A 57,671-nucleotide genomic window follows, 5' to 3' on the forward strand; every position below is an offset into this window, starting at 1 on the left:
GACTTAAACATATCTATAATTACTTTTATCAGGAGAATCTCATGAGTGAAAAAGGATTAACCACCATCAATTTAAAAAAAATAAACCGCTCCAAGGTTTACCAATATATATACAAAACACACCAGACTTCCAAAATGCAGATCGTCCAGGATCTTCAGATGGGGCTTTCCACCGTAAGCCAGAACCTGAACCTGCTGGAAAAAGAAGGGCTTATTGACAGAAACGGATATTTTGATTCCACAGGTGGTCGAAAGGCCCAGGCCATCCAGATCGTCTCGGATTTCCGGATTTCCATTGGAATCGGGATCCTGAAAAACATGTTCCATATCACAGCAATCGACTTATATGGAAATGCCTTTTATACAGAAACCATTGCTCTTCCCTATTCCAACACAGAAGAATATTACAGACAGCTGACCGATAAAGTACGAAAATTCATCGCAGAAAATCACTATCCGAATGAAAAGATCCTGGGTATTTCCATTGCCACACAGGGGATCACTTCTCCGGATAATTCCACTGTGATCTACGGAAACATCATGAACAATACCGGAATGAAACTGGAGGATTTTTCCCGGCATCTTCCTTACCCCTGCCATCTGGAACATGATTCCAAATCCGCTGCTTTTCTGGAGCTGTGGAATCACCCGGAGCTTGACAGTGCTGTCGTGTTCCTTCTGAACCGAAACCTGGGCGGTGCCATTATCACCAATCATCAAATTCATCAGGGAAGTTCCATGCACAGCGGAACCCTTGAGCATATGTGCGTCAATCCTGACGGCCCTTTATGTTACTGCGGAAACCATGGCTGTCTGGAAACCTACTGCTCTGCCAACGCTCTGGAACAGTCTGCCGGGATGCCTGTGAAGGAATTTTTCCCTCTGCTCCGCGAAAAAAAATCCCCCCGGCTTGCTGAGCACTGGGAAGATTATCTGAACCATCTGGCCTTTGCCATGAAAAATCTGAACCTGATCATCGATGCACCGATCATCATCAGCGGATATCTGGCACCTTATTTTACAGAAGAAGATATTAATTATCTGTTAGAACACATCAACACAGACGCACCATTCACCCTGGACAGAAGCCAGATTCTGGTCGGCACCCACGGGCAGTATACACCTGCCATTGGTGCAGCTTTATATTATGTAGAGAAATTTACACAGAGCGTGTGAATACAGACATATTCACCTGAACCGGTCAAAAAAGCATGTCATACACAGCCAGACGGATACAACCTGATCCGCTCTGTCCTAGAGTATGACATGCTTTTTTTATTTTACTTATTATTTTTTCAGTTCCTTCAGCAGCTGCCCGATCTTTGACACAAACAGATCAAAGGCCACATTATTCTTACCGCTGTGGATCACAATATCTGCTTTCGCACGTGTAGGCTCCACATACAGATAATGCATCGGTTTTACTGTGGTAAGATACTGATCGATGATTCCATTTAAATCCCGTCCACGTTCCTCCACATCTCTGGAGATCCGTCTTAAGATCCTCTCATCTGCATCTGCTTCCACATAAACCTTGATATCCAGAAGATCTCGGATACGCGGATCTGCAAGAAGCAGGATTCCCTCTACCAGAATGACCGGTCTTGGTTCGATCTTCAGCACTTTGTCGGAGCGGTTGTGCTGACTGTAATCGTATACCGGACATTGGATGGTTTTGCCCTCCTTGAGTTCTTTGAGATGCTCTACCAGAAGATCGGTTTCCAGTGAATCCGGGTGATCGTAATTCACCTTCACACGTTCTTCAAAGGGAATTCCGTCCTGTCTGCGGTAGTAATTATCATGATAGATTACCACCACATCGTCTCCGAAATGCTTCTTCAGTCTGTTTGTAAATGTAGATTTGCCGGAGCCTGACCCTCCGGCGATCCCGATAATAATACTTTCCATCGTCTCTTTACCTCTTAAGCTAGAATTCTTCCGCTGTGGATCCCGCAGGCTTCCCGAAGAGTTTTTCCGTATAAAGAAGCTTTTTCTTACACAAAAGCTGCCCGGTCGGTGTGCATCTCCTGCATCCGGTTCCGGACAGCTTTTCTGGTTATTTTTTATAAAGCAATCGTTCTGATCAGATCTCAGCCTGCTCCAGAAGTGCCGGGATCTTGGACTCCCATCCCAGTGCCATGATATGTACACCCTGGCAGTATGGCTTGCACTCTTTGATGATACGTGCAGCGATCTCAACACCTGTGATACCAGCTTTTGTCTTCTCTTTGTCAGCTTTCAGCTCCTCGATCATCTCATCCGGAACATGAATGCCGGCAACGTTGTTGTTCATGAACTTAGCCATTCCAGCAGACTTCGGAATGATGATACCAACCTGTACCGGTTTTCCGAACTGTTTTGCTTTTTCCATAAATTTGATGAATTTCTCCGGCTCAAATACAGCCTGTGTCTGGAAGTAGTCTGCACCTGCAGCAACCTTTCTTTCCATCTTTGCAAGCTGAGCGTCAACGGAATCGCTGCATGGAGATACAACGGCACCCTTGGAGAATTTCGGAGGCTCACCAACGAGCTGGTTTCCACCAAGGTCTACACCGGACTCAAGAAGCTGTACTGTATGAAGAAGAGATACAGAATCAAGGTCAAATACCGGTTTTGCCTGCGGATGGTCGCCCATCTTTGTGTGGTCACCTGTGAGGCAGAGGATATTCTCGATACCAAGCATAGCTGCACTTAAAAGATCAGACTCCAGTGCGATACGGTTTCTGTCACGGCATGCCAGCTGGAAGATCGGGTCCATGCCTGCATCTTTGAGGACTTTACACATTGCAAGAGATCCAAGACGCATTACAGAAGACTGGTTATCTGTTACATTGACTGCATGAACGCCTTTCAGATAAGTTTTGGCTTCCTCTACCAGTTCGTCTACATGGATCCCTTTTGGCGGTCCTACTTCTGCAGAAACTACAAATTCACCACGGTCGAATAATTCTTTCATTTTCATATTATATTTGCTCCAATCATTTAAAATTTGGGGTACGGCCCACCTGCTCTGCAATACACATTACGGAATATTTCCGGTAAACCGTATCATAATTTAATTTGGCTTCTTAATAAATCTTTGCTTATTATTTCACTTCATCATCTGTAGCGAAATTATGGATCTGTGTCGGGCATTTCAGTGCGTCAAGGCGTCCGATCTCTTTCAGACGTCTGTAGATGCGCTCCCATCCACACTCCATGTCACTGTCCACTTCGCATTTACCATTCTTGGAACCGCCGCACTGGCCGTTGACAAGACTCTTGGAGCATGCTGTGATCGGGCAGATCCCGCCGGTAAGGTTCAGATAACACTCACCACACTGGTCACATTTATATTCTAACGGTGTTACACCCTGGAAACCAGGTACCGGGTATGTATCGCAGGCTGCGCATACCATCTTGTCTTCCAGATATTCTGCGATGGTCTGTACACCAACACCACAGGAGAATACCAGGACCAGATCCGCTTCCCTGATCTTATCCATGTGTTTCTGAAGACGTAACTGCATATTTTCCGGATTACAGATATAATCCGTTGTCATGATCCCTGTCACATTTCCTTCAGCGGAAAGCTCCTTCTGAAGTTCAACAGCTTCTTTTTCCGGAAAACGAACTTCCTTGCATCCATGGCAGTTGATGATAAAAACTTTCTTTCCGGCTGCCAGTGATACGATAGTTTCTTTTGCTTTTAACTGGGTAATCAACATATCACTTCATCCCCCTTACTGCATTTTTTCCGGCTTTGATACTGTTAATGATCGGAATCTTGGAAGAACAGATATACTGACAGCATCTGCACTCAACACAGTCCATGACATTCATGTCCTTCATGCCCTGCCAGTTCTCTTCTTTCGCATATTTTACGAAATACAGAGGAGAAAGTTCCATCGGACATACGTCCACACAGCGTCCGCACTTGATACATGGCTGCTCTTTGGTCTCATCTGTATCAATGGCGATGATACCGTTGGAGCCCTTCATCATAGGTACCTCCAGAGTGTTCAGAGGGAATCCCATCATAGGTCCGCCCATCTTGACCAGAACATCGTCATCTGTAAATCCACCGCAGTAATCGATCAGCTCTTTTACGCTGGTACCGATCTTGATGATAAAGTTGCCAGGATTCTTGATCTTCTCGCCTGTTACGGTTGCAACACGCTCGATCAGCGGCATACCCTTCTGGATCGCATCGGAGATCGCTTTTACAGTACTGATATTATCTACGATAACGCCAACATCTGCCGGAAGGCCGCCGCTTGGAACCTTTCTGCCCATGACACGCTTGATGAGAGTTTTCTCAGCACCCTGCGGGTATTTGGTTCTTGCAACAAAAACTTCCATATTTCCGATATCGGCAACTTTTTCCTGCATTAATTCGATCGCATCCTGCTTGTTATCCTCGATGACAATGATGCCCTTCTCAGCACCTGTTGTCTTGAGGATCGCTTTCAGACCGAAAATAATATCATCAGCAAACTCAAGGAGAACCTTATGGTCTGCTGTTAAATATGGCTCACACTCACATCCGTTGAGAAGGATGGTATCAACCGGTTTTGCAGGTTTCAGCTTGACACAGGTCGGGAAACCTGCACCACCCATACCAACGATTCCGGCTTCTTTTACGATCTCAATGATCTCATCCGGTGTAAGTTCGTCCAGGGCTTTATGTGGCTGTACGGATTCGTGCAGAGTATTTTTTCCGTCGGATTCGATGACAACTGCCATCACCTCACTGCCTCTTGTACCATGCATACGTGGCTCAACCGCAACTACGGTTCCGCTTACACTGGAATGTACCGGTGCGCTGATAAATCCGGCAGCTTCTCCGATCTTCTGTCCAACCTTTACTGTGTCGCCTACTTCCACGATCGGGTTGGCAGGTGCACCAAGATGCTGGGACATGGAGATCACAACCGTCTTCGGATCCGGGAATTTCTTCAGATCGATATGCTCGCTGAATTCCTTGTGCTCTGACGGATGAACGCCACCATAGTATCCGTTCAGTCTGTCCTCTCTGATAGACTTCACGTAATCATTGATCACCTTAAAGTTAACCTTGGAGTAATCACGTACCTGTACCGGCTGGTTCAGGAACTCTTCCAGACGACCCTGTTTTGCCAGTCTCTGGTAGATCTTTTCCCATGCGCAGTCCTTGTTAGGATCCACTTCACATTTCCCGTTCTTTGCTCCGCCGCACTGTCCGTTCACAAGACTCTTGGAACAGTCGACGATAGGACAGACGCCTCCGGTAATGTTCAGATAGCACTGTGCACATGCATCACAGCTCTTTTTGGTAAGTGCCATGCCGTGATGACCTCTGTAGTTAAGGGTATTACTTGCTGCGATCACCGGCTTACCGGCCAGATCAGCAACAGTCTGAATACCAAGACCGCAGGAGATCACAACTACATTCTCTGTACCTTCCGGCAGCAGATCCTGTAATTTTCTTTCTGTGTGCATCTTGTTGCACAGAAAATCGAGTTTCGCACTGCCTGTGACGGTTTTTCCCTGCTCCGCAGCAAATTTCAGGAATTCCTCGCAATCCGGTTCGTCAACGGTCTCAAATTCCTTGAAACACTTGTTACAGGCGATTACAAACAGATTGTCCCTGCCGTTCAGCACTGATGCAAGCTCATCACTGCTTTTCAGCTTGTACTTAGTATAGTTTTCCAATTGCTCACCTTCCTTATAAAGATTATATCCTTATGATTATCTGCTCTTATCCGTTCCCTCCTTCTCTGCACTCCCAGGAAAGAAACAATAAAACCAAATAAATAAGTTCTTTGTTATTTGTTCAGCCCTTCGAAAATCCCGGTCCAAAAAAAGGCCGCAGTATTTCCTCTGACTGCTACAATAAATGTACCATAATTTGAACATATTATCCAGTTTTATTAGCTATTTTTATAAATTTATTCTATGATTTCATCCCAATCGTCTATGGGTGTACGGATATTTGTACAACTTCTGTTATGCCGCATGCGTTAGTTGTGTGCAACTTATATAATTTTGTTTATAAAATATCCTTTTTATGCATTGAGCATATTGCACAAAGATTTTACTTTTAACAGGGCAGATCCGAAAGGTGTCTTTTGTCATGGGGTAAGACGCTGTCCGCAATATTCACAGGTGCTCAGACGACCTTTTATTACCTGATTCTTTGCACCACAGCTGGGGCAGGTAACTGTAATATAGATCTTCTCATTTACGCGTCTGTTCGGCGCAGTGATCATAATATAATTTCCTTCTCTGTCTATCTGGATATTCCGGATATATCCTCCCGCAATAAATTTTTCCAGCTTTTTCACTGCACCTTTTCCCAGTTCCTGCTCAAGCTTTTCAAATGAGACAGTATTCTGGGCATAGGATTCAAACCAGCAGGCGATTTCTCCGGCTTTTTTCTTCTTTAATGCTTTTTGTATTTCCCGGAAAGTTGGATACAGAAACAGCAATCCAAGTATGATCTCTGTTGCTGCCATTCCCCAGCGTCCTTCACCAATATACTTCTCCGATGCGCCAATAGCTCCCAGGGAAAAAAGTATAAAAAAGCCACAAAGAACCCATTTCAGTTTCCCCAGTATTCCTGTTTTTTTATTTTTTTCTGTCAAAAAATCGCTCATGTCTGTTTCCTCTTTCCTATTATTTAAAATCTTATGATATATTTGTGAATGCTCCGTCAGCTCACGCCAAACTCTCCCTGTCTGAATATGTTTCTGCATTCTGTGGATCTTCTATTTCAGTGTGGTTACGATCAGTTTACTTTCCAGTGCAGCTGCTATCAGATCCTCTTTGCAGCTATATCCCGCCTTGGCGATCATTTCCTGAAAATTCCATCTCACCCCGGAAGCAGAACAGTCCATTTTCCTTGCGATCTCGGAATATGACATCCCGTGAATATACAGGCGCAGCATCTCCAGCTGTCTGGGACTGATATCACCGCTTGTGATCCAGTTAAGTTCCACCTCCGGTGCCACATCCGGAAATACATGCTCCCCATTTAACGTTCTGTAGATCACACTCCGTATTTCCTCTTCACCGTGATCCTTATACCATAGACTGTCTGCACATCCGCTCTTTGCTCTTTCCAGCACCTTGGGATCGATCAGCGAGGTAACAACCAATACCTTTGTATATGGATATTTTTCCCTGATGATCTTTCCGGCACCCAGCCCATCATGATTATGAAATGTCTGCACATCCATAAGCACAAGATCAATTGCCGAGTAAGAGCAGATCTTTACAGCTTCACAGGCATCCGAAACTGTCTGGACATGTCGGAATTCCGGTTCCCGCATAATAATACTTTCAAAATACTTCTGCATGATCCTCTGATCTTCTACTATCAGTATCCGTACCATAGACTCCCATCCTTTCTGTCAGTGGCATTTTCAACACCAGACAAAACTCCGGCGAAAAAGAAACCTGCATAATACATTTCTCTGACTCCGCAGCTTTTCTCAGTGCAGACAGACCACCACCTTCTTCTGCATTTTTTTCAGGTGCATCTCCATCATTCATTATCCGGATGCTGTATTCATTTGCACCTTTTTCTATCTTCACCAGAACTGTACTTCCATGGGCATGTCTGGCACAATTTGTCACACATTCACGGATCGCTCTGTCTGTCAGCAGCCTGTAGGAGGGATGCTGAGGGAAATTCCCGCTGATCTGAACATAAATTCCAAGTTCTTCTGCATGCCTGATCGTATCCGCGCATAATTCTTCCATATTCTCAACAGAAGAATCTGTAAGAATATAGACCAGATGCTTTAGTGCAGATAGCTGTTCATCCATTTTATCCTGATTTTCTTTTCTTTCCAATATCCTGCGTATTGACAGAAGGCTTCGGCCAAAATTGTCATGAACCTGCATTTTCATGGCAAGTGTCTCCTGCTCTCTTATTTTATCTCCGATCCTTTCATACATTTCCTCCAGCTTATGATTCAGGATTTCCAGCTTTTCATTATTTGCTCTGATCTTTTCACCATTGTAATAAATTTCTGATACATTAACTGCCACTGTCTGCAGATATCCTGCACAATCCGGCTCCTGCAGACGATATTCCTGAAACATCCAGACGGAAGCATCCGGAAAATAAAATACATTACTGTCGCTGCTTAATCTGCAAAGTCCCTCTGCTTCGGATCCTCCATCTATTACTTTACGCAATGCCTCATAATCCTGCAGATAGGAGCCTGTCATTATCCTGCTCAGCTCCTGCATCTTGGTGTTGCACAAAACGATCCTTCCAAGAGGATCCGAAAAACACACCCCACAGGGAACATCATCAACCGCTTCATTCACGGACCAGTAAGACAGAGAATGTTGATATCTGCGTCTCTCTCTACAGATTGCCCAGCAAAGATAAATCACCAATACCACCATCGCTGCCATCAAAACACTGACCGGACACCCCCGGAGCATTAGCTGATATGCGCTTTCATCCTGGCAATATCTGTGATCATTCATCAGAAAGCCCATAAGCATAAAAGAAACTGCAAAAACAGTCACTGCTGTTATAATTTTCTTTTTCCCGTAAAAACAGGTTATCCTTATCAACAGAAGGATCAATTCCAGAATCAGGCAGATTTCAAGAAGGATCATCAGAAAATCCTGCATTGCCATACTGCATTCCGCAAAATCAGTCATCTTCCGCCTCTCTTTCTGCATACGATACATCCGATAAACCATTCGTTTTCATCTTCCTGCTGCACATTTAATTCCGGTCTTTCTGACATTAATCCCCGCAGATCTGCTTTTGCTACAATATGAACTGAGATCCGCAGAGCATCATCGATCTGCGACACACGGTAAAAAACAGACTGCATTGTATCAAACAATCGTTCCACAAGCCATTCAAAGGTATCATAGCATTTCAGTATATCATCTGCATTCAGCTGCACTTCCCCATTTTCGACATAATAAGCCGCCCGGATCTTGCATAATTTTAAGCTGTCACAGGATTCCGCAAGACTCTGTCTGAGATCCTCCATTGTAAGCAGATTTCCGTCTGATGCATATTGTGTCAATACCAGATTTTTTCTTCTCTTTAAATATGTACCAACAGCCACGATCTTTCCCAGGATCCGGTCATAGTGTTCCCTTGACTCCGTTCTTTCCAACTCATCCATCAGCTGTGACAGCAATTCCAGCTGCCCGGCTGTCTGATTCTGTATCATGTTCAGAAGCCGGTTCTGTTCTTCCGTTTTTCTTCGCTCAGCCTCTTTCTGATAGGTTTTCTGCAGCAGACGATTTCTGGCAGTCAACTCCTCCTGCTGTTCCCGGATATCCTGATACTGATCCAAAAGTACTGAAATATCTTCCGACCAGAACAAATGCCCTCCTCTTATAGGAATATGGTTGATCCGGATTCCCTGTTCCTGTACAGAGGATCTGTTTATTACAATTTTACGCAGTTCCGGTGACAGCTCCGGAAAATCACCGGAATGATAATAACGCTGAAAAGAATCATCCGTAATCTCTGCATCCAGTCCTCCGGAGGTCTGGAATAATTCAAAATATCGATTATTTGTCTGTATCAGGCCGCATAATATACACCCCTGATAAATTGCCGCCATTAAAAGGCAGCATACTGCTGTCATATCCCCGGCAATTGTTTTGATCAGGGGCAGACGGAGTAAATTCCCGATATTCCATCCCAGCAGCAATATTCCCGGAATGACAGGCAGCCAAAATTGCTTCCTTCCCGGAATCCTGCTTTTTCTGATCAGTATAATTTCCATCCATATCAGGCAAAATATGATCCATCCCTGGATCACTATAAAAAGAATACCATAGCTGTAATCTCTATCCGAAAGCGGCGGCCGCCCGGAAAACCTAAACACCAGCTGATGCAGATCATTTGTAAAAACACTGATGATCAAAACCACCGCAAAAGCAAGCAAGGCAATAATTTTTCTGACTGTTTTCTCTCCATCCTTTTCCCCTAGAAACATCGCTGCTGCCAGTCCAAGGACCGGGATCAGGATCATCGGGATATAATACAGATACCAGCAGATATGTTCTCCAAGCGGATCATGAAGAATATGAAATTTTACCGTCCGCACAAAGAACCAGAATACCATCAGACAGCCAATTGCAGTCAGGCATCTGCGCGTTTTTCTATGCACTACATGCTTTTCCAAATAGATCACCCAGGCACAATACATTCCCAGATAAATACAGTTACGACACTGATCTGCCAGATTTCTCATAAAAACATTTTCCGGTCTTACCAGCCTGCAGAAATACGCCAGCAATACACTTATCAGGATTCCTCCATACGACAGTGCCCTTTTTTTATTGTATGTCATGAAAATTCCTCTCTCATTAATACATCCCTGTGACAAGTATACTATAAAACTCTATTTTATTATATAGTTTTCAGAAAAATCATCTATTCTCAACCCTGTTGTCACAAACAGAGTGAACAATTCTGTCCACTCTGTCTATCATCACTCAAAATGGTCTTGGCTGGCCACAGTATTCGCAGAACCTTCCGGTATTCTCTGCACCGCACTGACATTTCCACAAACCGCCGGGCTGCTGCATTCCCGACTGCTGCATTCCACTGTTCATGTTCATCCCAGGCTGCTGCATTCCACTGTTCATATTCATCCCAGGCTGCTGCATTCCACTGTTCATGTTCATTCCGGACTGCTGCATTCCAGCCGCATTTGGTGTCAAAGCGGCTATGATCTGATGACCTGTCTGCTCCACTTCCATCAATTCGCCTCTGTTATCGCTGCTTATGGAAAAAGTATTCAGACGAAAATCCATATCATCAAACCATGGAGTTTTTACTTTAATACGCATAGTATAATCAAATTCATACTTATATACCGGTGGCTGATAGCTTACGGTTTCTCCATCCTTTGTTGTATATGTTTCCTCGTTCTGCTGTCGCTCTACATCAACTCTGCACTGCACAACAGCGGATAAAGGAACTATGTCCGGATTTTCATTGACATCCAGCTTCCGTGCAACAGTAAAATTCCCCTTATTATCATCAATAAAAACATTATAATTTCTGGTATTGATCTGACGGGTTATACAAAAATCCATTACGGCTTTTTTGTTTTTTTCACGATATTCCAGTTGACGTTTGATATCCTCCACCGTACTGTGTCGTCGGTCTTCAAACCATGGTGACAATTTTTTTGCACAATCCTTACACAGATTTCCGTCATCCAGTTTTCTGTTTCCCAATAAACCTATTTTCTCTCCGCAGATATCACAGATCTTCTTATCAAATAACCCCATACCCTATCCTCCTTCTTTTTATAGTTGTGTTTTTGTTTATCTACATTATGCGTGAATGCTTCAATATTTGCACTAGCACCTCTGACAGTAACTGAATTCATCTCCACATCAATGGCAGGATCTCAGGATCGTATCTAAAAATCCTGTCCATTTCTATATGTTCAGGATATACCGTATGGGATACTCTCTGCCAGACACAACCGTCCCGAGGATGTCAAGTAAAAACCACAAAGTTTTTACTATTTTTTTTGCGTTTTTTTCCCATAAAACCGTTGTTTTCATACAGAGGACGTTTCATTAAGGTTACAAAAATACAGGGGTGGACGTTATATAAATGCTATAGACTTTCATATAGTGGATGTTGTATAAAGACTACAAAATCTATTATTTCAATTCTTTCCAACACATCTCTATCCTTCCATCATCATGCATATAAATGGCTTTTACATATTTTTGAAGCACTTCCGGTGTCAACTTTTCAAATCCCATAAATTCAATCATCTGATCAACCGGTATGTTTTTCTTCAACAATATTTCTTTCTCATCACCGATTAGATTTTCAACTTCTTGAATACGTTTCTGTAAATTTAGTTTCTCTTTTTCCAGTTGAGTTTTGGTTGAAGCGAACTGATCTCGAGTAATTTCCCCATTTCGATATTCTTCATACCCCTGAAGGTTCTGAGTTTTTATTTGCTCCAATCGCTTTTCACATTCCGCTTTTTCTTTACTATATAAAGAAATGGATTTGTGTTATACTTTATTCAAGAATGCTGATAAGCTATGGGAGGGAAGCGACTATGCAAAATCCAGTTCCTGACGAAAGATATTCTGTGGCAGATGAAGCCATCCTGGGCGCTTTTTTTAAACTAATAAAGAAAAAAACTCCTGACCAGATCACTGTATCCGATATCACAAAAACAGCTGGTATCGCGAGAAGCACTTTTTATAATCATTATCAGGACATCCCCTCTCTTGTATCTGCTGTTGAAGAAAAGACGATCCATGATGTTTTCTCCATAATGGAAAAATTTCATCCTGAAAATGACCGCGATATCTGTCAGTCCTATTTTTTGACGATCTGCCGCTATACAATGGAAAATCCTTTTCTTTCCAGTCTTCTGAGTACACCTCACGGGAATGATCTATTCGAAAAAATGCTGACTATGCTTCATCACTATGTCACCGCTACTACCTCCAGTGCCAGACCCGGCAGACATACAAAAGAGGAAATATCTTACGTGATCACCTGTGCGATCGGCAGTACGATCGGTGTCCTTCACAAATGGACAAGGGATAATTTTGATCTTGCACCAGAAGTAATTGCAGGAATTCTGACTCAGATTTTCCTGTCTGGCATGCTGCCTCTTTTATCCTGAGTGTCCTGCATATAAACAGCATAGCAAAACCCGTCTGAGCAATTCACTCAAACGGGTTTTTATTATGCCTGTGGCTCATCGATCAGGACATCCTGTCTCCTGATTTTCTTTGTCGTGCTGCGTATAAACGGATTTTTCCGGATCACCAGACCTGTAATACGACGGTAGGTCGGCTGATTTTTATTGTATTCATCCAGAAATTCCTGAAGCTGTGAACGAATCATCTCCGTATCCAGTGCCTTTGCCTCCACAACTGCCTGTTCCGGATAAATTCGGGCTGTAAGACCATTGTCCTCACCTGTTACAATAACTTCACCCACAAGCGGATTCAGTGCAAGCTTGTTCTCGATTTCTTCCGGAGATACATTTTCTCCATTGGATAGAATGATCAGATTTTTCACCCGGCCATTAATAAAGAGATATCCATCTTCATCCATATAACCCTTGTCGCCAGTATGCAGCCAGCCATCTTTCAGTGTTTCAGCTGTCTCGTCCGGCATCTGATAATACCCTTTCATAACACTTGTGCCTTTTACCAGAATCTCACCATTTTCAAATCTTATCTCCACATTCTCAAGTGGTCTTCCAATAGAACCCGGCTTATGATTTTCCGGCGTATTATTACTGATAACAGGAGAACATTCCGACATGCCATATCCTTCCAGAATCTGAACACCATACTCTGCAAAACGATCAATATAGTACGGATCCAGATGTGCGCCACCGGTAAAAATCGTCTGCAGTTTTCCACCGAAAACTTTTTCTGCAAGAACTGCCTTCGGGATTTGTGGATCAGCTGCTGCCAGTCTCTTATAAATTGTTTCAATCATCATCGGAACCATGAGCATGATATCGGGTTTAAAAATGCTCATATTTCTGACCATATGAAGCAGAGAGTCATTAATACAGATAGTTGCTCCCTGAGAAAAACCTTTCAGCCAGTCCATGACAAGACAGAATGCATGATGGATTGGAAGTACACTGAGCATGGCAGTTCCGGGTTCTGCTGAAATCTTAACTGCCTCAACATTAGATGCCAGATTATTCTGTGTCAGCATAACCCCTTTGCTCTTTCCTGTCGTTCCGGACGTAAAGATAATCGTCGCAATATCTTCTGCTGACGGGCAGGAAGCATCTGCTGATGCGTTAATTCCTGTGTTTCTCAGCTCATTGATACTGTACACGCCTGAAGGTACATCCTCCACCTCTTCCTGAAGCATCCATACTTTCTGGAGTTTCGGACAGTTTGCAAGGAACGCTTCCAGATAAGGTCTGTGTTTCGGACTTAAGAAGAGTGCTTCAGAATCGGATCGGTTTATCAGATCGATCAGTTCTTCACATGGGAGTGCTGCGTCCAGCGGCACCGCTGTAATACATCCTGTAATAATTCCCAGATAACTTTCGATCCATTCTACAGAACTGGTTCCGATCAATGCAATATGCTTTCCTGCAAAGTCTTCTGCAAGAAGTCCTTTTCTGGTGGAAATCACGTTTCTCAATATTTCGCTGTAACTTCTCTCCAGAACTTCTTTCCTGTTAAGCCATTTTACTGCTTTGACTTCGCCAAATTTCTGTACACTTTCTTCTAATATATCCCTGATCAGCATGTTTTTCTCCTCCTTCACTTTTCTGCAGACAACAGCTTCATTCTTACTGAAGCTCCTCCAGAAGCTTAAGCGCCTCTTCAAGAGTTGTAATTTGGGTCACTTCGGTTTCCTCAAGTTCAATGTCAAAGGTATCCTCAAGCTCTCCCAGAAAAGACATGAAATCCAGAGAAGTGAATCCCAGATCCTCACGGAATCTCATTTTCCCCGTCATCTCCTCCGGTTTCACTTTGCTGTACTGCGCTACAATATTTTTAAATTCCATTTCCTGATTCATTCCATTTCCTCCTCGTATTTTTGATTTCTATACCTGTTCCATAATCTCTCCGATGCTCATATCCGGCTCTGCGATCCCCTTAAAAAGAATACGCATCATATAATAATAAAGCAGTTCCATGTCATGCTCTTCCAGATGAGCAGTCTGATAATGATAGGAGAAGTTCATGCCGCCATCCTCAGTATGAGATACGGTCAGATACATTTTTTTGGTTGCGGCACCATTTGCAAACCATTTGGCATGCTGACGAACAGTCCCAAGCATTTCATTCTCCACCTTCACCGGCATTGGCTGATAGGTCAGATAGCAGCTTTCATAGCTGGTATGCTCCGGTGTATGGTATCTCTTTCTCATCTCATCCACGATAAGTGCCGGATCGTAATTGCTGTGCATATAAATTCGATTCTGCATATTCTGGATTTCATAAGCTGCCGAAAGAAAATCTGTCTCCGGTGAGATCACTGTTCTGCACGGAAACATAATGGTTCTGCTTCCCCCTGAAGTCCATTCGTCATGGGTAGAACGTCTGGATATAAAATTCTGGATCGTAATATCTTCCTGTCCGTTATTTACTTTTGACAGATAAGTACGAACACCAAGCAGAAGCAGATTCGTCATGGAAAGTTGATGATTCATACAGAAATCCATCAGGTTCTGTGTCGCATACGGTTCCAGATGATAATCCTTTACTGCAACAAACAGCTCGTTCATTTCAATATCAGAAGCACGAAGCTTTGGATCTCCATGACGTTTTCTTGCTCCCTCCAGTACAGACGGTCCCTGTATATCAGAATATAACGGCTCACCCAGTGCATCCAGCTGGTCATCCCAGAATTTTTTGTCTTTTGCAAAACGCTTTTCATTGCCCGCTTTTGCAAGATCTTTTTTCAGGACCGTCTCAAAATCAACCAGTTCCTGTGGGCAGGCTGTTCCATATCTGTAATGCGTATATAATTGGAACAGGTCTTCAATCATAACTACAAGCCCACAGGAATCGATCAGTCTGTGATCCATATGTAAAAAGAAACCATTGTATCCTTCCGGAAGCTTCAACATAATAAATTCACACATCGGGATATTATCTCCGTCAAATGTTTCATAAGCCCACTGCTGCATCAGCTCATCTGCCTTTGCCAGACTTTCCATTCCCGACAGATCCTTCAGCTCAATATCTCGCGAATCCTGCTTCTCTATATACTGTTTTACATTTCCATCTTTATCCGGCTTTGTAAAACGGACTCTGGTACAGCCTGAACGCTCTGTTTCCATCTGAATACATTTTTTTAATAATCCAAAATCCAGTTCTGCCTGTACAGAAGCCACAACACTTACACCGGATACCTGCTGTGTACCATAATCCATGATCCAGTTATGATGCATCTTCTGAGCTGCCGTCAAAGGATAATAATTTCTCATATAATAGATAACCTCCATTGTCCCGTTTTTCTTCTTTATCCGAGACAGAAAACATTGTATATATGCTTCAGGTGAAAAAATATCATATCTTCTCAGGAAATACCAGTACCCCCAGGACTTAATGAACACTTTACAAAAAAATGACCGGGACTTATCATACATTTAACATAACAGTTCAAAGGTGTATTTCTGCTATGTACTATGTCTGATAAATCCCGGTCAGGATTTTTTATGTCCGTTTAATCGTATTTCTCAAAGAATTCCATCATCTTGCGCTGATACAGTTCCGGATCCACATAGGCACTGCACAGATGCCGTGCTCCCGGTATGATCACCAGTTCCTTCTCTGCCCTGCAGAGCATATAATTCTGAAAAGAGTTATTCGGATACACATAGGTGTCCTTTTCTCCATGGAAAAAGAGAACCGGTCTTGTATTTTTTTTCATAGCTTCGGCAGTATCTGCATCTTTCATATGAAATCCTGCCAGAAGAGAACAGAACCAGTCCAGTTCCATCAGAAGCAGTGGAATATGATGCAAATGGAACCAGTTAGCTGCCATATCACGCATCTGTCCTTCCATAGACTGAAAACCACAGTCCGCGATCAGGCCTTTTACCTCCGCCGGGAGTGTATGTCCTGCTGCCATCAGTACAGCAGCCGCCCCCATGGACTGTCCATACAGATAAATTGGAAGCTTCTCTTTGTTTCGTTCAGATACATAGACTGCCCATTGCTGCACATCCCATTGTTCTTTTGCTCCAAAGGTAATATATTTTCCCTCGCTGTCGCCGCAGCAGCGATGTTCTATAAACAGGACATCACACTGATGTTCATGCAGATATTTTGCCATGAATGACAATGTGCCAAAACGGCTGCCACGATATCCATGGCTTAATATGACAATCCGTTTTGCATATTCTGTCGGCAGGTATAATGCATGCAGTTTTAATCCGTCAATGCTTTTGATATAACAGTTCTGCATCTTCTGTTCAAGGCACCAGGCCTTACTCTCATTATATTCTCTTGCATAACCATTCCTGGGATGATTTTCCCTGATATGAGACAGTTCAAACCATTTCTTTCTTTCCTTTTTGTGCTCTCCTCTTTTGCAGCAGACCACCATATTAAAAAAACGCCATCCCACCTCCAGTGATCCCAGAAAGACAGCCAGCAGTATTGCAAATGGCTTAATTAATTTTTTCTTCATCACGATTTCCCCGCAGTCCACATTTTAGAATAAGAATCCTGGCATTTTTCTTGTTCCCCTTTCCCATTCTGTTACAATTCTGTAGGGAATTTCAAAGTACTCACAAAATTCTTTTCTGTTCATTCCTGTGCTTTCGCGTAATTCTTTTATTTCCATATTTATTCTGCCTCTACATACACACATGGTGTATATATCATAGCATATTTTTCTATAAATACAATATTTTAATCTGGCAGGCTCCTTTCCAAACAGAGTCTCCCCCACCCCACCTCCACATTCGGATACTCCTCATACCCGCCCACACGCTGTGCGCCTTTCCGCAGGTATGCCTTCACCTTTTCTCCATAAAGAAACGGATCATTTCCTTTCACGATTCCCCACTCCATAAGCAGAGCTGCGCTTCCGCTGACAAAGGGTGCCGCAAAGGAGGTTCCGGTGACAGTGGCGTAGCCACCGCCTGGAAACGGGGCGGTGATGGATACGCCGGGAGCTGCGAGGTCAGGCTTCCGGATCGGCAGGAACTGACTTCCCCTTCCGGAAAAATCTGCGTAGGCATTCTGTCTGGAATCATAAGCTCCAACAGAAATAACTTTTCCAGCAGTGGAAGGAATCGTCAGGGTTCCCACTGCCCGTGGAGAATAAAACCCGGTTCCACGATTCAGTACATTTCCGCCCGGCAACCAAAGGAAATACTGTCCGGAACGCACATGTTTTCCACTTAAAAGAACTTTCCAGACACCGCTGTCCACATAATTACCTTCAGGAATGAAATCTATGTAGATTTCCTGGGACAGCTGATATGGACCGGGTTTTCCATAATAGATCAGAAGCTCTGTATTTTCCAGCAGATGCCGCTGGGGGCCCAGCCGTTCATATAATGGGCCAATCTGTTCTCCAGACGGACTTTCCAGATAAATTTCCATCTCATCTTCATAATCCTTCCATAGCTGTACATTTAATGTGGGCTCAAAAGCTCCCACCGCCAACTGGATTTCTTCTGTTTTCCCCTGCTGCAGGATTCCTCCTGCATGCCAGGGCTGTCTGCCGTTATTTCCGGTTCCTGTAACGATCACAGTCCGCCCTATGGCCGCAACAGTATCAATATAGTTTTCCAGAAGGGAATCCCCTCTGTGTGTTCATTATAACTAGGGGAAAATTACTGTAAAAAAATTTGCAGTCTTTACACTGCCTGTTTTTCTACCGGATAAGGCGACTGATACTTAAATACAATATCAATGCTCTTATCTCCATTCACAACAATTTTTTCAATCAATTCTGTCACAATTTCTCTTGTCACTTCGGATAATGTTCCATACTTGATAAATTTCTCTATCCAGTTTTCATAAGATTCTTCTGCCTCTCCAAAGCTGTCTTTCTCTTGTTCTGCCAACTGAATCTTCGCCCTGATATCTTTATCCTGCTTTTCATATTCTGCCTTATAGGAGAGATATTCTTCTTTATCCAGAACACCATCTACATAATTTTCGTAAGTTTTCTTTTTATACTTTTGGACAGCCGCAAGTTCTTTTTGTAACCGTTCAATCTGCTGGTCTGCTTCTGCACATCGTCTCTGCACCTCCTTCTTCCTATCTGCTACTTTTAATATTTCATCCTTATCACTTTCTTTCAGTGCCAGTTCCGCTTGTCTTTGGATTTCATTTTTTACAATAGAATCCAATACTTCTTTTTTAATGAAATGAGAATAACAAACTGTGTTTCCTTTTTTGTGATAGGTACCGCACTCATAACCGTCCCGACAAGTAACCCTCTGGAAATTATATCCGCAATCTCCACAAACAATAATTCCTGCGTATGGATTTACCTTTCTCACTTCGCTATTAAATCCCGGTGTCCGTGTTCTTTTCTTCATAAGTTCCTGTACCTGCTCAAAAGTATCTTTGCTAATAATTGCTTCGTGCATTCCTTCCACAATATACTGCTGTTCCTCTGGAATATATTGATACTTTTCCACTTTATAGGATATCTTTTCTGATTTATGCTGTACCATAGCCCCTGTATAAACTCTGTTTCGCAAAATTACATTGATCGTAGGATATGCCCAGCCCTTTGCACCCGCTTTTTCTAATGCATTGGCATATTTCAATCCCTGCACCTTTCTCTTATACTCTGACGGTGTCAGAATTCCTTCCTGATTCAGTTTCTTTGCAATACCATCCCTGGAATATCCTTCCAAACTCATATAAAAGATTCTCCGTACCACTTTAGCTGCTTCTTCATCTACAAGAAAATGATGCTTATCTGCCGGATCTTTTACATATCCATATGGGGCAAACCCAGACATAAACTGTCCCCGTTTCTTCTGGGCGGTCAATGCACCTCTGATTTTCTTAGATATATCACGACTATACATATCATTAAACAACGTCTTAAACTGTGCCAATTCTTCATTACTGTGATGAACAGAATCCACGCCATCCAAAATTGCAATATAACGCACACCCAAAGATGGAAAAACACGCTCAATATAGTTACTGGTTTCAATATGTTCACGCCCAAGCCGGGAAATATCTTTCGTAATAACGCCTTGAATTTTCCCTTTGTAGATATCCTCCATCATCCGCTGAAATTCCGGTCTATTCGCAAAATAAAGCCCCGAATAACCGTCATCAATATAAATATCTGCGATTTCCAGATCCTCTGATTTAGTCACATACTCACGAATCAGTTTCATCTGATTTTCAATACTCTCACTAACTTTATTCTCTCCATCATCCTTCGACAGACGACAATATACACCCATCTGATACATCATATCACCCCATCTTTCTCAAGTATTCTATCTGGTGAACTCTCTACTGAAGCAAACTTAAAATATATATCTATTTTCTGCTCTGGATATACATAAATTTTATCAACTAACTCCACAAGCGCTTCTCTGGTAAGCTGCTTTACCGTTATTCTTCTGCGATTAAAGTGCTCCAACCATATCTTTGTTTCATTGACCGCCGCCCGCTGCCTTTGCTCTTCATGGTTCAGTTCTGATAATTCTTTTTGATATTTCTGATTCTCTGTTTCATACATCTGTTTTAATTCCAGATATTCCTCTTTGGAAAGTACTTCATCCATAAACTGTTCATATGCTCGTTTCCGGTATTCCAGATTTCTTTCTATTTTTGCCTGCAATTTTGCAATTTTACCATCCAGTTCCGGCTGTTTCTGTCTGATCTGAGTTTCCAGATTCTTCATATCCATCTTCATCTGTTTCAATTGCTGGTTGATTGCAAATACAACCAGTTCATCCAGCTTTTCAAATGTAATATGATTCAGCTCACAGTAATTCTGCCCCTGCTTCTGATGAAAACCACACATATATCCGTCATAGTCTTTATGAGATGCCAGATAACGTTTTCGCATGGCTGTTTTACATTTCCCACAAAAGAGCAGTCCCACATATTTATGTGGTTCATTGTTTTTATCAAAATAGGAAACTCTGCGCCCCTTTCTTATTTGCTGAACCCTATCAAACTCTTCTTTAGAAATGATTGCCTCATGTGCATCCGGCACCAGCTCCATTTCTTCCAGGGGAATTGCCTTTTTGTATTTCAGCTTATAAGACGGTCTTTCATGTTTCCGAATCACAACCGCCCCAGTATAGACCGGATTCTTTAAAATTCCACTTACAGTAGACGATGTCCACAGACCTTTTCCCGAATCCCATACATAATTGGTTTTTAAAACTTCCTTTTTATATTTTGCGGGACAAGGGATTTCATCTTCATTCAAAGTCCTGCAAATAACCGTACAGCCAAATCCATTTTGATACATTCTGTAAATTCTTCGAACAACCTCGGCTGCATAAGGATCAATTTCCAGATGATTATGAATTGTTTTACTTTTCACATATCCAAAGGGGGGCTGTTTCGGAGTATATTCGCCCATACTTCTTTTGGTCTGAATCGTTGTCTTAATCTTTCTGGATGTATCTCTCAAATACATATCATTCAGCAAAGTTTTTATTTCTAACATTTCATCATAAGTTCCAACGGCTGAATCATAATTATCCAGAATCGAAACAATCCGAATCTGTTTCTCCGGGAAATATTTGCCTAGATAATAGTTGGTATCAATATGTTCTCTTCCAAGTCGAGATACGTCCTTAAAAATCACCATATTGATAACACCAAGCTCAATATCTGCCAGCATCCTCCGAAATTCAGTTCTTTCAAAATTACTTCCAGAAGCCCCATCGTCTACATAAACTTTTTTCTCTGCAATATCTTTATTCTCTGCAATATAATCTCTTGCCATCTGAATCTGAGAGTGAATACTATTGCTGTATTCACCCTCTTTATTTTGCTCTTCAATGGAAATTCGGCAATAAATTCCTGCCTGATACATTCTATCCCTCTTTTCATCGGTCTTGCGTAGTCATTGTCTTTAATTGTCTTTATTTTACAACAAGAACTTAAGAAAATCAACCTGCAATTTTTCGTTCAGTAAGATTCTGAATGCACTGGATCAATGTCTTTTCCCCATTAAAATGCACTCGAATCTGATATCCTGCATGTTCATAGCTTACATTCTCTTTTTGGATTTCTTTTTTTGTATCCAGAACTTCTACAGAATCAAATAACGTATTCATGCTATATGCCTCCTTCAGCATACAGTTCTCTCTACATCCTATGCCGGCAGGATTGTACAAAAGTTCTGTATGAATTGAATTCGGCTTTCGAAAGCCTGATTACATTCTAAAATTATTCTGCACCAATCACATTGAATTGAAATTGACCGCAGATTGAGTTTTTAAGATTCATTTTCTTCCTATACAGTATCAATTCCTATTGTCCGGAACATTTGTTCGTGTTATAATAAAAAGACTTTAAGAATATAAAACACGAAAACCAAAGGAGGGATTTCTGTTGGAACGATGTGATTTTTCTTCTATTAGCACATGCCTAAAAAATCAAATCAGTGAAAGCAATCAGATGAACCAACCTGATTTTTTATACGAATTATTTGAAGATTTTATGAATGATCCGATAAATGAAGATTTTTCTATGGATAATGGTCTAATTTGCCGCTGGATAACCGGACAAGCAAAAATCAGTCCCAAAATAACCTCATATTATGCAAAACCCAGCAATCAGAAAAAACTGGCAACAACCATTCAGCGGAACTTACTTCCCTTAATGGCAGACTGCAACATGGTTATACAGGACATTTACACGTTATTCATACAGGACGATACGATTTCGGATACAAAAAAGCAGGAACTTGTATCTCTATATAAACCTTCTGATTCAAGGCTGTTGTTTTTAGCAAAAGTACTTTCTTTTGGTATGGAACGGCAATTTATTAAACGTGATACAAGAAATCAAAAACTGATTGCAGGAGGTGTTCTATCTCCGATTGTTCTGGATTACATTATGGACAGCGAAGTCCCAAAACCATGCCGTCATTTTCTAGGAAGAGAAGAAGAACTGGATGAACTCCATACTTTGTTTGAAGAGAACCGACATATATTTCTTTATGGAATTGCCGGAATTGGAAAAAGCGAGCTTGCTAAAGCCTATGCAAAGCAATACAGAAAACAGTACACCAATATTCTCTATATGGAATACACCGGTAATCTATATCAAGATATTGTAGACATGGATTTTATTGATGATCCACCAGAAATCAGTGAGCAGGAACGTTTTCAAAGACATAACCGTTTCTTACGCTCTTTGAAATCTGATACACTGCTGATCATAGACAATTTTAATGTCACATCCACACAGGACAGTTGCCTGTCAGTCGTATTAAAATACCGTTGCCGGGTTTTATTTACAACCAGAAGCCAACTGTCTGAATACTGTAGTTTTCAATTAAAAGAACTGAAAGATATACCCACTCTTTTTCAACTGACATCTGTATTTTATTCAGAAGCAGAGGAAAACCGGGCAATCGTAGAAAAAATCATAGAAACTGTACACTACCATACTTTTGCTGTCGAACTGGCAGCCAAACTTCTGGAAAATGGAATTTTAACTCCAGAGCAATTATTGATAAAACTTCAAGAGGAAAAGGCTTCTCTTCATAATGAAGATAAGATTAAAGTAATGAAAGATGGTCAGAGCAAAAAAGCCACCTATTACAACCATATCCATACCCTGTTTTCGTTATACTCCTTATCACGGAAACAGCAGGATATTATGTGCAATATGTGTTTTATGCCTTCATCTGGTATTTCTGCCCGTATATTTTCCAAATGGCTGGAGCTGCCTACTTTAAATGACGTGAATGATCTGATCGAGACAGGTTTTGTACAGTCAAGTCTCCGGCATACTATTTCTCTGCATCCAATGATTCAGGAAATTGCAGTTTCCGAGACCGCACCTTCTGTTACAAGCTGCCACACGTTATTGGATTCTCTGCAAAAAATATGTTTGATGCATGGCATTGAAGTTAGCTATTATAAAAAATTATTTCAAACAGTAGAAAACATCATGCTTTTCATTGAAAAGGACGATATTCCCCAATACCTGTTATTTTTAGAAGATGTTTTTCCATATATGGAGAAGTACCACTATCAAAAGGGTATGAAAAAAATCATCCAGGAACTACAGCATTTTATAAAAGCAAATACTTACGGGACTGCATCTGACCGTGCCTTACTATTGGATTATCAGGCAACTCTGGAACCCAAAACAGAAAAAGCGATAAAATTAGAAAAAGAAGCACTTGCTCAAATAAAAGAAACCACAAAAGAAAATGCCCACCTGGTTTCCAACCTCCATTCCAATCTTGGAGGGCTTTACCGAATCAACGGACAACTTGATCTCGCTAAAAGGCACATGAAAATGGGTATCTCTCTTTTACAACAATACCAGCTTCTTTATACTAATGACAGTATTCCTCAGATTAATAATTATGCTGTCCTCTTAATTGAAATACAAGAACCTGACCTTGCCCTGTCTGCTCTTCAGAAATTAGCACAGATTATCAAAGAATATAATTCAAACCACTGTTTGGATTATGCCCAGGTACAGGAATCCCTTGGAAGTATCTGCCTGATCACTGCAAATATTTCGCAAGCGAAAACCCATTTTAAAAAAGCCTTGAAAATTTATGAGGATATATGGGCAGACGAACCCGAATTGATTGAAGAAAAATATCAAGCAATTCAAGAATTGTATCCACAAGCTGGAATTGCTCTGGCAAAAAGTATTCTTCTCACCAAGCACTAACGGTTCCTACAAACACTTGTAAAATATATTGCCTCAATAATGTAAACGCCTAGTTTTGAGATACACTCCAAGACTAGGCGCTTGTCCATTTCCATTTTTTCTTAGACATGGAGCGTTTACATAAGGATCACTTTTCTTTTTTTGACACTTTTCGCTCCTCCTATCTCAAATTTTTTATAGTCTAGGTATATTGCCTTCATCAATGCCTGAGAACTTGTAAATATGCTCCTCTGCTTGTTCAATCTGCGATACATTACAATCATCTCGTCATCAACCTACTGTTTGATACAATATGTCAAATGCATAGTGGCTCAGTTCTATTAGAAATTTATATCTCTAACTCCGCACCAATTCTAAAATTCCTTTTGAAAGGCGATATACTTTATCAACACTTTCCAGTTCTTTATACTTATGCGTAATAAAAACGATAGTCTTATTTTTTAATTCACTATGTAATAACTCACGTAAAGCTTCATTTGATTCAACATCAAATCCTTCTGTAGCCTCATCCATAAGTAAAATGTCTGCATTTTTCAGCAGAGCCCTAGCTACAGCTATCTTTTGTCTTTCTCCTCCAGAAAGTTTTGCACCATCTTGTCCAATTTTTTGTCCAAATCCATGATCCAATTTTTCAATAAAACCTAAAGCACCACTTTTTCTACATGCTTCAACAACTGCATCTCTTGACGCCTTTCCATCGATATTAACATTCTCCTCTATAGTCCCTTGGAATAGATATGGTCTTTGGCTTATAACCGCAATTCTATTTCTCATATCTTGTATATCCATCAATTCCACAGGAGCTCCATACAATTTTATTATTCCTTTTTGTGGCCGGTAGAATCCCGCCAAAAGGTTCAAAAGTGTTGATTTGCCACTTCCATTTTCTCCTACGATCGCAATTCGTTCCCCTTTTTTTACACATAGTGAAATACCATTTAAAATAGGGTGTCCTGGTTCATAACCAAAGACAAGATTTTTTACTTCAAAAACCATATCCCTATCTTGATAAATTTTCTCAGGTTTCATTTCACATAATTTCATTTCCAATTCTTCCGGTTGTCCCCATAACTCAAAAAGACGTTTTGCCGATGGCTCAATTTGCGCAAAATAATATTTAATGTTTATCAATGCTGAAATTGGATTTACAACATATGCACTATATGTAATAAAAGCAAATGCTCCGCCTATAGTGAATTCTCCTTTTATTATAAAAAGCCCACTTAATATATATAATAACGCATTTACAACCGTGTCTATTACTACAACACTGACAGTACTATATTCATCTAGCATTGCGTTCTTTTTATATGAATCCATCAAATCTTTTTGCAGACCTTCAAATTGAGATTTTTTTACCTGAAACAGATTCCAGAGCTTCATTTCATGAATTCCATTTATACACTCGGCAAACCAACTCATAAACTTTCGTTTATCCTCAATCCACTGTTCAAACACTTCCCGTTTCTTGTTTGCACAATAGGACACTATTATAAATTTCAGTGGAATAATTGCTTCTATCAATATTGCTAATTTCCAGTCTAATAAGGACAGCCCAACTACTCCTCCTATTATTTGGAGAATTGATGATATAGAAAACTGAGTAATCTGATCCACAACAGATGACACATTATCAATATCCATACCAATTGTATTTATAATCTCTGCACTTCCTCTTTCAGCAAAATACTGTATTTTCATCCTATTGATTTTCCAGTAAGTCTTTTTATAGAGAGAATGTGTAAACTGATTATGTACATTTGAAAATAATTTTGTTTGGATTATATTTAACTCTTGCTGGGTTAAAGAAATTATTATTAATATAACAGAAAATAAAAGAATGTATTTCATGTTTTTCTGCAATATACCACAATCTGTTATTTGTCTTATAAGCAGTGGGTGTATAAACGTTATGAATGATGAACCCAAAAGGCAACAGATAATCCCTGGAAAATACTTTTTATATTCACACAACATTTTACAAATTCGATACCATGTTTTCCCATTTTCTCTCATATCCAATTGCCATCCTCACTATTCGTTAAGCAAAATATTGACAAACAAGCTCATATATATCCTCTATATTGTAAGTTATTCCTATTCGATCTTCTGCATACAATTCATACATATTATTTTTACGCACAATATACATATCTATATCTGATGCCTTACTACTTTCAAATATTTCTTCCTCTTGATTCAAAAGAATAATATCAGGTTCATAAGCTATATATACTGTATAAAGGATATCGTTCAATGACTCATTGGAATCGTCATAATATTCTAAAGGAATTACATTTTCATCTAAAGGATTTTTCTGCAGATTTATTGCGTAATAACCGTTCTGACTAAACATCACTTTTAGCTGTATCATTTCCTCGTAATCTAAATCAATACCGGCAATTACCGGTATCTCTATATTGGTTTTATCCCTTATTACATTTTCTAGTATATCCGGATAATCAGATTTATGCGTTGCTATAGTCATCAAAAAGTCCATAACATCATCAAATCCTGCTGTGGGCTTTCTGTTTAAATATGTAGCAATATGTCCAGTGACAACAGGAGCCGCATAACTATTGGCTTGATTTACGATCCCATTCCACGAAAAATTTGCTATAATAGAATTCTCAATATTATAACCTTTTTGTTCTTGAAACAGAATTTGACCATTTCCCAAAAGACCATAACGATCCTGCCTGACACCAAAAACACCTGGATATGCAGCTGGATAAGTCTTTATATTTCTGTTATGATATGCTGCTACTATAATCGCATCAGCATCAAGTAATCTTTTTATTTGAATCCATAAGGGTTTAATATCAAAATAATTGATTGTTCCAAGACTCATGTGAATTAACTTTATTTTATTTTGAATACACCATTCCAAAGCTTCCAGCAAAACTGTGATCTGTGTTGTTCCTGCAGAGTCAGTCACATTCAAGTCCCATAATTCTATATCACTACATATGCTTGTGATAATTCCGACGCATACAGCGCCATGGAATGATTTATCGTCTTTATACTCACTTGGATCGCATTTAGAAGCCAAAAAAGATTTATGAACAATCCTTTGATTCCTGTTATTTCTCATATGATAAGGTATACCGTTATCAATCAATGCGAGCTTAATCATTTGCACTATTCCTATTCTTACCTGTTATATATCCAAGCCAAATATCGCATATTTATTATTCTCATGATAAACCTTGTAATTCTATGGTCAATAAAAATTCAAGTGTCGCTGAACCCTAATATGCTTCTCCAATCACACTGCCATCATAAGCATTGATCACATAAGAAAGCTCCTGTAGAGAATTTCCACCAATACTTTCCCTGACAGTAAAAATCCATGCTGGAACCAACCATGCGTGTTTCGGCTCCTGATAGGCTGTGGTATAAGTATACTGCAATTTTGCGTTTACCACATCATACTCCAGTGCGGTAGTGTCGTTGGCAGACTGGCCTTTTCCGGAATACCAATAAAAAATCTGATCTGTCAGCTTTGCCTGTATTTTTTCAAAAGGCAGAAGCTTTGTATTTTCCGTCACCGTACAGACTTCTTCCGATATCCCATCCCATTTAAAATATTTAATTCCTTCCTCTGTTATCAGAATAGAGATTGTTTCTACCTGGAACGGAGGCACATAACTATCCACTGTTTCTTCCGCAACCACGCCATCAGGAACTGAAGTAATACCCTCTACACTTTTCGAAAAACAATACAGATATCCCGGTAATCCTCTATCCAGATCTCCCTGCCACAAAGCATCACTACCAAGTCCCAGACCATTGCGCTCTGAACATGCGCCATTCGGGAACCACACGGTACGATCAGAATCTACAAGGCCCATTCCATCGATACCTAAATCCTCTAAAACTTGTTCTGCCTGTTCCTTTCCATCTTCCTCTGTAAAGGTGATCTTGTCCATGCACTTTCGATACGCATCTGCCAGTTCATGAAATTTCTCTGTATAGCCGTTGGTATCCATGCCAAAGCTACTGTAATACTCACTCTGCATTTCCTCAGTTTCTATTGTTTCTTCTTCTATAAAATTAGAACCCTCCATCCAGAGAAAACTACTGTCATTGTCAATTTCCTGATTATACCGCTCTGCTTCTATATATGCCTTCCTGTCCTCGCCCACATCTGCAGTAAAATAATCCTCTGTATCTGTGTTTTCCAATTCAGTACTCATCCAACTCCGTGCCGCTTCCACACCGTGATCCTCTGTTTTTTTTTGAAATTTTATCTCCATCTTTTCCGGTGCAGACGCTTCATCCGGTGCAAGCTCCATCCCCTCTCGGGTTGCGTTTTGAATCCCTGCAATCGATGTAGAATATGCTGATTGCAAGTAACTTCCTTCCTTGCTGGAAATCCTGTCTAACACTTCCTGATACGCATCCTTTGTCACCATCTGTGGCATATATAGTTCCTCACCGTCCGTAAAATAATCAATCAATCCATTCAGTTCTTCCTGCGTTAACTCGTGATTTTGCATCTCTATGACTGGAAGATTGCCAATGCTTTGTTCGCCCAACTTAATATCTGCCTGGATAACCACACGGTCGTTGCTTTTCTTTTCTTCAAATTTCCAATGCGTTGGAACATTTGTCTCTCTCTTTTCTCCTTTTTTAAGAGGTTCACAGACAGCCGCCTCGCTAATCCCATCCACTTTGCTGACTACCGAACTCTCCTCTGGTGTTTCCTGACAGCTGGAAAGAATAATACACAACGCACCTACCATAATTGCTAGAACACTTTTTTTCATTTTTTCTCCATATATCTTATAGAATTGTCGCTTTTTCACGAAACTTCAATTATAAACTCTTTAACTTATAAATACCTTCCTGACACTATTAACGTTTTCGTATATTTTTTAGAAACAGACTACCTTATTTATTTTAATGTATAAGGCAGTCTGTTCTATGTACTAGTAACTATAACTTGTTAGTACATTACGCTATTGTCATTACTAATAACCACTCTTGAAGCATCCGCATTATGCTGAGATAACCAAGTCGCAGCACAATATGAACATGGGCAACCACATCCACAAACGCACCCAAAAGACTCAATCGTGTTCCTGTTTTTCTTCATATTTTTGTTGAGTTTCTTCATACGGTTCTCCTCCTTTCTGTTAAAATAATATCAATATTTCCGCTTCATTGGTGCCAAGAGAAACAGATATATGATATTTCATATTATAATTTCCGGATATAGAATAAACTAATTCAAAATGCTACTTTTCGTATGTGATTTAATTTATCGCATATTGTTTGCAAATTAAACTCATCCACTTTTATATCATCCAGCAATTTTATAATCGGCAAATTATATGTATTCTCTAATTCCATTATCACATATATCCAGCACTCTTCTACTACAGGCAAATCCAATAGATTCTGTTCTGAATTTTCTACTTTTATCATTGTGTATTTCAATATCACATTTTTAATTAGCTCTTCCATCCTATCTCCTCACTTATATTACAAAAATATTATTTGCAAGTTCTTCCAAAATTTTCAAAATTTCTTTTTCAATTTTAGTATCATCAAATATATCAAGGACTTGATATTCAGAATTTTCAGGTATCGCTGGTTTTTCATTCATATCCTCCATGGTATAATACCGTATCTTTTTCCATTCATGATCCGCCTTATAAAATTGTCGTGAAAGAATATATTCTTTCACTGGTGTATTATATTTTCTTAGAACAAAATCGCTTATATTTTTTAATACAGTATAATTCAAATCAGTATACCTATACAAAGCCAAAAAGCCTATATCTACATCCAATGCGTTTGAAATAATCAGAGGTAACTCGCCAAAATAATTTGTTTCATATTTTTCAAATTCCGAAACACCACCAGGGCAACCCACAAGAATCACATCGTACTCCTGTTGTTTTACTTTTGTATGTATCCAATGATTTAAAGCAATAATCTTTTCTGGATAAGACATGAATTTTGAATATAGAAAGCCAGGAAGATTTTCCATTCCTAAAAATCCACCGAGAACGTTAGAGCAAAGTGCCAGTACACGATACCCCTGTTTTTCAATCACCTTTTTAATCTTCACTTGCAATTGGAATTTATCGCAATTTTCGCCCAATCCCATGACTGATATTACCGGAATATCTATTTCTTTTTTATTTGGCGAAACAACTTCATCTGACAATTCACTTTCCTGTAATATACATACTTTATCTCTGTCAATTTGAATCTTATCTAGCAGTGCTAAACCAGCATAAATCTTTTTCCCTGAGTCTAATGCCATTTGCACTCTTTTTTGGTATCCGTCATAACTATATCCCATTGTATTTTCTGAAAAAACAATAGCATCAGCTCGAGTAAGACATTCTTCAAATTCTGTACTACAATATATCGAACTCTTCTTTTGTAATAGTTCAAGCCTACTCCTATCTTCTATATAGCTGGATACCGCAACCACCTGATATAATTTGTTTTCTTTCAATCCCTTGATAAGTATTTCTGTGTCATTATTTAATGGAAACACAACTAATTTTTCCATATGCACTCCTTTATTTTAATACTTGCAAATTTTCATTTCCTTTATATCCAAACTCAACAAGTATACACAATTTATATAGCAATAAAAGTGTACTTTCTTTTGAGTTTTCACATTGCTGTAGCAACATATTTTCTGTTAATATCTGATTATCTTTTGGAATTTGCGCCAAACAATATGCACACATTCTCAAATTCCAACATCCTAAACATTTTTCTTTAATCATCTTACCATGGTTAAGTAGGAAACTCATTTTATCAAAATCAAATCCCGAATCCAAACTTCCGATGCACATTTCTGAATCTTCTTCCGAAACTCTTTCACATGGAAAAAATTCACCTTTTGTATCCACAAATAGTCTTCTAACTGCAGGAATGCATGGACCACCATGATGTGTTTTTTTGCCTTCAGCAACATGACTATGTAGCTGTTCATATAATAACTCAATATCTTGCAGTTCTCTTCGCAACAATCGACTTTGTGCATCCCATTTTCGCTTCTCTAATACAGATAAAATCATCTTTATATATGCTAGTCGATGTACTCTGAAATTTTTTTGTGTTATGCGCGACAATGTCTCATCTTTTAAACCAACTGGATTTACATAATTGAAATTCACTGTCCCTGCTTCAAACAGCTCTTCTTCCGAATAAAATCGATATATATTTTCAAGATCTGATGAAGAACTAATAACACAATTAAACAAAACTTTTGAATAGTACTCTTCATTGTAAGCTTTCAGTCTACTCAAATTTTCTAAAATAATGTCAAATGAACCTTTTCCTGTTTTAAATCTTCGATTTATATCGTGACTTTTCTTATCACCATCAAGGCTAATCATAAGATTAAACTCATATTTTACCAAAAATTCTATGACATCTTCTGTCATTAAAGTCCCATTAGTCGTCATAGTAAAAAGAATTTTTTTATCCCCTTTACGTTGTAAAATATAGGAAACACATTTCTTAATCAATTCAAATTCCAGAAGAGGCTCACCCCCATAAAATGATAATGCAAGTTGATCCGCTTTTTCGCTTCTTTTCAAATAAAAGTCTATTGCTTTTTTGGCTGTCTCGAAATCCATCCTATTTGACGTATGGGAACGATTATAGTAGTTTCCAGAATATGCACAATATTTGCATCTCAAATTACACTGCTGAGTTACCTGCAAAATCAGATTGCACATATAATGTTCTGCCAACAAATGTAAGTTTTCTGTCTCAGGATGCTCAATTTCTTCTATCGCAGTCTCACGCAATAATCCGCTTTTCACAAACCGTCTTAACACTCCATCAGGAACCAATTTTGTCTTTTCCACAGTTTTTAATATCTGATATTCTTCATCATTCACCATAACTACAGAATCCAAAGAACGATCATAAAAATATTTCTGCATTGGTGTTTGAATGCATTTAATTAATACCTTTCCCATATTCTTTCCCCCGTATTTTTATTTTATCTGCGTCAGGACACCTGCATCCATCTCACAGATCGTATCGCAGAGCCATTCGATCTCCAGCATGTTATGTGCTGCGATAAGAATAGTCTTCCCTCGTTCCTTTAATCCCCGCAAAAGCTCGCAGACCTCTCCTGCCCCCTGCTTGTCCAGACCATTAAAAGGCTCGTCCAATATCAAAAGCTCCGGATCTTCCATGATTGCCTGTGCGATACCAAGACGTTCACGCATTCCAAGAGAATACTGTCCTACCTTCTTTTTAGACAGAGGATCAAGCCCTAGGGCACGCATCGTCGCCCTCACATCGTCATCGGAAATACGGTGTTTCAGAGACGCCAGTCTCTTTAAATTCGCAAAACCGCTGAGATCCAGAAAGAAGCCAGGGTTTTCAATGATAATGCCTACGGAATCTGGAAAGTCCAGCTCCTTTCCGATCTGTTTTCCCCCTACGAGCACTGTGCCGCTCTCAGGTTGTAAAAATCCACAGATGCATTTAAACATTACGGTTTTCCCTGAACCGTTAAACCCCATAATCCCATGAATCTTCCCTTTTTCAAAATCATGGGTAATGTTCTTTAATACTTTTTCTTTTTGAAAGGATTTTGTCAGTCCCTTCAACCTGATTGCATATTCCATTTTGCCCTCCATTTATTCGTTTGTCTGCGTAAAAGAGAAATTATAGCCCTTAATTCGGACGGCTGACAAGCCGATCAGCGCTATGATTAATATTGCAAATATGAACATGCTCATCCCGATCCCTGGCAGGTAATCATAACCAAAGCTGTGCATGGGAAAGGTAGCTTGGTTCAACGGAGACAGCCAGCCGCAGAACACGTTCGCCCTATATTCCTGACTTTCTGTAAAATGAAACAGTTTCCGGAAAACATCTGGGTTCAGCAGGAGCCCATACAGACTGACTGCAAAAGCACCGATCACCCCTGCCATATTTCCCGCAGCCAGATTTAAAAACAACATGAGAACTGCGATAAAAAGAGTATATAAAAGTACAAGTCCAAACACTATTGCTGCGCACATATAAGGAGTTGAGCTTTCCATTGTTTTTATGGAAACAGGAACGGTTATGCTCTCCCCACCGCCATAGCCCAACATTGCCGCTGTTTCGCTCCACACATTTCCCGTAAAGGAAAAGGGAGCTCCCATAATTCCAAGCATCACAGCCAAAAAAATATTATAGATCACAGTCGCCAGGATCACATAGATAATCTGACCCGCAAGCCATATCTTCCGTTTTGTGCGTACAAGCCAATACGGAGTTGCCTGACTGATAAATGGCATGTCCGCAAAGAGCAGGATTAAAAGCAGGGAGGACAGCATAACAGAGGATGCATCCCCATATGTCCAAATAAACGGCTCGAATACCTGAAGGATTGTCTCATATTTTATCGCATGGGAAATAATCTGATCCGACAGCATCAGACATAATATAGCTGCCAAAATAAAGGTCATCCAGATCCTCGGACTTTTTTTCCATCCATAGAAATTCTGGCCTGCAATCCAAAAAGCCTGTTTAATATCACGCATACCGCAACCTTCTTTCTATTGCGCACATAAAGATCAGTGCCGTTAAAAAACTTCCAACCGCTAATATAGCAATGCAGAAGATATCATTGTAGTAAATAGACGCCGCCCAATAGCGGGGACTCAGAAAGAATGCTTTTTGATAGTAACGCTCCTGAAATACGGTCAGGACATAATAAAGAATAAAAGGAACGGCATAGGACATATAGCGATTTTTTGTTATGACAGCCGACGTACCGCCAATTAGCGCCCAAAAAGCGCCATTTAAAAACAATCTCAGAAAGCTTACCGCCGTTCTGCCCACAAGCACTGCCATCTCATAATTTCCGTCAATCAGAGAAGGATACTGACCGAACCTCAGTATACAGATTACAAGAAGGAACACCATGGCTAAAAAAGCTGTCAAACCTCCGGAGACCAACAATCCTGCTGCTTTTCCTACGAGATACTGTTTTCTCCCTGAACGGATATAACTGAACAGAAAAAAACGACTGTGCAGCTCAGCCTCCGTATTCTCTCCACCCGCAAAAGCAACGGCAATGGGAACAAACAGAAGCATATTAACGCTGTTCATACAATAGGTGTATGCTACGAACCAGCCTGGTCCTTCTGCAGATCCGCCTGCATTTATGATCTTCTGCAACATCTCATGCTCAGACATCAGGGTAGCCGAAACGATTAGAAAAATCCCCAAAATAAAGCGAATGCTTCGAATATTGTTTTTTATGTCCGTTGCCAACACATTTCTCATACGCTTTTCTCCTCACTTCAAACAGCTATAGACTTGATTTTTTTATTTTTATAAAATCCTAGTTTTTTGCAATAATATCACTATTTGTATAAAACTACACTCCTTATCAAACAACAGTTAAGGACTTGCAAAAACTGTTGTTCCTACTGAAAGCATTGCAACAGCTGTAAAAATTGATAATATTTTAAATTTTCTATTATTCTAAGTTCTACAAATACATAAGCCGCCAGTTAAGTACGATTAGTTTTATTATAATTCAATAAATTCCATCCAACTTTCCACATTTTATTGTACAATTTTATCATTTATATAATAACATGTCAACATTTAATGAACGTTTATAACAAAAAAATGCAGGGCTATAAAAAACTAAAGAAATTGCTCTATTTTACAAAATTATATCCTATTTTTCAATTCCAACTCAATTTTCCCTCAATGTCTTTTTCCTCCAACTTTCGTATGCTTATCTCACAGCAAAGCAGTACCACACCGGTACAGCCTGCTGAATTAATCAATACGAAAATGGAGGTGTTTTTTATGCGAGAACTCAGAAACACAAAAATCATTGCTGTAGATCACGGCTACGGCAACATGAAAACAGCAAATACCGTCACACCAACCGGAATCAAAGCCTATGAAACAGAACCCATCTTCACCGGGAATATTCTGGAATATAACGGCATTTACTACCGGATTGGCGAAGGACACAAAGAATTTATCCCAGATAAAGCTATGGACGAAGAATATTATCTTCTAACTCTCATGGCGATTGCAAGGGAACTGAATGTCTTTTCCATCCGTGAAGCAGACGTTCATCTGGCTGCCGGGCTTCCTCTGACATGGATCAGAAACCAGAGAGAAGATTTCCGTTCCTATCTGCTCCAGAATCCAGAAGTCCATTACCGATTTAACAGCAAAGAGTATCATCTCCGTTTTGTGGGATGCAGCCTTTACCCGCAGGGATATCCGGCTATCGTAAACCGACTTGGAGATTTCAAGGGGACAAATCTTCTTGCAGATATCGGCAACGGAACCATGAACATTCTGTATATCAATAATAAGAAAGCACAGGAAAGCCGGTGCTGGACAGAAAAGTTTGGCGTAAACCAATGCATGATTGCCGCTAAAAACGCTGTTCTGGACAACTTCGGAGTAAAGATTGAAGAATCTACCGTAGAGCAGATTCTGCGGTTTGGAACCGCTGACATTTCAGCGTCTTATCTGGATTGTATTACTGCTGTTGCCAGACAGTATGTCACAGATATTTTTGCCACGCTCCGCAAATATGAATACAATCCTGGCCTGATGCGCCTGTATGTGGTCGGAGGCGGTGGATGCCTGATCCGTAACTTTGGAGCGTATGACAAATCACGAGTTACCATCCTTGATGATATCTGTGCCACTGCCAAAGGTTATGAATCTCTGGCTTATATGAGCCTGAAAAGGAGGGGATAAGCCATGCAGAACCATATCCGCAACACAAACCTGCGATTTAATCTGGACAAAGACCAGCAGCGGAGAGCCTGGGAATATTTACAGACGATGGACAGACAGAATTTTAAATCTTACAGCCAGGTAATCTCCCTTGCACTGGTCGATTATTTTGACCGCTACTACCGCACTCAGGCTGATCCCTATCTGGAAACAAGGGAACGGGAAGAACTTTTTGTGAAACAGATTGTAGAAGCAGTAGAACACAGCCTGAAACAGTCATTGCCGATTTTTCTGTCCGGGCTGACTGCAGGCATGTTGGAAAGGGAATCCCCCATCAGGATGCCCTTTCCAGCTCCTGAAAAAGAACAGCCGGATCGTGATATAGACTGGGATTTTCTTGGAGAATAAACCATTGTGATTGGAGGTGAACACATGACGGACTTTCTGACAGCAGACACAAGCCTGCCATCTTATATGATGTTTCCCCGTTTTCTTCTGGACATGGAAATAAACGAAACTGCCAAAATGCTTTATATGATCCTGCTCGACCGTGCAAGGCTTTCCCAGAAAAATGAGGGCTGGTCAGATACAAATGGTCATGTGTTCCTCTACTTTACGATTGAAGCACTGGCAGAAGTTCTCCACAAAAGCCAGATGACGGTGAAAACTGCTCTGGCAGTACTGGAAAAACAAGAGCTTATCTTCCGAAAACGGCAGGGACCCGGACACCCTAATCGGATCTATGTAAAAATCCCGAAAGAAACCCTCAGCAATACAGACAGAATTCTTTCCTCAAGACAGACAGAAAACTGTCCTATTGACAGACAGGATTCTTTCCCTGATACAGACAGAAAACTGTCCAGTAATAAGAAAGAGATAAAAAAGAACCATTTAACAATAAGAGGGAGTAAAGAGCCACGCTCACCCTATGGAACATTTCAAAATGTTTTTCTGTCAGAGACGGAGCTGGAAAATATCCGGCAGACAATCCCTGACTGGCAGGACTATATGGAACGCTTATCCGGTTATATGGCTTCTACCGGAAAGCAATACCAAAACCATGCAGCTACCATCATCCGTTGGGCAAGACAGGATCATCCTGTTTCCCGGCAACGAAATTATGAAAGTGAGGAATACGAAACATTATGACAACATTTACAGAAAAACCAACAGCTATCACACCAAACAGAGAGCTTCAGTCTGATGAATATTTTAACGAAACAAATCACCTGATCTACTGTTCCAAATGCAATACGCCAAGACAGTGCAGGCATGAATTACAGGGAAAGGTTCTTATTCCTTCCATCCGCTGTAAGTGCCAGCAGGAGATCTTTGAACAGGAGGAAGCCCAGAGAAAACTTCATGAAAAGCAAATGGAAATAGAGCATCTCAAAACCAGCGGCTTACAGGACAAATCACTTTATGACTACACCTTTGCCAAAGATAACGGCAGCAATCCGGAAATGAAACTTGCACACAATTATGTAAGTAACTGGGAAGAGATGAAAGCAAACGCTTCCGGACTTCTCATCTGGGGCGATGTCGGTACTGGAAAATCTTTCTTTGCAGGCTGCATTGCCAATGCCCTTCTGGAAAAAGGCGTCCCGGTACTGATGACCAACTTTTCCCGGATTCTGAATACCCTTACCGGAATGCATTTTGAAGACAGGAATCAGTTCATCCACAGCTTAAACCGCTACAGCCTTCTGATCATTGATGACCTCGGAATTGAACGGAACTCTGACTTTGCACTGGAACAGGTATTCAATGTGATTGACAGCCGTTACCGCAGTAAAAAGCCCCTGATCATAACAACCAATCTCACTTTATCAGAGCTGAATAACGCCGCTGATATCGCACACAAGCGAATTTATGACCGGATTCTGGAGAGATGTGTTCCCATCCGTATCAATAACCGGAATATCCGTCAGGACAATGCAACAGCTAATTTAAAAAAAACGAAAAAAATTCTGTTAGATAATCACACTTCAAACCAGAGTTGAAACAAAGCAGCATCGCACAATAACTATTTTTCACTGACAGTAGTACTACTTTCTTTTCTTATTTATCACCAGAGACATGCCACTGTCAGTTATCTAAAACTATAGTACTAAACCACAAGATTTTAAAACTAAATCGCCCGGATACGGGCATAAAAAGGAGGTGCCAGATATGGCAAATAAAAGAATTATGACACCAGAAGAAAAAGTGCTTTTACAGGCAAAACACAGACTGGAAGAAATCGAAGCAAGAAACCGTAAAAAGGAACGTAATGCCAGAACACGCAGATTGATTCAAGAAGGAGCGATTCTGGAAAGCATTGCTCCACATATTAAAGAAATGGATTTAGATACCCTAAAGCGGGAGCTGATGCTCCGGCTAAGAGGAATGTAAATACACAAGTTCTACTCCCGAAGGGCGCACTTACTCACCACCCGATAAATCGGGCGGTGGTATCCCCTACGGGGCTCGTGCGCTCTGCCGAGGGCTATCCGCTGTTGCAGGCAACATCGAAAGGAGGTGCCAGATATGGCAATTTATCATATGCAAGCCAAGGTCGTCAGCCGTGGTTCCGGGCGGTCTGCTGTCGCTGCATCTGCTTATATGAGCTGTAGCCGCATATACAATGATTACGATGGCATCCAGCATGACTACACCCGAAAACATGGACTGATCTATCAGGAAGTAATGCTTCCCCCTATGGCTCCGCCTAAATGGAAAAACCGGGAGCAACTCTGGAATGCTGTAGAAGCTGCTGAAAAAACAAAAGACAGCCGACTGGCAAGAGAATTTGTTGTCGCACTCCCTATTGAGTTGGATAAAGACAGCAATATTTCTCTTCTTCAGAATTTTATTCAAAAGAATTTTGTAGATATGGGAATGTGTGCCGATTTCGCCATTCACGATACAGATGGTCACAATCCCCATGCACACATTCTACTTACTGTCCGTCCATTAAACGAAAACGGAACATGGCAGTATAAAACCGAAAAAGAATATCTATGCATCAAAGATGGAGAGGAAAAGGGATTTACTGCTTCTGAATTTAAGGATGCTCAGAAAGAGGGCTGGGAAAAACAGTATCGTTATAAAGCTGGGAAAAAGAAAGTATATCTGACTCCCTCGGCAGCACAGGAGAAAGGTTATGAACGTATCGACAAACATCCAAAAAGCACCCGGTATGGCAGACAAAACCCGATTTCCGAACAATGGAACAGTGAGGAACAGCTCTGCCTCTGGAGAGCAAACTGGGCAGATGCCGTAAATAAAATGCTTGCCCTTAATCAGATAAATGCCGCCATTGATCACCGCAGTTTTGCAGCTCAGGGAATCACTGAACAGCCAACCATCCACGAAGGCTACATTGCCCAGAATATGGAAAAGAAAGGCATGATAGCAGACCGGTGTGAAATCAACCGTCGGGTTCGTGCGGATAACAGAATACTACGGGAATTAAAAACACAGATAAAAAAATTGGTTCAAGCTGTCGAAAAATCTATTCCGGTAATTGCAGAAACATTAGAAGCAATCCGCAATCATATGATTTTTACACAATATCATTTACTTCATAATGAAATGCAAAAAGAAGTGATCCATGACTGGATGCAGCATTTTCGTCCTATCCTAAATAAATATGATACCATTAAGAAAAAGCTCAAAGCGAAAGTTACTGAAAAGAAAGAACTAAATGTGCAAAAAAGTAAAACCAGTATTCTAAATCCTTTCCAGCATATAAAGTTAAACCAGCAGCTTACAACCGTAACAGAAGAAATCGAGGAACTGAAATCTGCCAAAGAACAGCTGCTGTTTCAGGCTGAATGCTCCACAGAGAAAGATATGGCGAGCCTTTCCAGAAAATACGACCAGATGGATAAGAATCTGGATATTCTCGATTCTCAGGATATGGCTCTCAAAGAGCAGCTTGAAAAAGATGCTGTCGCTTTCCAAGAGGAAAAACTCCGGCCTAAACCAGAGCAATATACAGAATTACTGGATGCCAGAATCCAGATACGACCTACTTTCCGAGAGAAACTGATTGAGCAGCTCAAAGGTACTTTTGGTGAATATTATGACTATCACTATCGTGATATCGCAACCCATGAAGTGGATGATCTCAATATGGAAGATCCCTATAGCTTCTCTCATCGTACCTGGGAACTTGAATATCAGAGGAAACAGGAATTGCAAAAAAAACATCCTGTTCAATCCAGGCAAAAATCGCACAACACAGAACTATAATGTTTAAACTACTAATATAAAAAATATCCCGTTTTCTCAAAACAGTTATATTGCTTCATCCCAATAATTCACAAACTGCTAACCACCGAGCAAAAGTGAGGCACAAAGTGCGTAAGCATAATTTGATTTCTTTCCGCTTACGCACTCTCTTTTTATCTTGAGCAAAAAATTCCTACTTTGTAAAGCCAACAAATGGGGTTTGGGGGGCTCCCAAAGTGCGTTTGGATATCCAAACGCTATGCTTGCAAAACCAGTTCCACTAATTTCCCTCGATACTCCCTTCTTCTAAAATCAATGATAATTATAACATTGCCAATTTTGTAAAGTAATAATCAACTTAAAATATAGACGACAAACAATAAAACCATGATACTGTTACAAAAAGCAGTAGCATGGTTTCTTTATATTTCATTATAGATTTTCTCTATCTATCATATTTTCTATTGTTTCTGAGAAACAACACTCTTTCAAATCAATACTTTTGTCCATCTTCACAAGATTTGTATATTTCTCATCTGTATAGTGTTTTGATATTACAGCAAATACTTTATATGTAGGCTGTGCTGTTACATCTCTGATGTCCTTTTTCAGCAATGTGTTCGGTACATTTAATTTCGTATTTTTATCTTTTACGAAGCCAATACAACCACATATATTCCCGGCAGCTTTTTCTGTATATAATTTCGGTCCTCGATCTGTAAATTCTCCTATCATTGTTACGTTTTTCTTAATAAGCATCATACGTTCCAATATATCCAATTTTTGCCCCGTAGAGCCATCTTTTGCAAAAACAAAATCATTTTCTGTTAATCGCTTATCCAGGCATTTCTGGTAAAAATGAATTGCAGAAGCTGTCTCTTTTTTATTCAATCGAACTCCTGTCAAATGTAAAAAATTGTATCTATGGAAAACAACTTCATATCCCTGTACAGATGACAAAATCTTATTACTTTCCTGTAATTGCTTATTCACCTCTTTCGGTAAGCCATATAGGAACAAAACCTTCTGATCCTCAAGATGTTCTTTATATAGTTGTGCCGCTTTTGTCATAATCTGAATTGCACGTCTTTTGTCCATAACTTAATCCTTATCCCATAAAATTTAGAGAAGGGAATGTTCACGCCGCAGCACTAAACATTCCCTTCTCATGGTTGATTTTTCCGTTGTCTGCCAACCTCCAGCACCTTCGTCTGGAAAATATCAGGTTTTTCCGTTGCCTGCCAACCTCCGACACCTTCGTTCGGAAAACGTATCAGATTTTAGGTGTCAACCCACCGCTGATGCACAGCTTTTCTAATTACATTTTACACGAACTATGTGGAAAATGCAATTACAATTTTATCTTATGATGCCCTGCTACATTTTATACACTATTTATCTTACATTTCATTCTTGATAAATTATCTCTTTATCCACAATCTCCCTCGCACATACTTGTATATTGTTCATTCTTCCTATCCATTCCAAGACATTTTCCACCTTTAGCTGTTCTGTAATGCCTTGTGCCTGTTTCATCTGTTCTACAAGTCTTTCAAAGCGTTCCTGTGCCTGTTCTTCTATATCAGCCAAATAACCATTCAGCCTGCCGCTTGTAAGCATATTCAGATATAGCAATCTGCGGTATTCCTTCAAATACCGCAAATGTCTTTGTCCCCATACACCGACAACCCTTTGTTCTTCTTCCTTCGGTAAGGTAAGAGCAGGGATAAGATAATCCCCATGTCTGATATAAGTACCGCCCATCTCTTCAAAAATTGTTTTCTTCATTGTCTGTTCTACCTTTCTTATCGTTCTCTATTCATAGATTTTCTTTACGACCGTTCCAATTTTACAGTAACAATAATTCTTCAATTTTCAGTTCACATTGCCCCTCCCGAAGAAGTATGATAGAATAATTCTATTAAATTGAATCGGAGGTGCCACATGGCTATCAGTTCCAACAATATTCAGGTCTATACTACTTTGTCCAAAGAACTGGTTGCTGAGATTGATAAGGATGCAAAAGCGAACTATCGTACACGTTCCCAGCAGATTAACATGATCCTGACCGAGTATTATAAGACTCAAACAACAACCAAACATGAATCCGAGTAAAACACTGAATTGCCTGAAAACACAGGAAATATCAGTGTTTTCTTATGTTTTCCCTTAATTATAAGGTTCATGGGAACCATAATTATTCCCAAAGCTGATGTTTATGACGATCGGTTTTCTCATCTTCACTGCCTGCCGTATCAGGTAATCAATCCCCTCCATCAGCTCCGTTGTCCGCGGAAATGAATTTTCCCGTGGATTTCCCATTTTTACCACCAGAAGATCACTTCTATACGCAACGCCTCGATTCACTCCATCCGATGCTCTCCCATTTCCTGCTGCTATTCCAAGAACTGCTGTTCCATGTCCGCTGAAATCTCCAGACGGAACAAGGCGCCTGCCTTCGGTTTCCCCGAGTGCAAGCGCCTCATCAATTTCTTCCTTCGTATATTCAGTTCCTGATACATAGTTTTCCGGTGGATTTCCAGCTACACTCTGATCCCACAGTCGCAGAATCCGGGTACTGCCATCCTCATTTCTAAAATCCGGATGGAAATAGTCTACTCCGGAATCCACAATACCCACCAAAATCCCTTCGCCGGTTAAGCCATCGGCTCCATTCTGCACCGGCAAAATGCAGCTTGCCTCCCGTTCTTCAAAGGTCTCAAAATAAAGTCTCTTGGGCTTTTCTATAAACTCGATCTGCTCTCTGACTGAGTATGCAGCAATTTCCGTTTCCGGCAATGTCACTACTGCATAACCACCAAGCAGCGGGACCACCTGGATCCTCTCACCACCAAGTCCGCTTTCCGGTCCGCTGTACTTCACGATCACATCCCACAGCCTGGTGGTGGGATCATATCCCACATTCAGATTTTCCGATTTTGCCCGTTCCTGCGGCAGGGCATTCATGGCAAGATTAAGTAGATTCTCTAATTTCTGGTCTGGCATAAGGCTTTCATTTCCATTGATACATTTTTTTTATTATATGCAACGCCTTCGTTTAAAGCACCAACCATCTGTTCCAGCATTTCTCTTTTAATTCCGGGAACGAAGCTTAACAACTGACGAAGCGGCATTCCTTCCATCATCGCAGCCATCATTTCCTGATTATTTAAAAAGACCCTTGGTTTTTCTGTCAGCGCATTTATTTTGCGCTGTAAGCTGGAGGAAGGTAAAGAATTGCTGCAATATACCAACAAATCCATCAGTACGATCAGCACCTTTTTATGTTTCTCCAGCCAAAGTCACTTTCAGACTGCTTTTAAGAAGCAATTCGGAATGACTCCCAATGAATGCAGGCGCATGGGGTCATAAATCGTCTCTAGATATCTCAAGGTTCCATGAATGCAAAAAGGCATGAGCCTTTTATATGACTCATGCCTCTTCAGCTAAACAGATATCCGTGATCTTATCCGATAATGTTATGCCGTTGCTTTTTTATCATCTGTCTTCTCAAGCAGTTTCTTCACGCCCTGGATCGCTACCAATACACCAAGGATCAGCAGTAATACTGCAAATACAAGCTGTAAGGTGTTTCCAAGATCCAGCCCTGTTGTTACCAGTGCCTTTGAAAGCTTTGTGATGGTCATGCCAAGTGCTGTGAAGGTAACTGCCATCATGAATACCATCGGGATCCAGAGCATGCAGCCCTGACGTTTTGTTTTCTTTAAGAATACTGCACAGGCTACAAGGGCAAGTACAGATAACAGCTGGTTTGCGGAACCGAACAGCGGCCAGATCTCCGCATAACCTACTTTTGTAAGCATGTAAGCAAGTACCAGTGTGATAACTGTTGCAAAATATTTATTTGTCACCACCTTCAGGAACGGGCTCATGTTTTCCTCATCTGTATCAGAATCAAGGAAAAATTCCTGGAATGACAGACGTCCAACTCTGGCTACAGAATCAAGAGAGGTCAGTGCAAATGCGGATACAGCAAGGTTGATCAGGGTAAATACCAGGGAATGCGGAAGGCCAACTACAGAAAGGAAGTTTGCGATAGCACCTGCAAAAATCTGCGGCTGTGTTGTAAGTCCCTGTGCTGCTGCTTCACCATCTGCAAAGGATGCAACTGCGATCAGTGCGATGATGGCAAGCATACTTTCCATCAGCATTGCTCCAAAGGAAACAGGAAGCATATTTTTCTCATTTTTGATCTGCTTGGATGCAGTACCGGAAGATACCAGTGAATGGAAGCCGGAAACAGCACCGCAGGCGATGGTTACAAACAGGATCGGGAACATATACTGTCCGTCTACGTTAAAGCTTGTAAATGCCTTCAGGTTACAGGAAGGATTGGCAACAAATACACCGATAACCGCACCGACGATCATAAAAATGAGCAGATAGCTGTTCAGATAATCACGTGGCTGAAGCAGTGCCCATACAGGAGCGACACTGGCGATCAGAATGTATACAAAAATGATGATATGCCAGGTTCCAAGACTTACATACATGGGGAAATTAAGTCCCAGCACAATTGCTGCTACCAGCAGTAAAATTGCGACTGCAGTGTTGACCCATTTGTTGAATTTTGTATATTTAAGGAAAAATCCAAGTGCAACAGCCTCAAATATAAATAACATGGAAGTGGTTGCAACAGCTCCGTTTGCCGCTACCTTTGTAACTGTTCCTGCATCATTTACGGCAAATCCGTTAAAGGTTCCTGCTACAACATCTGCAAATGCGGCAACGACCAGAATACAGAACAGCCAGCAGAATAAAAGAAATAATTTTTTTCCAAGCTTTCCGATATACGCTTCGATGATATATCCGATCGTACGTCCTTTATTCTTTACGGATGCATACATGGATGCAAAATCCTGCACAGCTCCGAAAAATACACCACCGATGAGGATCCATAACAGAACCGGCAGCCAACCGAAAATTGCGGCCTGGATCGGTCCGTTGATGGGACCTGCACCTGCTATGGATGCAAACTGATGTCCAAATACTACATTTGTATCAGCCGGTACATAATCAACTCCGTCCTCCATTTCGTATGCCGGAGTTTTTGCTTTCGGATCAATGCCCCATTTGTTCTGGAGATAACGGCCATACAGAAGATATGCGCCTCCGAGAACTACAATGGCTATGATCATCATTGTGATTCCGTTCATAATATCAACTCTCTTTCCTTTGTGTTTTTTATACATGATACAATGACCGTAAAACAGTTATTGCATCAAAAAACGCCCTTGCTATCCTTTCGGATAACAAAGGCGGAATGTTCCGTGGTACCACTTTGTATTATCGTATTTATTGCTAAACGCGACCACTTATTACTGTCATATCAAACAGCCTCTTCTGTAACGTGAAGACTACGTCCCGGCTTACTTAAAGATTTCTATTCAGCGGGATGCTCCCAAATGATATCACAAAATACCTTCTGCCGCTTCTCACCAGCTGCGGCTCTCTGTGATCCGGTCTGCTTCTTGTGATCTGTCCTGTTCCATGCATTTCTCTTTTTTATTTATCTAATGTTTTACTCCTTTTTTTATAAAAATTCAACAAATAATTTATATATATTTTATAAATTTGCATATGTTTTTTTATGCATTTTTTAGGTAAAAGCCAAAACACGGCGTATGTAACGAAGCCAGATCTGATCCCAGCTCTGCTTTACGATCCGTTTCCCGTCACATACGCCGCATTATCCATTATTCAGAAAATGTATATCTTACCATGTATCCTTTTCCGTCACCGGTTACGATCACGACTCCGCCATCGGGATTCTCGATCTTATCAATGATCGGAAATCTTCCTTTTTCTTTTACGAAAGCTTCCGGGCTCTCGATATTTGCTTCAATGATCTCCTGCTGAGAATGACGATCGCCGCCGCAGGGATTAATGGTTTCAATGATGATCTCATATTCCTTCATACCCTTCACCTCTTTCATTTTAATGCAGTTTTTCAGTTCTTATACTTACATTTTATCGTAAAAATCCCGGTCATGCAAAATGCGTTCTGCACAAATTTTCAGAGGATTTATTGGTATTTTTCACTACATTCAGACTTCTTCTGTTTCCGGATGTTATCTTCCTCAAAGAAGGCTTTTTTTTATTCTACAAAGTGGATCCTGCTCTTATCAAAACGATCCTGCTGCTTTCTGCTCTCTGCCGGGTACCCCAGGGCAAAAAGAGAAAATACCTCCACATTCTCCGGAAGCTTCAGAATATCATGGACCAGCGCCATACGATCCTTAAGCGGTGCAATTCCGATCCACACGCCGCCAAGTCCCAGTGCATCCGTTTCCAGCCAGATATTCTCCTGTGCGATAGACATATCGATCTGTGCCATATCCTGAACAGGCAATCCCTCTTTCCGATATACCGGAACGATCACAACCGGTGCACCTGCTGCACATCCGGAATAGGGAGTGGCTTTGGAAAGCTCCAGGATCTTCTCCTTATCTGTCACAACATAAAATTCCCACGGCTGCTGATTACATGCGCTGGGCGCCTGCATACCCGCTTTCAGGATCTGAAAGATCTTTTCCTTCTCTACGGGTTTATCTTCATATTTACGGATACTTACTCTGTGAAAAATATTCTCCATGCTATTTTCTCCTCGTCATACTCATATCACTTGTTACAGTTCATACTCATCATACAGCTTCTGACGCCATTTTACATCCGTCATCACACGCTGCACTTCATCCGACCGTCCATCCAAAAACAAACGATTGATCACTCCCACCGGTATATACAAATTATACCACATCATCAAAACATAAAAACCCCATAAAACGTATTTTTACAAACTCTACAGGAACTTAAAATGGAAAACGCTCCAGAATACGAAGCTTTCAGAATGTCCATACAGACAAGAATCCTATAAGATATAATAACCATACCACATATCAATAAACAAATCACTCAAAACTGTTCCAAAAATTCTCCCATAATCTGACACCGCCACCATCTGAAAACTCCCGGACAGCCAAACATCCGGGAGTTTTTCTTATATCACTTATAATCTGCAGAAATTATTTCTCCTGCACATTGATGATAACCTTCATGGTTGTCTCACGGTTCTCATCAATATACTGATAAGCCTTCAGATAATCTGCGAACTTAAATGTCTTTGAGATCAGCGGCTTTAAATGAACCTTTCCCGCATTTACAAGATCAATGGCATCTACATAATCATCATGACGGTACATCATAGTACTCTTGATATCCAGCTCGTGGTCATTGGCAACAGCAAGGTCAACGGTTGCCATATCTGCAAATACCGCTACCAGTACGATCACGCTGCCTTTTCTCGCATACTGGATGGCCTGTCCCATGGTGATGTTATTTCCGGCACAGTCATAGATCACATCTGCCTTATCCGGACCAAATGCCTCTACCAGCGCCTCTCCGAAATTTTTCTCCTTCGTGTTTACACAGATATCAATGCCGCACTCTTTTGCTTTTGCAAGACGAAGGTCACTGACATCCGTGATCATAACCCTGGCTGCCCCCATTCCTTTGGCTGTCTGCGCAACAAGATTTCCGATGGGACCTGCACCGATCACTGTGATGTTCATCCCTTTTACATCGCCCATCTGCTTCACGGCATGGACTGCAACTGCCAGCGGCTCGATCATTGCACCTTCCTCGTAAGACATCTCCTCCGGGATCGGTGTTACCTTAGATGCATCTACTGCAAAGAATTCAGAAGCTGTTCCTGTTGTCTGGAAGCCCATAACCTTCAGTTCCTCGCAGAGATTATATTTTCCATGGCGGCACGGATAGCAATGTCCGCAGTATACCTGAGGCTCGATGGTTACTTTCTGGCCAACCTTAAAACCTGTCACATTCTTTCCAAGCCCCGTGATCTCACCGGATACTTCATGTCCCTGTGTTACCGGATATTTTGTAAAAGGATGCTTACCGTGATATACGTGGATATCTGATCCGCAGATACCAATGTTCATGATCTTAACCAGAACCTGGTCATCTCCCACTTCCGGAACCGGAACCTCTCTGAAAATAATCTCTCCGGGATTTGTCATTACCTGTTGAAGCATCTTATTCTCCTCCTCTAATTTCTTTCTATTGCATATCATCTTTTATTAATTATTTTATTAAAGTAATTACATTATTATTCTTTTCTTCTGATCTGTCAAGATAGTTTTCTATGATTCTGCTTATTGAACAAGTTTGCAGCTTTGTTTTTATGCACATTCCATAATTATCGGTAAACGGAATAGTCAAGCGAATATTCGCAATACGCTTCGCTACTTGCTCATGACCGAATAACTCCTTCGCGGTTTATCGGTTAAAAAACAAAGCCTGCGGATTCAGCATTTCTGTAATCATATGCTGAATCCACAGGCTCCTTATACGCTTTAATAAATAATTTTATAGAAGTATGATATTCCTTTCCGGCAGGTTTGTAAAGGCTTTTATCAATACCAGCGTGTCATCGGCAGATCATTATTCACACCCTTGGTCATAAGAATCTGGTGAAGATCGATAATTCCGTTGTGGAAGGTTGCCGCACATGCTGACAGGTACAGATCCCACATACGCAGGAACTCTTCGTCAAACATAGTCTTTTCTTTTTCAATATTGTCCCGGAAATTCTTTTCCCAGTGAAGCAATGTCTTATTGTAATGCAGACGGAGATTTTCGATATCCAGGGTATGGAAATTGTCCTCTGCCATATGGTTCAGGATCTCACGTAAGCTCGGAACAGTTCCGCCCGGGAAAATATATTTCTTGACCCACGGGTCACCCGGATGCTCCTTCAGAGCACTGATAAAGTGAAGCAGAAACAGTCCGCCCGGCTTCAGAACCTTTTCCACACAATCAAGAAACAGCTGATAATTATCACGTCCAACATGCTCCAGCATACCGACACTGACAACACGGTCAAACTGATACTCCTTCTTCGGCAGATCACGGTAATCCATCAGCTCTACCGTAAGATAATCTTCCAGCCCCTGATCCTTAATCCGTCTCTGAAATTCTGCATACTGTTCATGACTTAAGGTGATACCGGTACCATGAACCTTATATTTCTTAGCTGCCTCGATCAGCAGAAAACCCCAGCCGCAGCCGATATCCAAAAGACTCATACCCTCTTCCAGATGTAATTTTTTAAGGATATAATCAACTTTATTTACCTGTGCCTGATACAACGTATCATCCTCATGGATAAAATACCCGCAGGAATAACTCATAGTCTCATCCAGCCAAAGTTTATAAAAGTCATTTCCAATATCATAATGGCTGGTCACTTCCTTTTCCTGGTTCTTCTTTGATGTTGAACTGAACATGATTTTTTTCAGAGCAGATTCATTGGTAGAAAATTTCCCCATCTGACCTAGAAAATGATCCAGCGCTTCATAAAGATTTCCCTCGATATCCAGATCCCCACGCATATACGCCTCACCCAGTGCAAGGGATGTGCTCTTCATCAGATCCGCCAGAGGAATCGCTTTCTTAAAATTCACCGTAAATGTAGGTTCACCCTCTCCGATGTGATACTCGGAATTCTTGAACTTTACCAGAAATGGATAATCTGTAAAGCGTTCAAGGAACTGCACCATTGCTTTCTCTTCCGTCTTCTCCTGTAATGTCTCAAACATAATAGTCTACCTCCTTTAGCACAGCACTATGATACACCCGGAGGAAGGCTTTATGTCAAGGGAGATATACAACAAAATTTTATCAATAAAATGGCGATATTTGGTAAAACTCTTACTTATACTTATTCAAATTAACTAGATGTTTACAATCCATTTTTAAACAAGCTGCCGAAAACACTGATATTATCAAAACGCACTCGTTAATTATATATCATTTTTCAATAATTATCTTTGTATTTTACGCATTTTTTATTGCTTTATATACAATTCAGACTTATAATAAAAGATACAAAAAAAGAGCGAAAACCATATAAAAATCCAACACTGGAGGGAACCTTATGAACGAAGAACTTTTTAATGAAGCATCAAAATCCAACATCCTGTCAAAACAGCTGGTCGATCAACTTCAGGAAAGCATGACCTACAGCAGCATCTCCTTCATCAATTGGACCATCGAAGTCCTCAAGCTCCTGAAAGCCCGCATCGAACGCGGCGACAAGATCAAAAATGAGACCACCGGCGTAATCTACGATCTCTACACCTTCCGCCAATTTGTAGAAAACAACTTCTCCACCTACATCACCGGCCAGGTCTTCAACACCTCCATCCGATCCCAGAAAATCTACTTCACCCTGGAAGCCTGCCCAGGCGGCTACAACCTCCTCATGGCAGACTCCGGCAACGAAAAAACCTACCGCTGGATCTCCAGCTTAAGCAAACGCTTCTCCCTGGTAGAAATGATCGCCACCGGAATCGTCTACGTCAAAGACAACCGTACCGACACCTACCAGCCATTTATCTCCGAAAACGGCAAATACTGCAAATACAACAAAGACCTGGGAAAACTCATAGAACTCTGATCAAAACGGGGAATCCGCCAACGGCAGATTCCCCTTGATTTTTTCTCAGATTTCTTTCAAAAAATCAAATGGTTCTTCATCTTTCAAAAAATGCATCAGCATATAAGCACACATGATCGCAACCCTCTCCTCCTTCAGGATCCTCCTGACCTCATCCCGGTCCGCGATCACAACCTCGATCTCCTCACTATCCTCCTGAGCAGCCTTACTAACCTCACCACTGGCATACCCATAAACCGTAGCACAGGATTCATCCGTCATCCCGATCGTCGTAAAATAAGGCTTCTCAAAAGCCTCCGCAACCTTGATCGGCTCCAGCTTCAACCCGGTCTCCTCAAACATCTCCCGCACAGCACCCTCATGGAAATCCTCCCCAGGCTCCACAAGCCCCGCCGGAAACTCATAAATATACCCGCCGATCGTATACCGATACTGACGGATCAGCACAACCTTATCCCGCTTCTCTCCATAAACACTGTAAATGATCACCCCATCCGGATGATTCTCCCCTGTAGAAAGCTTCATATCCTCCACACTCTTCGCCCTGGAGGCCACAAAATAAGAAACCGGCGTATCATGTACACTGGTCGCATCCACCCCATAAAGATTCACGAACTTATTATCTGTAAGTTTTTTCACACTGTTGATCTTACCCATCTGAAAAACTCCTTCCCGAAAATTTTTTCTAAAAACATTTTATCCCATCCAAAACCAAAGGTCAATTTTTTATACTTACACTCCCTTCACAATAGTGCTATAATAAATACCCTGCTATAAAATTTAAATTTACTTATTACATTACCAAACAGCTACTGTAGACAAGAAAGAAGGAAAAAACATTGAAAAACCAGACCAATGCTGCCCAGGCCGAAAACCCTCTGGGAACCGCCCCTGTAGGCAGCCTGATCACCAAATTCGCCATTCCCGCCATCATCAGCATGCTAGTCAGCGCTCTGTACAATATCGTTGACCAGATCTTTATCGGACAGGGCGTAGGAATGCTTGGAAATGCCGCCACAAATATCGCATTTCCCGTAACCATTATCTCTACTGCTGCTGCACTGCTCCTGGGAATCGGCAGCGCCTCCAATTACAACCTGGAAATGGGCGCAGGAAACGAAAAAAAAGCCAGCTCCATTGCAGGAACCGGACTCTCCGCGCTGATAATCTCCGGTACAATACTCTCTGTCATTGTCCTTCTGTTCCTGAAGCCACTTCTTCATTTTTTCGGCGGAACACCGGACGTCATGCCCTATGCCATTGATTACATAGGGATCACCGCCATTGGGCTTCCCTTTTATGTTTTAAGCACAGGCGGCAACCACCTGATCCGAGCAGACAGGAGTCCTACCTATTCCATGGCCTGCATCCTGGCCGGTGCCGCCATCAACACCATCCTGGACCCGCTTTTCATCTTTGGATTCGGCTGGGGCATCAAAGGTGCAGCCTGGGCAACCGTGATCGGCCAGATCGTATCCGGACTTCTGATCATCTTTTATTTTTCCAGACTCCGGAAAATGTACCTGGACCACTCCATGCTGATTCCTAAGGCACGCAATCTGTCTGCCATTTTTTCTCTGGGAATGGCATCCTGTATCAATCAGGTTGCCATTGCTGCAGTGCAGATCGTCATGAACAATACACTTCGCCATTACGGAGCACTCTCCGCCTACGGGAGTGATATTCCAATCGCCTGTACAGGGATCATTTCCAAAGTCAATCAGGTATTTATGGCCATCTGCATCGGAATCTCCCAGGGCTCCCAGCCCATCTTGGGATTTAACTACGGTGCCGAAAAATACAGCCGTGTACGCCAGACATACCGCTATTCCGTAACCTTATGTACTGTGATTGCAACCATATTTTTTATCTGCTTCCAGTTCTTCCCGCATCAGATTGTAGGCATCTTCGGAAACGGCAGCGACCTGTACTTTCATTTTGCAGAAAAATATCTCCGCATCTTCATGCTGATGACCTTTGCCAACGGGATCCAGCCTATGTCCGCCTGCTTTTTTACCTCCATTGGAAAAGCTAGGCTTGGTGTGATCATGTCCCTCACAAGGCAGGTGCTCTTCCTGCTGCCTCTGATCGTCATCTTCCCGGTCTTCTTCGGAATCGATGGCGTCATGTACGCAGGACCAATTGCAGATACCTCTGCATTTGTGCTGGCCGTTGTTTTTGCCAGACGTGAGCTTGGAGTCATGAAAGCTGCAGAACAAAACGCCTGACATAAAAAATGCCATGTAATTTACTGCCCATCGGCAATATATTACATGGCATTTCTCACATTATCAGATATTTATCTGAAACCACCAATTTCTGATCTTTTCTTCATCCTCCGGCAGCTGCTTATGATCAGTCACCCTTCAGTACAACACGGATCTTCTTATAAATTACAAATACGATCAGAGATGTCAGTGCATATTTAAAGATATTAAACGGAGCAATGATCAGCAGTGCAAAGGTAAGCAGTCCGTTTACGGAGCTGTGTACTGCGCTTCCCATCTGGATAAAGGTCTCGATCGGCATTCCAAACGCCTTACCGTAAGCCGGAAGCAGTACAAAGGCATTGACAAAGCATGCAAGGATCGCTGTCAAAACTGTTCCCACTGCCATACCTGCAACTGCATGTACTCTGCTCTTTTTGTGACGGAAACGGTAGATCAGGCCGGCCGGTACCACATAGGCACATCCAAACAGGAAATTGGCAACATCACCAACACCGGCAGTCATGGTTCCCTTAGTCACAAGATGTACGAGAATCTTCACAAGCTCGATCAGGATACCTGCCACAGGTCCCATAGCGAAGGTTCCTACCATAACCGGTACCTCGGAAAAATCAAGCTGATAAAAAGACGGTGCAAGAAACGGGATCGGAAACTCAAGATTCATTAATACTCCTGCCACAGCACCAAGCATGGCTACCTGCGCGATGGTTCTTGTTCTGCTTCTTTCCACGGCATTTCCTCTCTGTAATATCTGTTCACTCATAACTCTCTCTCCTTCTTCAGAAATATTCAAAGAAAATTTCCACAAGAAATCTTTATGCGAAAAAAATTTCTATTTCTTCACATAAAAAGCCCCGGGAGCTTCTTCCCGGGGCACTGAGCACGTTCTTTAAATACTGCGCGTTCTTCTCTCATCCAGACTTTACTGTCGGTTCCGGAATTTCACCAGATCAGCCGCCAAAGCGGGTCGCGGACTATACCGCCGGTAGGGAATCACACCCTGCCCCGAAGAAATTTTCTTTTTTATGAGTTCATTATAACGCGCTCTTTTTATAATTACAAGGCTTAATTCTGTCACAGAAGCATTCTGCTCCATTTATATAAATCTAAGATCCACTCCTTTATGATCAAACCCAGATTTTCTTTACCGTACTCCAGCTACTGTAAAGAACCTTTTTTCCGACTCTTTTATATGACCGGATGCGGACATAATAGGTCTTTTTGTTTTTCAGTCCTGATATCTTATATCTGGTCGCAGACTGTTTTCCAACTATGACCGTTTTTCTTTCTTTTGTAAATCTGCTGTCTGCTGCATACTGGATCTGATAGCCGGTTGCCTGTATATTTTTTTTCCAGCTTGCGGTAAAGGATCTGTTTGCTTTTTTCAGTCCTGTCAGCAGAGTTTTTGGAGGCAGGATCTTAAAGGTAAGCGTTTTGTTGATACGACTGTATTTTCCGGTCCCTCTGACCTGCACAGTTCCAATTCCGGAATTTTTATTATTTTTGTAATACAGCTTATAAGCACTCGCACCGATCTTCTTTCCATTTACAGTTACGGTTACTGATGGCCGGATGGTTTTTCCCGTACAAGTGTAAGAGGTTCTGTTTAGCTTAACATTGCTGACAAACCTTTCTGTCTTTTTTATGATCTTGAAATGAATGGTTGCGGTACCTTTATAATAACCGGTACCATAAATGGTTACCGTTGCCACACCCGGATACTGATTATCCTCGTAGTACATATAATAATCTTCGCCGGCTTTCAATCCGGGAATTACGATGGCAGGTGTGAGTTCTTTTCCTGTATATATCTGATCAGCTATTGGATCCGCAGCCGGTAGTTTTCCGTAAATAGTAAAATATAATGTTTCCGATCCTTTATAATTGCCGATTCCCGTGAGCTCTGCACGAGCTTCACCAGGCTTTTCATTATTAACATAGGTTACCGTATAATCTTTTCCCTGTACCAGTCCGTCAATTACCACTTCCGGTTCCACTTTTTTTCCTTTAAAGGTGGTTTCCAGGTATGTTTCATTATTTTCCGCAAAATAGCACACATACATTCCATTTTCATCTGGCGTAATCTTGAAACTCCGCTCTACTGTACCGCAGAAAATATCTTTTCCCGTGATCTTTACAGTCGCAGTTCCTGCATTGATGTTATTTTCATAAGTTACTTCATAATCGGAGCCCTGCTCAAGTTCCGGTGCGGATTCACTGGATTCTATTTCAGGTTCATGGCTTTTTCCATTATATTCATATTCTGGAGTGATCTGTTCAAACCATTCATTCTGAAGCGGTATCCGGTTGTCTGCTGACAGCTCCACAAACATGTAGCCACGGTCCTCTGCGTATTTCTGAAGTGTAGAATCCTTTTTTCCCGCGATCAGTGCTGAATCCCTGAACGCATCATCCGCCCAGATAGTATCTGTGCTCAGTACTCTTATCCTGCACTCGGAAGACAGACGAAGTCCATTTTTCCCAACTGATTTTACAGATGCGGGAATTATAATATCACGGATCCCTGAACTGCTCTGGAATGCATATTCACCGATTTCTTCCAAGCCTTCGTTTAGGACAGCTTTCGTAAGCGACGAACAGTTTCCGAATGCACCTTCTCCAAGGCTTCTGACACTTCCCGGGACTGTTATGGAAGAAACATTTACACAGTAATAAAAAGCATAGTCTCCCACGCTTACAGTTCCATCCGGAATCTGGTAATCTCCGGAACGTCCGGACGGAAACATGATCAGTTTTGTGCCATCCTTGCTGAATACCACTCCGTCTTTTTCAGAAAAATACGGATTTTCCGGATCTACTTTAATTTCTGTCAGACTAGACTCGGACAAGCCCTCCACAAAAGCAGCCAGCCCTATAAATGACACATTTGGGGGAATCGTAACAGATTTCAATTTCTCACAGTTGTAAAAAGCATTCTTTTCGATGGTTGTAAGCGAATCCGGCAAAGTAACAGACTCTATATCAGAAGCCTGGGTGCAATACTGGAAGGTACTGTTTCCAAGAACCGTTACTTTTCTTCTGTCAATAGTATCCGGAACTACGATATTTGTATCTGTCCCTTCATACTGATACAGCCTGAGTGTTCCATCATTCAGGATCTCATAAGAATAGTCATAGTCCATTTTGGACAATTCATAATGTCTGGGGGCATTTCCCGTATATCCGCAGTCAACCAGATATCTTTCGCCGTCAATGATGACTACGGAGTTCCTGTGACCGCTTCCCGCCCCCGGATCATTTGCCGCATACCTTGCATACACGGTCAGTCCCAGTTTTTCGCACATATAGTTCACTGCGCTGGTATTGGCCCAGCAGTCTCCGCCGCCATCCAGCATCAGGCCTGTATAGCCGGAATGATACTGACTGTAATTAAAGTTGTTGGCAAGCCATCTGGCGATTGTCTCAACCTTTTTATAATCGGACATTTCCGCAGTAATATTTTCTTTGAGGAATGTATCCATTTTTTGTTCTGCGTAATACTCCGCATAATCTTTGAGTATGAATTTATAATAAACGGTACTATTTCCATCCTGTACAGAGATCAGGGTCTCTCCAAACATGTATTCCCACTGGCTCTTTACGTCATTTCCGTTTTTGTCTACATAGGTTACATACTGCATTTTAGGAGTAACAAGACCGGTTTCGCTGACTTTCGCAGTATAACCGGAAACAACCGTATATACCGGATTTTTGCCGGATGTCTGGATCTGATAAGATGTCTGCATGGTATCCGGCATGGAGATCACACTGCTATAGGTATCATTCATCGCATACAGATATATTTCTGTGCTCTCCACATCTGTTTCTTTTTCGGAAGTACCTGCTGCCGGAATATCATCTGTGAATATATCTTCCTGCTGCTCCTGGTTTTCTCCGTCACCAAAAATTTCTTCCGGTGCCGCAGCCTCCTCTGTATCCTCTGTTCCTTCTGCTTTTCTGATGACCGCCGAAGGTTCTTCCAGAATTAATCCTTCATCAGAATCCTGTTGTATTTCCTCACTCTCTGAGCTTTCAGCTTCATCCGTTTCCGTTCCGATATCTGATCCCGGAAACTCTTCTTCTGTAATCTGATCTGTGTTTACGGTATTTTCTGATTCCTCAGAATTCCCATCATCTGTAAAAGTATCAATGGCGTCTGTCATATCCGTCTGTGCGTCTGTAAAATCTTCGGCCGCCACCGGTCCACATGGAACAACAGACATACATAATGACAGACCAAATGCTATCAATTTTTTCGGAAATTTCATTTCGTACCTTTCCTTCCTTTTTATGTAAACTGTTTATATGTAAGTTCTGTTTTTATTATAACGCGGCCCTGTCTTTTCGCAAGCTGCAATAATGTCCCCTACTCTGCAAAAAAACCGCTGTGATCTTCATTTTAGATCACAGCGGTTTATGTTTTATTATCGGAACATCAGACTTTCCACAATTTCAGCATTACTGTTCTTTCCATATCCGCATTCGATCAACCAGTTTTCTGGCTAGATACTGCCAACACCACGTTCTACTGTGATGCTGCATGCTCATATGCATTCTGTATTCTTACAGAATATCGATATGTTCTCCTGCAAGTGCCTTGTTCATGCTTCGTACTGCGCAGAATTTACCGCACATGGAGCAGGTATCATCATGCTCCGGTTTGCGCTCGTTCCAGATACGTTT

The 57,671-nt window shown here is 41.2% G+C and carries 56 protein-coding genes and 1 riboswitch (1 of these 57 cut by a window edge); of the genes, 13 read left to right on the top strand and 43 right to left on the bottom strand.

Annotated elements, in window-relative coordinates; genetic code table 11:
• The first annotated feature begins 41 nt into the window (after window positions 1-41).
• Complete coding sequence (locus tag DWW77_RS12925) at window positions 42-1,175, top strand: ROK family transcriptional regulator (protein WP_044962240.1); 1,134 nt, start codon at window positions 42-44, stop codon at window positions 1,173-1,175.
• A 111-nt stretch (window positions 1,176-1,286) separates the two neighbouring features.
• On the opposite strand, the gene udk is transcribed toward DWW77_RS12925, so the two are convergent.
• The 10 genes from udk to DWW77_RS12975 all read right to left on the bottom strand — a co-directional run bounded on the left by udk (window position 1,287) and on the right by DWW77_RS12975 (window position 11,957).
• Window positions 1,287-1,907, bottom strand: coding sequence for a uridine kinase (gene udk, locus DWW77_RS12930; protein WP_118608851.1), 621 nt, complete (start codon window positions 1,905-1,907; stop codon window positions 1,287-1,289).
• 175 nt (window positions 1,908-2,082) lie between these two features.
• A complete protein-coding gene (locus DWW77_RS12935) occupies window positions 2,083-2,961 on the bottom strand; it encodes a methylenetetrahydrofolate reductase (protein WP_015526188.1) in 879 nt (292 codons plus the stop codon).
• 124 nt (window positions 2,962-3,085) lie between these two features.
• Window positions 3,086-3,706 (bottom strand): methylenetetrahydrofolate reductase C-terminal domain-containing protein, encoded by a 621-nt coding sequence (locus tag DWW77_RS12940; RefSeq protein ID WP_021976351.1) that lies wholly within the window; start codon window positions 3,704-3,706, stop codon window positions 3,086-3,088.
• A 1-nt stretch (window position 3,707) separates the two neighbouring features.
• Window positions 3,708-5,672, bottom strand: a complete 1,965-nt coding sequence (gene rsxC / locus DWW77_RS12945; RefSeq protein WP_118608852.1) for an electron transport complex subunit RsxC — start codon at window positions 5,670-5,672, stop codon at window positions 3,708-3,710.
• Between the two features lie 419 nt (window positions 5,673-6,091).
• Window positions 6,092-6,616, bottom strand: a complete 525-nt coding sequence (locus DWW77_RS12950; RefSeq protein WP_114001781.1) for a hypothetical protein — start codon at window positions 6,614-6,616, stop codon at window positions 6,092-6,094.
• Window positions 6,617-6,727: 111 nt separating this feature from the next.
• Complete coding sequence (locus DWW77_RS12955; RefSeq protein ID WP_118608853.1) at window positions 6,728-7,354, bottom strand: response regulator transcription factor; 627 nt, start codon at window positions 7,352-7,354, stop codon at window positions 6,728-6,730.
• Window positions 7,302-8,645 carry a sensor histidine kinase gene (locus DWW77_RS12960; protein ID WP_286188017.1) on the bottom strand — a complete coding sequence of 448 codons (1,344 nt, stop codon included), beginning with the start codon at window positions 8,643-8,645 and terminating at the stop codon, window positions 7,302-7,304. Before DWW77_RS12960 ends, DWW77_RS12955 begins: the two co-directional genes overlap by 53 nt.
• Complete coding sequence (locus tag DWW77_RS12965) at window positions 8,642-10,309, bottom strand: histidine kinase N-terminal 7TM domain-containing protein (protein ID WP_118608855.1); 1,668 nt, start codon at window positions 10,307-10,309, stop codon at window positions 8,642-8,644. The genes DWW77_RS12960 and DWW77_RS12965 overlap by 4 nt, the downstream gene beginning before the upstream one ends.
• Before the next feature lie 145 nt (window positions 10,310-10,454).
• Window positions 10,455-11,258 carry a DUF4428 domain-containing protein gene (locus DWW77_RS12970; RefSeq protein WP_118608856.1) on the bottom strand — a complete coding sequence of 268 codons (804 nt, stop codon included), beginning with the start codon at window positions 11,256-11,258 and terminating at the stop codon, window positions 10,455-10,457.
• Between the two features lie 384 nt (window positions 11,259-11,642).
• Window positions 11,643-11,957 carry a hypothetical protein gene (locus DWW77_RS12975; protein ID WP_118061858.1) on the bottom strand — a complete coding sequence of 105 codons (315 nt, stop codon included), beginning with the start codon at window positions 11,955-11,957 and terminating at the stop codon, window positions 11,643-11,645.
• Between the two features lie 98 nt (window positions 11,958-12,055).
• On the opposite strand from DWW77_RS12975, the gene DWW77_RS12980 reads away from it, so the two are divergent.
• Window positions 12,056-12,634, top strand: a complete 579-nt coding sequence (locus DWW77_RS12980; RefSeq protein WP_118061857.1) for a TetR/AcrR family transcriptional regulator — start codon at window positions 12,056-12,058, stop codon at window positions 12,632-12,634.
• A gap of 62 nt (window positions 12,635-12,696) precedes the next feature.
• Here DWW77_RS12980 and DWW77_RS12985 read toward each other — a convergent pair whose 3' ends face one another.
• The 9 genes from DWW77_RS12985 to DWW77_RS13025 all read right to left on the bottom strand — a co-directional run bounded on the left by DWW77_RS12985 (window position 12,697) and on the right by DWW77_RS13025 (window position 21,742).
• The gene (locus DWW77_RS12985) at window positions 12,697-14,241 is read right to left on the bottom strand and encodes an AMP-dependent synthetase/ligase (RefSeq protein WP_118061856.1); all 1,545 of its coding nucleotides are present in this window, start codon (window positions 14,239-14,241) and stop codon (window positions 12,697-12,699) included.
• A 43-nt stretch (window positions 14,242-14,284) separates the two neighbouring features.
• Window positions 14,285-14,515 carry an acyl carrier protein gene (locus DWW77_RS12990; protein ID WP_117688436.1) on the bottom strand — a complete coding sequence of 77 codons (231 nt, stop codon included), beginning with the start codon at window positions 14,513-14,515 and terminating at the stop codon, window positions 14,285-14,287.
• 27 nt (window positions 14,516-14,542) lie between these two features.
• A complete protein-coding gene (locus DWW77_RS12995) occupies window positions 14,543-15,931 on the bottom strand; it encodes a condensation domain-containing protein (RefSeq protein ID WP_118608857.1) in 1,389 nt (462 codons plus the stop codon).
• A 239-nt stretch (window positions 15,932-16,170) separates the two neighbouring features.
• Window positions 16,171-17,139 (bottom strand): alpha/beta hydrolase, encoded by a 969-nt coding sequence (locus tag DWW77_RS13000; RefSeq protein ID WP_118061855.1) that lies wholly within the window; start codon window positions 17,137-17,139, stop codon window positions 16,171-16,173.
• A gap of 24 nt (window positions 17,140-17,163) precedes the next feature.
• Complete coding sequence (locus tag DWW77_RS13005) at window positions 17,164-17,295, bottom strand: helix-turn-helix domain-containing protein (RefSeq protein ID WP_118071794.1); 132 nt, start codon at window positions 17,293-17,295, stop codon at window positions 17,164-17,166.
• A gap of 68 nt (window positions 17,296-17,363) precedes the next feature.
• Window positions 17,364-18,212 (bottom strand): S8 family serine peptidase, encoded by an 849-nt coding sequence (locus DWW77_RS13010; RefSeq protein WP_286188018.1) that lies wholly within the window; start codon window positions 18,210-18,212, stop codon window positions 17,364-17,366.
• Window positions 18,213-18,319: 107 nt separating this feature from the next.
• Window positions 18,320-19,912: a recombinase family protein gene (locus DWW77_RS13015; protein ID WP_005428244.1), complete on the bottom strand. Its 1,593-nt coding sequence runs from the start codon at window positions 19,910-19,912 to the stop codon at window positions 18,320-18,322.
• The gene (locus DWW77_RS13020) at window positions 19,909-21,498 is read right to left on the bottom strand and encodes a recombinase family protein (protein ID WP_009245397.1); all 1,590 of its coding nucleotides are present in this window, start codon (window positions 21,496-21,498) and stop codon (window positions 19,909-19,911) included. The genes DWW77_RS13015 and DWW77_RS13020 overlap by 4 nt, the downstream gene beginning before the upstream one ends.
• A 76-nt stretch (window positions 21,499-21,574) precedes the next feature.
• The gene (locus DWW77_RS13025; RefSeq protein ID WP_009245398.1) at window positions 21,575-21,742 is read right to left on the bottom strand and encodes a hypothetical protein; all 168 of its coding nucleotides are present in this window, start codon (window positions 21,740-21,742) and stop codon (window positions 21,575-21,577) included.
• Window positions 21,743-22,019: 277 nt separating this feature from the next.
• Here DWW77_RS13025 and DWW77_RS13030 point away from each other — a divergent pair, with 277 nt between their 5' ends.
• Complete coding sequence (locus DWW77_RS13030; RefSeq protein ID WP_009245399.1) at window positions 22,020-24,329, top strand: tetratricopeptide repeat protein; 2,310 nt, start codon at window positions 22,020-22,022, stop codon at window positions 24,327-24,329.
• Window positions 24,330-24,665: 336 nt separating this feature from the next.
• On the opposite strand, the gene DWW77_RS13035 is transcribed toward DWW77_RS13030, so the two are convergent.
• From DWW77_RS13035 to DWW77_RS13075, 10 genes are all read right to left on the bottom strand, one after another.
• Window positions 24,666-26,345, bottom strand: coding sequence for an ABC transporter ATP-binding protein (locus DWW77_RS13035; RefSeq protein WP_005428253.1), 1,680 nt, complete (start codon window positions 26,343-26,345; stop codon window positions 24,666-24,668).
• Between the two features lie 25 nt (window positions 26,346-26,370).
• The gene (locus DWW77_RS13040; protein WP_009245400.1) at window positions 26,371-27,465 is read right to left on the bottom strand and encodes a S8 family serine peptidase; all 1,095 of its coding nucleotides are present in this window, start codon (window positions 27,463-27,465) and stop codon (window positions 26,371-26,373) included.
• Between the two features lie 115 nt (window positions 27,466-27,580).
• Entirely contained in the window at window positions 27,581-29,101 is a 1,521-nt protein-coding gene (locus DWW77_RS13045) for a DUF6034 family protein (protein ID WP_005428257.1), read from the bottom strand.
• 179 nt (window positions 29,102-29,280) lie between these two features.
• Window positions 29,281-29,451 carry a hypothetical protein gene (locus DWW77_RS18650; RefSeq protein ID WP_009245401.1) on the bottom strand — a complete coding sequence of 57 codons (171 nt, stop codon included), beginning with the start codon at window positions 29,449-29,451 and terminating at the stop codon, window positions 29,281-29,283.
• 113 nt (window positions 29,452-29,564) lie between these two features.
• Window positions 29,565-29,801, bottom strand: a complete 237-nt coding sequence (locus DWW77_RS13050) for a hypothetical protein (protein ID WP_005428259.1) — start codon at window positions 29,799-29,801, stop codon at window positions 29,565-29,567.
• Window positions 29,802-29,814: 13 nt separating this feature from the next.
• Window positions 29,815-30,864 carry a TIGR04066 family peptide maturation system protein gene (locus DWW77_RS13055; protein WP_005428260.1) on the bottom strand — a complete coding sequence of 350 codons (1,050 nt, stop codon included), beginning with the start codon at window positions 30,862-30,864 and terminating at the stop codon, window positions 29,815-29,817.
• Window positions 30,865-30,874: 10 nt separating this feature from the next.
• Complete coding sequence (gene ccpM / locus DWW77_RS13060) at window positions 30,875-32,293, bottom strand: Cys-rich peptide radical SAM maturase CcpM (RefSeq protein WP_117942495.1); 1,419 nt, start codon at window positions 32,291-32,293, stop codon at window positions 30,875-30,877.
• Window positions 32,294-32,311: 18 nt separating this feature from the next.
• Window positions 32,312-32,953 (bottom strand): ABC transporter ATP-binding protein, encoded by a 642-nt coding sequence (locus DWW77_RS13065; protein ID WP_009245407.1) that lies wholly within the window; start codon window positions 32,951-32,953, stop codon window positions 32,312-32,314.
• Window positions 32,954-32,965: 12 nt separating this feature from the next.
• On the bottom strand, window positions 32,966-33,859 hold the full coding sequence (locus tag DWW77_RS13070; protein WP_005428264.1) for a hypothetical protein: 894 nt from the start codon (window positions 33,857-33,859) through the stop codon (window positions 32,966-32,968).
• Window positions 33,852-34,607: a hypothetical protein gene (locus DWW77_RS13075; protein WP_005428267.1), complete on the bottom strand. Its 756-nt coding sequence runs from the start codon at window positions 34,605-34,607 to the stop codon at window positions 33,852-33,854. The genes DWW77_RS13070 and DWW77_RS13075 overlap by 8 nt, the downstream gene beginning before the upstream one ends.
• Before the next feature lie 351 nt (window positions 34,608-34,958).
• Here DWW77_RS13075 and DWW77_RS13080 point away from each other — a divergent pair, with 351 nt between their 5' ends.
• From DWW77_RS13080 to mobQ, 6 genes are all read left to right on the top strand, one after another.
• Entirely contained in the window at window positions 34,959-36,062 is a 1,104-nt protein-coding gene (locus DWW77_RS13080; protein ID WP_436286257.1) for a ParM/StbA family protein, read from the top strand.
• 3 nt (window positions 36,063-36,065) lie between these two features.
• Window positions 36,066-36,449, top strand: a complete 384-nt coding sequence (locus tag DWW77_RS13085; RefSeq protein ID WP_005428271.1) for a hypothetical protein — start codon at window positions 36,066-36,068, stop codon at window positions 36,447-36,449.
• A gap of 24 nt (window positions 36,450-36,473) precedes the next feature.
• Window positions 36,474-37,190, top strand: a complete 717-nt coding sequence (locus DWW77_RS13090) for a replication initiator protein A (protein WP_005428274.1) — start codon at window positions 36,474-36,476, stop codon at window positions 37,188-37,190.
• The gene (locus DWW77_RS13095) at window positions 37,187-38,044 is read left to right on the top strand and encodes an ATP-binding protein (protein ID WP_005428275.1); all 858 of its coding nucleotides are present in this window, start codon (window positions 37,187-37,189) and stop codon (window positions 38,042-38,044) included. Before DWW77_RS13090 ends, DWW77_RS13095 begins: the two co-directional genes overlap by 4 nt.
• 169 nt (window positions 38,045-38,213) lie before the next feature.
• On the top strand, window positions 38,214-38,435 hold the full coding sequence (locus DWW77_RS13100; protein ID WP_005428277.1) for a hypothetical protein: 222 nt from the start codon (window positions 38,214-38,216) through the stop codon (window positions 38,433-38,435).
• A 135-nt stretch (window positions 38,436-38,570) separates the two neighbouring features.
• Window positions 38,571-40,280, top strand: a complete 1,710-nt coding sequence (gene mobQ / locus DWW77_RS13105; protein ID WP_023924145.1) for a MobQ family relaxase — start codon at window positions 38,571-38,573, stop codon at window positions 40,278-40,280.
• A 411-nt stretch (window positions 40,281-40,691) separates the two neighbouring features.
• Here mobQ and DWW77_RS13110 read toward each other — a convergent pair whose 3' ends face one another.
• On the bottom strand, window positions 40,692-41,357 hold the full coding sequence (locus tag DWW77_RS13110) for a PBECR4 domain-containing protein (RefSeq protein ID WP_005428282.1): 666 nt from the start codon (window positions 41,355-41,357) through the stop codon (window positions 40,692-40,694).
• A 309-nt stretch (window positions 41,358-41,666) separates the two neighbouring features.
• Window positions 41,667-42,047, bottom strand: a complete 381-nt coding sequence (locus DWW77_RS13115; protein ID WP_005428283.1) for a TnpV protein — start codon at window positions 42,045-42,047, stop codon at window positions 41,667-41,669.
• Between the two features lie 156 nt (window positions 42,048-42,203).
• Between DWW77_RS13115 and DWW77_RS18120 the strand changes: the two genes are divergently transcribed.
• Window positions 42,204-42,374, top strand: coding sequence for a hypothetical protein (locus DWW77_RS18120; protein WP_005428285.1), 171 nt, complete (start codon window positions 42,204-42,206; stop codon window positions 42,372-42,374).
• A 54-nt stretch (window positions 42,375-42,428) separates the two neighbouring features.
• Here the strand turns inward: DWW77_RS18120 and DWW77_RS13120 are convergent, their stop codons facing one another.
• Together DWW77_RS13120 and DWW77_RS17870 are read right to left on the bottom strand one after the other, a co-directional pair.
• A complete protein-coding gene (locus DWW77_RS13120; protein ID WP_118608859.1) occupies window positions 42,429-43,265 on the bottom strand; it encodes a S8 family serine peptidase in 837 nt (278 codons plus the stop codon).
• Window positions 43,247-43,537, bottom strand: coding sequence for a hypothetical protein (locus DWW77_RS17870; RefSeq protein WP_147419594.1), 291 nt, complete (start codon window positions 43,535-43,537; stop codon window positions 43,247-43,249). The genes DWW77_RS13120 and DWW77_RS17870 overlap by 19 nt, the downstream gene beginning before the upstream one ends.
• On the opposite strand from DWW77_RS17870, the gene DWW77_RS13125 reads away from it, so the two are divergent.
• Window positions 43,467-43,631 carry a helix-turn-helix domain-containing protein gene (locus tag DWW77_RS13125; protein ID WP_180215069.1) on the top strand — a complete coding sequence of 55 codons (165 nt, stop codon included), beginning with the start codon at window positions 43,467-43,469 and terminating at the stop codon, window positions 43,629-43,631. The two genes, DWW77_RS17870 and DWW77_RS13125, sit on opposite strands and share 71 nt — an antisense overlap.
• Before the next feature lie 107 nt (window positions 43,632-43,738).
• Here DWW77_RS13125 and DWW77_RS13130 read toward each other — a convergent pair whose 3' ends face one another.
• The 6 genes from DWW77_RS13130 to DWW77_RS13150 all read right to left on the bottom strand — a co-directional run bounded on the left by DWW77_RS13130 (window position 43,739) and on the right by DWW77_RS13150 (window position 49,900).
• Window positions 43,739-45,436 carry a carbon starvation CstA family protein gene (locus DWW77_RS13130; protein ID WP_022426195.1) on the bottom strand — a complete coding sequence of 566 codons (1,698 nt, stop codon included), beginning with the start codon at window positions 45,434-45,436 and terminating at the stop codon, window positions 43,739-43,741.
• Between the two features lie 540 nt (window positions 45,437-45,976).
• A complete protein-coding gene (locus DWW77_RS13135) occupies window positions 45,977-46,198 on the bottom strand; it encodes a hypothetical protein (RefSeq protein WP_059086708.1) in 222 nt (73 codons plus the stop codon).
• Between the two features lie 179 nt (window positions 46,199-46,377).
• Entirely contained in the window at window positions 46,378-46,875 is a 498-nt protein-coding gene (locus tag DWW77_RS13140) for a nitroreductase family protein (RefSeq protein WP_118608860.1), read from the bottom strand.
• Window positions 46,876-46,908: 33 nt separating this feature from the next.
• A complete protein-coding gene (locus DWW77_RS18350) occupies window positions 46,909-47,043 on the bottom strand; it encodes a hypothetical protein (RefSeq protein WP_022426192.1) in 135 nt (44 codons plus the stop codon).
• Window positions 47,044-47,305: 262 nt separating this feature from the next.
• On the bottom strand, window positions 47,306-48,334 hold the full coding sequence (locus tag DWW77_RS13145) for a zinc-dependent alcohol dehydrogenase (protein ID WP_015526214.1): 1,029 nt from the start codon (window positions 48,332-48,334) through the stop codon (window positions 47,306-47,308).
• A gap of 381 nt (window positions 48,335-48,715) precedes the next feature.
• Entirely contained in the window at window positions 48,716-49,900 is a 1,185-nt protein-coding gene (locus DWW77_RS13150) for an SAM-dependent methyltransferase (protein WP_015526215.1), read from the bottom strand.
• Window positions 49,901-50,238: 338 nt separating this feature from the next.
• On the opposite strand from DWW77_RS13150, the gene DWW77_RS13155 reads away from it, so the two are divergent.
• Entirely contained in the window at window positions 50,239-50,760 is a 522-nt protein-coding gene (locus DWW77_RS13155; RefSeq protein WP_118608861.1) for a hypothetical protein, read from the top strand.
• 45 nt (window positions 50,761-50,805) lie between these two features.
• Here DWW77_RS13155 and DWW77_RS13160 read toward each other — a convergent pair whose 3' ends face one another.
• Window positions 50,806-51,417: an NUDIX hydrolase gene (locus DWW77_RS13160; protein WP_118608862.1), complete on the bottom strand. Its 612-nt coding sequence runs from the start codon at window positions 51,415-51,417 to the stop codon at window positions 50,806-50,808.
• A 182-nt stretch (window positions 51,418-51,599) separates the two neighbouring features.
• Between DWW77_RS13160 and DWW77_RS13165 the strand changes: the two genes are divergently transcribed.
• Window positions 51,600-52,988: an MATE family efflux transporter gene (locus DWW77_RS13165; RefSeq protein WP_286188019.1), complete on the top strand. Its 1,389-nt coding sequence runs from the start codon at window positions 51,600-51,602 to the stop codon at window positions 52,986-52,988.
• A gap of 127 nt (window positions 52,989-53,115) precedes the next feature.
• Here DWW77_RS13165 and DWW77_RS13170 read toward each other — a convergent pair whose 3' ends face one another.
• The 3 genes from DWW77_RS13170 to thiC form a co-directional block, all read right to left on the bottom strand.
• Entirely contained in the window at window positions 53,116-53,751 is a 636-nt protein-coding gene (locus DWW77_RS13170) for an ECF transporter S component (RefSeq protein WP_015526219.1), read from the bottom strand.
• 136 nt (window positions 53,752-53,887) lie between these two features.
• Window positions 53,888-54,005: riboswitch (FMN riboswitch) on the bottom strand.
• A 110-nt stretch (window positions 54,006-54,115) separates the two neighbouring features.
• A complete protein-coding gene (locus tag DWW77_RS13175) occupies window positions 54,116-57,256 on the bottom strand; it encodes a fibronectin type III domain-containing protein (RefSeq protein WP_118608863.1) in 3,141 nt (1,046 codons plus the stop codon).
• A 295-nt stretch (window positions 57,257-57,551) separates the two neighbouring features.
• Window positions 57,552-57,671, bottom strand: the final stretch of a protein-coding gene (gene thiC / locus DWW77_RS13180) for a phosphomethylpyrimidine synthase ThiC (RefSeq protein ID WP_118608864.1). The gene runs 1,185 nt beyond the window's last position; the window shows 120 of its 1,305 coding nt (coding positions 1,186-1,305); its start codon lies beyond the right edge, outside the window — the gene reads right to left on this strand; its stop codon occupies window positions 57,552-57,554.

Source organism: Ruminococcus sp. AF17-12 (assembly GCF_003479245.1).
In the GTDB taxonomy this organism is placed as follows: domain Bacteria; phylum Bacillota; class Clostridia; order Lachnospirales; family Lachnospiraceae; genus Blautia_A; species Blautia_A fusiformis.

Coding starts and splice junctions, on each gene's coding strand:
- DWW77_RS12925 (WP_044962240.1), top strand. CDS start 42: ATGAGTGAAAAAGGATTAACCACCATCAATTTAAAAAAAATAAACCGC.
- udk (WP_118608851.1), bottom strand. CDS start 1,907: ATGGAAAGTATTATTATCGGGATCGCCGGAGGGTCAGGCTCCGGCAAA.
- DWW77_RS12935 (WP_015526188.1), bottom strand. CDS start 2,961: ATGAAAATGAAAGAATTATTCGACCGTGGTGAATTTGTAGTTTCTGCA.
- DWW77_RS12940 (WP_021976351.1), bottom strand. CDS start 3,706: ATGTTGATTACCCAGTTAAAAGCAAAAGAAACTATCGTATCACTGGCA.
- DWW77_RS12950 (WP_114001781.1), bottom strand. CDS start 6,616: ATGAGCGATTTTTTGACAGAAAAAAATAAAAAAACAGGAATACTGGGG.
- DWW77_RS12955 (WP_118608853.1), bottom strand. CDS start 7,354: ATGGTACGGATACTGATAGTAGAAGATCAGAGGATCATGCAGAAGTAT.
- DWW77_RS12960 (WP_286188017.1), bottom strand. CDS start 8,645: ATGACTGATTTTGCGGAATGCAGTATGGCAATGCAGGATTTTCTGATG.
- DWW77_RS12965 (WP_118608855.1), bottom strand. CDS start 10,309: ATGACATACAATAAAAAAAGGGCACTGTCGTATGGAGGAATCCTGATA.
- DWW77_RS12970 (WP_118608856.1), bottom strand. CDS start 11,258: ATGGGGTTATTTGATAAGAAGATCTGTGATATCTGCGGAGAGAAAATA.
- DWW77_RS12980 (WP_118061857.1), top strand. CDS start 12,056: ATGCAAAATCCAGTTCCTGACGAAAGATATTCTGTGGCAGATGAAGCC.
- DWW77_RS12985 (WP_118061856.1), bottom strand. CDS start 14,241: ATGCTGATCAGGGATATATTAGAAGAAAGTGTACAGAAATTTGGCGAA.
- DWW77_RS12990 (WP_117688436.1), bottom strand. CDS start 14,515: ATGAATCAGGAAATGGAATTTAAAAATATTGTAGCGCAGTACAGCAAA.
- DWW77_RS12995 (WP_118608857.1), bottom strand. CDS start 15,931: ATGAGAAATTATTATCCTTTGACGGCAGCTCAGAAGATGCATCATAAC.
- DWW77_RS13000 (WP_118061855.1), bottom strand. CDS start 17,139: ATGAAGAAAAAATTAATTAAGCCATTTGCAATACTGCTGGCTGTCTTT.
- DWW77_RS13005 (WP_118071794.1), bottom strand. CDS start 17,295: ATGGAAATAAAAGAATTACGCGAAAGCACAGGAATGAACAGAAAAGAA.
- DWW77_RS13015 (WP_005428244.1), bottom strand. CDS start 19,912: ATGATGTATCAGATGGGTGTATATTGTCGTCTGTCGAAGGATGATGGA.
- DWW77_RS13020 (WP_009245397.1), bottom strand. CDS start 21,498: ATGTATCAGGCAGGAATTTATTGCCGAATTTCCATTGAAGAGCAAAAT.
- DWW77_RS13025 (WP_009245398.1), bottom strand. CDS start 21,742: ATGAATACGTTATTTGATTCTGTAGAAGTTCTGGATACAAAAAAAGAA.
- DWW77_RS13035 (WP_005428253.1), bottom strand. CDS start 26,345: ATGAGAGAAAATGGGAAAACATGGTATCGAATTTGTAAAATGTTGTGT.
- DWW77_RS13040 (WP_009245400.1), bottom strand. CDS start 27,465: ATGATTAAGCTCGCATTGATTGATAACGGTATACCTTATCATATGAGA.
- DWW77_RS13045 (WP_005428257.1), bottom strand. CDS start 29,101: ATGAAAAAAAGTGTTCTAGCAATTATGGTAGGTGCGTTGTGTATTATT.
- DWW77_RS18650 (WP_009245401.1), bottom strand. CDS start 29,451: ATGAAGAAACTCAACAAAAATATGAAGAAAAACAGGAACACGATTGAG.
- DWW77_RS13050 (WP_005428259.1), bottom strand. CDS start 29,801: ATGGAAGAGCTAATTAAAAATGTGATATTGAAATACACAATGATAAAA.
- DWW77_RS13055 (WP_005428260.1), bottom strand. CDS start 30,864: ATGGAAAAATTAGTTGTGTTTCCATTAAATAATGACACAGAAATACTT.
- ccpM (WP_117942495.1), bottom strand. CDS start 32,293: ATGGGAAAGGTATTAATTAAATGCATTCAAACACCAATGCAGAAATAT.
- DWW77_RS13065 (WP_009245407.1), bottom strand. CDS start 32,953: ATGGAATATGCAATCAGGTTGAAGGGACTGACAAAATCCTTTCAAAAA.
- DWW77_RS13070 (WP_005428264.1), bottom strand. CDS start 33,859: ATGCGTGATATTAAACAGGCTTTTTGGATTGCAGGCCAGAATTTCTAT.
- DWW77_RS13075 (WP_005428267.1), bottom strand. CDS start 34,607: ATGAGAAATGTGTTGGCAACGGACATAAAAAACAATATTCGAAGCATT.
- DWW77_RS13080 (WP_436286257.1), top strand. CDS start 34,959: ATGCAGGGCTATAAAAAACTAAAGAAATTGCTCTATTTTACAAAATTA.
- DWW77_RS13085 (WP_005428271.1), top strand. CDS start 36,066: ATGCAGAACCATATCCGCAACACAAACCTGCGATTTAATCTGGACAAA.
- DWW77_RS13090 (WP_005428274.1), top strand. CDS start 36,474: ATGACGGACTTTCTGACAGCAGACACAAGCCTGCCATCTTATATGATG.
- DWW77_RS13095 (WP_005428275.1), top strand. CDS start 37,187: ATGACAACATTTACAGAAAAACCAACAGCTATCACACCAAACAGAGAG.
- DWW77_RS13100 (WP_005428277.1), top strand. CDS start 38,214: ATGGCAAATAAAAGAATTATGACACCAGAAGAAAAAGTGCTTTTACAG.
- mobQ (WP_023924145.1), top strand. CDS start 38,571: ATGGCAATTTATCATATGCAAGCCAAGGTCGTCAGCCGTGGTTCCGGG.
- DWW77_RS13110 (WP_005428282.1), bottom strand. CDS start 41,357: ATGGACAAAAGACGTGCAATTCAGATTATGACAAAAGCGGCACAACTA.
- DWW77_RS13115 (WP_005428283.1), bottom strand. CDS start 42,047: ATGAAGAAAACAATTTTTGAAGAGATGGGCGGTACTTATATCAGACAT.
- DWW77_RS18120 (WP_005428285.1), top strand. CDS start 42,204: ATGGCTATCAGTTCCAACAATATTCAGGTCTATACTACTTTGTCCAAA.
- DWW77_RS13120 (WP_118608859.1), bottom strand. CDS start 43,265: ATGCCAGACCAGAAATTAGAGAATCTACTTAATCTTGCCATGAATGCC.
- DWW77_RS13130 (WP_022426195.1), bottom strand. CDS start 45,436: ATGAACGGAATCACAATGATGATCATAGCCATTGTAGTTCTCGGAGGC.
- DWW77_RS13135 (WP_059086708.1), bottom strand. CDS start 46,198: ATGAAGGAATATGAGATCATCATTGAAACCATTAATCCCTGCGGCGGC.
- DWW77_RS13140 (WP_118608860.1), bottom strand. CDS start 46,875: ATGGAGAATATTTTTCACAGAGTAAGTATCCGTAAATATGAAGATAAA.
- DWW77_RS18350 (WP_022426192.1), bottom strand. CDS start 47,043: ATGATGTGGTATAATTTGTATATACCGGTGGGAGTGATCAATCGTTTG.
- DWW77_RS13145 (WP_015526214.1), bottom strand. CDS start 48,334: ATGCTTCAACAGGTAATGACAAATCCCGGAGAGATTATTTTCAGAGAG.
- DWW77_RS13150 (WP_015526215.1), bottom strand. CDS start 49,900: ATGTTTGAGACATTACAGGAGAAGACGGAAGAGAAAGCAATGGTGCAG.
- DWW77_RS13155 (WP_118608861.1), top strand. CDS start 50,239: ATGAACGAAGAACTTTTTAATGAAGCATCAAAATCCAACATCCTGTCA.
- DWW77_RS13160 (WP_118608862.1), bottom strand. CDS start 51,417: ATGGGTAAGATCAACAGTGTGAAAAAACTTACAGATAATAAGTTCGTG.
- DWW77_RS13170 (WP_015526219.1), bottom strand. CDS start 53,751: ATGAGTGAACAGATATTACAGAGAGGAAATGCCGTGGAAAGAAGCAGA.
- DWW77_RS13175 (WP_118608863.1), bottom strand. CDS start 57,256: ATGAAATTTCCGAAAAAATTGATAGCATTTGGTCTGTCATTATGTATG.